The sequence below is a fragment of the Streptomyces sp. NPDC056600 genome (assembly GCF_042792855.1).
Taxonomy (GTDB): domain Bacteria; phylum Actinomycetota; class Actinomycetes; order Streptomycetales; family Streptomycetaceae; genus Streptomyces.
This window is the reverse complement of sequence record NZ_JBHTVQ010000057.1, coordinates 1-46,900: the sequence shown is the minus strand read 5'-3', so window position 1 is coordinate 46,900 and position 46,900 is coordinate 1. Positions and strand designations below refer to the sequence as shown.

35 protein-coding genes and 1 pseudogene are annotated in these 46,900 nt (G+C 71.7%); 25 read left to right on the top strand and 11 right to left on the bottom strand.

Annotation, left to right across the window (positions count from 1 at the left end; all coding sequences use genetic code 11):
- The first annotated feature begins 126 nt into the window (after positions 1–126).
- Together pflB and pflA are read left to right on the top strand one after the other, a co-directional pair.
- The gene (pflB, locus tag ACFRAV_RS24890; protein ID WP_382558476.1) at positions 127–2,385 is read left to right on the top strand and encodes a formate C-acetyltransferase; all 2,259 of its coding nucleotides are present in this window, start codon (positions 127–129) and stop codon (positions 2,383–2,385) included.
- On the top strand, positions 2,382–3,164 hold the full coding sequence (pflA, locus tag ACFRAV_RS24885) for a pyruvate formate-lyase-activating protein (protein WP_382558475.1): 783 nt from the start codon (positions 2,382–2,384) through the stop codon (positions 3,162–3,164). Before pflB ends, pflA begins: the two co-directional genes overlap by 4 nt.
- 55 nt (positions 3,165–3,219) lie before the next feature.
- Here pflA and ACFRAV_RS24880 read toward each other — a convergent pair whose 3' ends face one another.
- The 3 genes from ACFRAV_RS24880 to ACFRAV_RS24870 form a co-directional block, all read right to left on the bottom strand.
- Positions 3,220–4,440, bottom strand: a complete 1,221-nt coding sequence (locus ACFRAV_RS24880) for a hypothetical protein (RefSeq protein ID WP_382558474.1) — start codon at positions 4,438–4,440, stop codon at positions 3,220–3,222.
- A gap of 180 nt (positions 4,441–4,620) precedes the next feature.
- Entirely contained in the window at positions 4,621–4,920 is a 300-nt protein-coding gene (locus ACFRAV_RS24875; RefSeq protein ID WP_382558473.1) for an AzlD domain-containing protein, read from the bottom strand.
- Positions 4,917–5,687 (bottom strand): AzlC family ABC transporter permease, encoded by a 771-nt coding sequence (locus ACFRAV_RS24870; RefSeq protein ID WP_382558472.1) that lies wholly within the window; start codon positions 5,685–5,687, stop codon positions 4,917–4,919. Before ACFRAV_RS24870 ends, ACFRAV_RS24875 begins: the two co-directional genes overlap by 4 nt.
- A gap of 60 nt (positions 5,688–5,747) precedes the next feature.
- On the opposite strand from ACFRAV_RS24870, the gene ACFRAV_RS24865 reads away from it, so the two are divergent.
- From ACFRAV_RS24865 to ACFRAV_RS24810, 12 genes and pseudogenes are all read left to right on the top strand, one after another.
- Complete coding sequence (locus ACFRAV_RS24865) at positions 5,748–6,473, top strand: CGNR zinc finger domain-containing protein (RefSeq protein ID WP_382558471.1); 726 nt, start codon at positions 5,748–5,750, stop codon at positions 6,471–6,473.
- 218 nt (positions 6,474–6,691) lie between these two features.
- Positions 6,692–8,119 (top strand): nucleobase:cation symporter-2 family protein, encoded by a 1,428-nt coding sequence (locus ACFRAV_RS24860; RefSeq protein WP_382558470.1) that lies wholly within the window; start codon positions 6,692–6,694, stop codon positions 8,117–8,119.
- Positions 8,120–8,171: 52 nt separating this feature from the next.
- A complete protein-coding gene (locus ACFRAV_RS24855; RefSeq protein ID WP_382558469.1) occupies positions 8,172–8,555 on the top strand; it encodes a hypothetical protein in 384 nt (127 codons plus the stop codon).
- A gap of 211 nt (positions 8,556–8,766) precedes the next feature.
- The gene (gene urtA, locus ACFRAV_RS24850; RefSeq protein WP_382558468.1) at positions 8,767–10,020 is read left to right on the top strand and encodes an urea ABC transporter substrate-binding protein; all 1,254 of its coding nucleotides are present in this window, start codon (positions 8,767–8,769) and stop codon (positions 10,018–10,020) included.
- A 45-nt stretch (positions 10,021–10,065) separates the two neighbouring features.
- On the top strand, positions 10,066–10,950 hold the full coding sequence (gene urtB / locus ACFRAV_RS24845; protein ID WP_382558467.1) for an urea ABC transporter permease subunit UrtB: 885 nt from the start codon (positions 10,066–10,068) through the stop codon (positions 10,948–10,950).
- Positions 10,947–12,143: an urea ABC transporter permease subunit UrtC gene (gene urtC, locus ACFRAV_RS24840; protein WP_382558466.1), complete on the top strand. Its 1,197-nt coding sequence runs from the start codon at positions 10,947–10,949 to the stop codon at positions 12,141–12,143. Before urtB ends, urtC begins: the two co-directional genes overlap by 4 nt.
- Positions 12,140–12,904 (top strand): annotated as a pseudogene (gene urtD, locus ACFRAV_RS24835) (urea ABC transporter ATP-binding protein UrtD); the annotation flags it as partial. The gene urtC and the pseudogene urtD, both read left to right, overlap by 4 nt.
- Positions 12,905–13,062: 158 nt before the next feature.
- Entirely contained in the window at positions 13,063–13,755 is a 693-nt protein-coding gene (urtE, locus tag ACFRAV_RS24830) for an urea ABC transporter ATP-binding subunit UrtE (RefSeq protein WP_382558465.1), read from the top strand.
- 231 nt (positions 13,756–13,986) lie between these two features.
- The gene (locus ACFRAV_RS24825; protein WP_382558464.1) at positions 13,987–14,724 is read left to right on the top strand and encodes a YoaK family protein; all 738 of its coding nucleotides are present in this window, start codon (positions 13,987–13,989) and stop codon (positions 14,722–14,724) included.
- Positions 14,725–14,896: 172 nt separating this feature from the next.
- A complete protein-coding gene (locus tag ACFRAV_RS24820; protein ID WP_382558463.1) occupies positions 14,897–16,198 on the top strand; it encodes a low temperature requirement protein A in 1,302 nt (433 codons plus the stop codon).
- 125 nt (positions 16,199–16,323) lie between these two features.
- Positions 16,324–17,106, top strand: a complete 783-nt coding sequence (locus ACFRAV_RS24815) for a hypothetical protein (protein WP_382558462.1) — start codon at positions 16,324–16,326, stop codon at positions 17,104–17,106.
- 234 nt (positions 17,107–17,340) lie between these two features.
- Positions 17,341–20,346 (top strand): ABC transporter substrate-binding protein, encoded by a 3,006-nt coding sequence (locus ACFRAV_RS24810; RefSeq protein WP_382558461.1) that lies wholly within the window; start codon positions 17,341–17,343, stop codon positions 20,344–20,346.
- An 86-nt stretch (positions 20,347–20,432) separates the two neighbouring features.
- Here ACFRAV_RS24810 and ACFRAV_RS24805 read toward each other — a convergent pair whose 3' ends face one another.
- Both ACFRAV_RS24805 and ACFRAV_RS24800 read right to left on the bottom strand, forming a co-directional pair.
- Positions 20,433–21,962 (bottom strand): UDP-N-acetylglucosamine 1-carboxyvinyltransferase, encoded by a 1,530-nt coding sequence (locus ACFRAV_RS24805; RefSeq protein ID WP_382558460.1) that lies wholly within the window; start codon positions 21,960–21,962, stop codon positions 20,433–20,435.
- Positions 21,963–22,056: 94 nt separating this feature from the next.
- Positions 22,057–22,248 (bottom strand): DUF4236 domain-containing protein, encoded by a 192-nt coding sequence (locus tag ACFRAV_RS24800; RefSeq protein WP_351116656.1) that lies wholly within the window; start codon positions 22,246–22,248, stop codon positions 22,057–22,059.
- A gap of 291 nt (positions 22,249–22,539) precedes the next feature.
- Here ACFRAV_RS24800 and acnA point away from each other — a divergent pair, with 291 nt between their 5' ends.
- From acnA to ACFRAV_RS24750, 10 genes are all read left to right on the top strand, one after another.
- Positions 22,540–25,272 carry an aconitate hydratase AcnA gene (gene acnA / locus ACFRAV_RS24795; RefSeq protein WP_382558459.1) on the top strand — a complete coding sequence of 911 codons (2,733 nt, stop codon included), beginning with the start codon at positions 22,540–22,542 and terminating at the stop codon, positions 25,270–25,272.
- A gap of 360 nt (positions 25,273–25,632) precedes the next feature.
- Entirely contained in the window at positions 25,633–27,102 is a 1,470-nt protein-coding gene (ngcE, locus tag ACFRAV_RS24790) for an N-acetylglucosamine/diacetylchitobiose ABC transporter substrate-binding protein (protein ID WP_382558458.1), read from the top strand.
- A gap of 131 nt (positions 27,103–27,233) precedes the next feature.
- Entirely contained in the window at positions 27,234–28,157 is a 924-nt protein-coding gene (locus ACFRAV_RS24785; protein ID WP_382558457.1) for a carbohydrate ABC transporter permease, read from the top strand.
- Between the two features lie 5 nt (positions 28,158–28,162).
- Positions 28,163–29,101 (top strand): carbohydrate ABC transporter permease, encoded by a 939-nt coding sequence (locus tag ACFRAV_RS24780; protein ID WP_382558456.1) that lies wholly within the window; start codon positions 28,163–28,165, stop codon positions 29,099–29,101.
- 205 nt (positions 29,102–29,306) lie between these two features.
- Positions 29,307–30,509, top strand: a complete 1,203-nt coding sequence (locus tag ACFRAV_RS24775; protein ID WP_382558455.1) for an ROK family transcriptional regulator — start codon at positions 29,307–29,309, stop codon at positions 30,507–30,509.
- A gap of 175 nt (positions 30,510–30,684) precedes the next feature.
- Entirely contained in the window at positions 30,685–31,740 is a 1,056-nt protein-coding gene (locus ACFRAV_RS24770) for a sugar ABC transporter substrate-binding protein (protein ID WP_382558454.1), read from the top strand.
- 271 nt (positions 31,741–32,011) lie between these two features.
- Positions 32,012–32,803, top strand: coding sequence for an ATP-binding cassette domain-containing protein (locus ACFRAV_RS24765; protein WP_351116646.1), 792 nt, complete (start codon positions 32,012–32,014; stop codon positions 32,801–32,803).
- A complete protein-coding gene (locus tag ACFRAV_RS24760; RefSeq protein ID WP_382558453.1) occupies positions 32,800–34,098 on the top strand; it encodes a sugar ABC transporter permease in 1,299 nt (432 codons plus the stop codon). Before ACFRAV_RS24765 ends, ACFRAV_RS24760 begins: the two co-directional genes overlap by 4 nt.
- A gap of 221 nt (positions 34,099–34,319) precedes the next feature.
- Positions 34,320–36,245 carry a 1-deoxy-D-xylulose-5-phosphate synthase gene (dxs, locus tag ACFRAV_RS24755; protein ID WP_382558452.1) on the top strand — a complete coding sequence of 642 codons (1,926 nt, stop codon included), beginning with the start codon at positions 34,320–34,322 and terminating at the stop codon, positions 36,243–36,245.
- A 234-nt stretch (positions 36,246–36,479) separates the two neighbouring features.
- Positions 36,480–37,991 carry an amino acid permease gene (locus ACFRAV_RS24750; protein ID WP_382558451.1) on the top strand — a complete coding sequence of 504 codons (1,512 nt, stop codon included), beginning with the start codon at positions 36,480–36,482 and terminating at the stop codon, positions 37,989–37,991.
- 290 nt (positions 37,992–38,281) lie between these two features.
- Here the strand turns inward: ACFRAV_RS24750 and ACFRAV_RS24745 are convergent, their stop codons facing one another.
- From ACFRAV_RS24745 to ACFRAV_RS24720, 6 genes are all read right to left on the bottom strand, one after another.
- Positions 38,282–38,665, bottom strand: coding sequence for an NTP pyrophosphohydrolase (locus ACFRAV_RS24745; protein WP_382558450.1), 384 nt, complete (start codon positions 38,663–38,665; stop codon positions 38,282–38,284).
- A 115-nt stretch (positions 38,666–38,780) separates the two neighbouring features.
- Positions 38,781–40,910, bottom strand: coding sequence for a 3-hydroxyacyl-CoA dehydrogenase NAD-binding domain-containing protein (locus tag ACFRAV_RS24740; RefSeq protein WP_382558449.1), 2,130 nt, complete (start codon positions 40,908–40,910; stop codon positions 38,781–38,783).
- Positions 40,907–42,124 (bottom strand): thiolase family protein, encoded by a 1,218-nt coding sequence (locus tag ACFRAV_RS24735; protein ID WP_382558448.1) that lies wholly within the window; start codon positions 42,122–42,124, stop codon positions 40,907–40,909. Before ACFRAV_RS24735 ends, ACFRAV_RS24740 begins: the two co-directional genes overlap by 4 nt.
- 326 nt (positions 42,125–42,450) lie before the next feature.
- Entirely contained in the window at positions 42,451–43,752 is a 1,302-nt protein-coding gene (locus ACFRAV_RS24730) for an HRDC domain-containing protein (protein WP_382558447.1), read from the bottom strand.
- A 91-nt stretch (positions 43,753–43,843) separates the two neighbouring features.
- Complete coding sequence (locus tag ACFRAV_RS24725) at positions 43,844–44,503, bottom strand: response regulator transcription factor (protein WP_108952319.1); 660 nt, start codon at positions 44,501–44,503, stop codon at positions 43,844–43,846.
- Between the two features lie 310 nt (positions 44,504–44,813).
- Entirely contained in the window at positions 44,814–45,524 is a 711-nt protein-coding gene (locus tag ACFRAV_RS24720; RefSeq protein WP_382558446.1) for a DUF3000 domain-containing protein, read from the bottom strand.
- 282 nt (positions 45,525–45,806) lie between these two features.
- On the opposite strand from ACFRAV_RS24720, the gene hemE reads away from it, so the two are divergent.
- A complete protein-coding gene (gene hemE, locus ACFRAV_RS24715; RefSeq protein WP_382558477.1) occupies positions 45,807–46,856 on the top strand; it encodes a uroporphyrinogen decarboxylase in 1,050 nt (349 codons plus the stop codon).
- Positions 46,857–46,900: the final 44 nt, after the last annotated feature.

Sequence of the window (46,900 nt, the reverse complement as noted above, 5' to 3'; positions counted from 1 at the left end):
CGAACGTCCCGCCGCGGCAGGGCCGCAGGGGCCACGGCGGTGCCCTGTCGGCACTCTCCCCGCACCCCCTCGCGGGACGACCATCGAGGTGACGGCAGAAGGCCGGACCCGACGAGAGGACCCGTGATGACCGCGACGGTGACAGCCGCACCCCTGATCGCCGACGCCTGGCGGCAGTTCGCCGGCGACGGGTGGCGGGAGCGCGTGGACGTGCGCGAGTTCGTCCAGGCCAACTACACCCCGTACGAGGGCGACGCCTCGTTCCTGTCCGGCCCGACCGACCGCACCCGCGCGGTGTGGGGCAAGGTCAGCGCCCTGTTCCCCGAGGAGCGCCGCCGCGGGATCCTCGACGTGGACGCCGCCACGCCCTCCACCATCACCTCGCACGCGCCCGGCTGGATCGACCGCGACCGCGAGCTGATCGTCGGTCTGCAGACCGACGCCCCGCTGAAGCGGGCGATCATGCCCAACGGCGGCCTGCGCATGGTGGAGAACGGACTCAAGGCATACGGCTACGAACCCGACCCGCGGGTCTCCGAGATCTTCGGCACCTACCGCAAGTCCCACAACGACGGCGTCTTCGACGCCTACACCCCTGCCATGCGCACCGCCCGCAGGGTCGGCATCATCACCGGCCTCCCCGACTCCTACGGCCGCGGCCGGATCATCGGCGACTACCGCCGCGTCGCCCTCTACGGCACCGACCGCCTGATCGAGGCCAAGCGCGCCGAACGCGCCCGCCTGGACGCGCTGCCCTCGAGCGAGCACGTGATCCGCGACCGCGAGGAGCTCGCCGAGCAGATCAAGGCCCTGCGGGAGCTGACGCAGATGGCCGCGGCCTACGGCTGCGACGTCTCCCGCCCCGCCGCCACCGCCCACGAGGCCGTGCAGTGGCTGTACCTGGGCTACCTGGCCGCGGTAAAGGAGCAGAACGGCGCGGCGATGTCGCTGGGCCGCACCTCCACCTTCCTCGACGTCTACCTGGAGCGGGACCTCGCCGACGGCGTGATTGACGAGTCCCGCGCGCAGGAGCTGATCGACGACTTCGTGATCAAGCTCCGCATGGTGCGCTTCCTGCGCACCCCCGAGTACGACGCCCTGTTCTCCGGCGACCCGACCTGGGTGACGGAGTCCATCGGCGGCATCGGCGAGGACGGCCGGCCGCTGGTCACCCGCACCTCCTTCCGCTTCCTGCAGACCCTCTACAACCTCGGCCCCGCACCCGAGCCGAACCTGACCGTGCTGTGGTCGCCCTCCCTCCCGGCCGGGTTCAAGGAGTTCTGCGCCCAGGTGTCCATCGACACCAGCGCCGTCCAGTACGAGTCCGACGACCTGATGCGCCCGCGCTCCGGCGACGACACCGCCATCGCCTGCTGCGTCTCCGCCATGGCGGTCGGCCGGCAGATGCAGTTCTTCGGCGCCCGGGTCAACCTCGCCAAGGCCCTGCTCTACGCGATCAACGGCGGCCGGGACGAGATGACCGGCGAGCAGGTCACCCCCGAGATGCTCCCGCTCACCGGCGAGTACCTCGACCCGCAGGAGCTGGACGCCGCCTACGACCGCGTCCTCGACTGGCTGGCCGGGACGTACGTCGACGCGCTCAACGTCATCCACTACATGCACGACAAGTACGCCTACGAGCGCGTCGAGATGGCGCTGCACGACCACCCCGTGCACCGCTTCATGGCCTGCGGCATCGCCGGCCTCTCGGTCGCCGCCGACAGCCTCTCCGCCGTGAAGCACGCCCGGGTGAAGGTGGTGCGCGACGCGAGCGGCCTCGCCGTCGACTTCCGCACCGAGGGCGAGTATCCGGCCTACGGCAACAACGACGACCGGGCCGACGCCATCGCCGTCCACCTGGTGGAGTCGTTCATGGCCAAGGTGCGCCGGCACCCCACCTACCGGGACGCCGAGCACACCCAGTCCGTGCTGACCATCACCTCGAACGTGGTCTACGGCAAGCACACCGGCAACACCCCCGACGGCCGCCGCGCCGGACAGCCCTTCGCCCCCGGCGCCAACCCCATGAACGGTCGCGACCGGCACGGGGTCGTCGCCTCGGCGCTCTCGGTGGCCAAGCTGCCCTACGAGTCGGCGCGCGACGGCATCTCGCTCACCACCACCATCACCCCCGAGGGCCTCGGCCACGTCCCGGCGGAGCGCGCCGGGCACCTGGTCGGCATCCTCGACGGTTACATGGGCGGCGGCGGGTTCCACATGAACGTCAACGTCCTGGACCGGGCCACCCTGGAGGACGCGATGGAGCACCCGGAGAAGTACCCGGAGCTCACCATCCGGGTCTCCGGATACGCCGTCAACTTCGTCCGCCTGACCCGCGAGCAGCAGCTCGACGTGATCAGCCGCACCTTCCACGGATCGCTGTGAGCACCGAGGCCGCCGCGGGCACCGTGGCGGGCGGCGGCGCCGAGGCCGAAGCGGTCACGGGCCGGATCCACTCCTGGGACCTGTCCACCGGCGTGGACGGTCCCGGGACCCGGTTCGTCCTGTTCACCAGCGGCTGCCCGCTGCGCTGCCTGTACTGCGCCAACCCCGACACCTGGCACATGCGGGACGGGCGGTCGCGGACCGTCGACGAGGTGATGGGGGAGATCGAGAAGTACCGGCCGTTCCTCACCACGGCGGGAGGCGGCGTCACCCTCACCGGCGGCGAACCGCTGCTCCAGCCGCGCTTCACCGGCGCGGTCCTGCGCCGCTGCAAGGAGGCCGGTCTGCACACCGCGATCGACACCTCGGGCCTGCTCGGCGCCCGCGCCACCGACGAGATGCTCGCCGACACCGACCTGGTCCTGCTCGACGTCAAATCCTTCGACGTCCGCACCTACCGCCGGCTGACCGGCGGCGCCCTCGCCCCCACCCTGTCCTTCGCGACCCGGCTGGACCGGCTCGGGGTGCCGGTCTGGATCCGCTACGTGCTGGTGCCCGGCTGGACCGACGACCTCGCGGCCGTGGACGGCCTCGCCGAGTTCGTCGGCGGACTCGGGACGGTGCGGCGCGTGGACGTCCTGCCCTTCCACCGGCTCGGCGCGGGCAAGTACGAGGCCCTGGGCATTCCCTTCCCGCTGCGCGACACCCCGGCGCCCGACCCCGCTCTGGTCGAGGAGGTCAGGCGTCGCTTCCGCGCCCACGGGAAGGACGCCTACTGACGAGGCGAAACGCCGGCCCGGCGACGCACGGCCACCGGGCGGGCGCTTCGTCACCTCACCAGTTCTTGTACCGCGTCGGGCCGAGCCCGCAGAAGGTGCACCGGGGGCTCAGGAAGTCCTGGGTGCGGCGGAACTCCTCGTCGGCCAGGTGCCAGCGCAGCCAGGCCGTGATGATGTGCTGCCCGTTGCGGGTGGCGGCGATGTGGTCGGTGCCGTCGAGGACGTTGAACCACACCGGCACGTCGGTGTTGGTGTAGTCGCGCTCCACGTTGGAGGTGGCGAAGTCGTCGTCACCGCCGACGTACAGCGCGGGATTGCGAAGGTTGTCCGGCCCGTTGCCGTCGAAGGAGCCGCCCGCCACGTGGACGGTGGTCTCGAGGCGCGGCTCGTCGGCCACGTCGAAGGTGCCGATGGAGCCGCGGGAGTGGCCGCCGAAGGCCACCTCGGTCGTGTCGATGTCCTGGTACAGCGGACTGGCGGTGCTCGCGTTCTGGTCCTCGATCCAGTCGAGCGCGTCGACCATGTAGTCGCCGCTGCTGGAGGAGACCTCGCTGTAGACGACGAACCCGTGGGAGGCCCACTGGCGCAGCATGTCCTCGTAGGCGGCCGGGTCGGAGCCCGCGCCAGGGCCCCAGACGAGCACCGGGTGCCTCACGCCGTTCTGCCCGGCGTTCGTCGGGTACACCAGCCACCCGTCGTCGCCAGGGCCCGCGGTGGTGTCGACGGTCACCGGGTACGGCCCGGGGGCGGTCACGTCGCTCACCGGGGGCAGCGATCCGCCGGGCGGGTCGGTCGGCCCGCCGCTGCCGCCGCCCGTCGCCTGGACGAGCACGTCGTCGACGGTCAGCGACTCCAGCGCGCTGTTGGCGTCCAGCGAGAACCGTAGGCGCAGACCGCGTCCGTCCACCGACGAGGGCAGTTGGTACGAGGTCGCGCCGGTGGCCGTGCGCGCCGACTCCAGCGTCGTCCAGGATCCGCCGTCCACGGAGTAGGCGACCGTGAAGGCCTCGCCGAGGTCCAGCCCGCTCGCCGTCCGGGTGTACGACACCGAGATGCCGCTGTACCCGGCCAGGTCGACGGCCGCGGAGGTGAGGGTCGGGTCGGTCAGCAGCGAACCGCCCAGGCGCGCAGCGCCCGTGCTCGCACTGACGGAACCGGTGGAGGTGAAGGTGCCGAGCCCGGCGGAGAAGTTCTCGCCGTAGAGCGACGTCACGGCGGAGGCGGGGGAGGAGAGAACGCCGGCGACGCCCACGGCCGTGAGGCACGCGGCCATCACGGCCCTCAGGCGAGGACGTCGGCTTCGACCGGTGCGAACTGACATGTACGACCCCTTCGTTGTGCCGACCATGCCGGCCCGTCGGGGGTCCCGGTGGCCGGAGCTGGTCCAGGTTGTCCGTCCACGGCGAGTGAAGCGGGGTCCCTCACGCGCGCGCATCAGTGAAACCACCGGTCGGGCTCACAGGCGCAGCAGCGCGGTCACGGCGACCGCGGCCACCAGGGTCACGGGGAGCGGGGCACGGCGCAGCACGAGCAGCGGGACCACCCCGAGTCCGGCGACCAGGGTGAGGTCCGTGCCGCTCCAGCGGTGGCCCAGCACGTCGACGACGACGAAGCCGGCGAGCAGGGCGGGAGCCGTGAGGGCGATCACCGACCGTGCCCGCGGAGGCAGGGCGCGCCCGCCGAGCAGCGCGGGGCCGAACGCCTTGCAGGTGAAGCTGAGGACGGCGACGGCGCCGATGGCGAGCCAGAGGTTCATGGCGTTTCCTCTCCCTCGGAGCGCACGGACGGTACGGAGTTCTCGGCTCCTCCGGTGCGGGCGGGCAGGGGCGCGGGCGTCCGGAGGAGGGCGACGAGCGCCGCGAGCGCCGCGCCGACCAGAGCGGGACCGGCGGGCAGGAAGTGGACCAGACCGGCCGCGATCACGGCCCCCAGCAGGGCGGGCAGCCGGTTGGCCCGTTCCTTGCGGAGCTCCTCGAAGAGGAGCGCGACGAACAGCGCCGGTGTGAGGACGTCCAGTCCGAGCCGGTGCAGCAGGCCGGGGTCGGGGGACACCACGACGCCGAGGGCGGTGCCGGTGACCCAGGCCGGCCACTGGATCGCCGTGGCGCCGAAGAGCAGGTGCCGGTCGAACCGTCCACCGCCGAGATGGGCGGCGGCCCACGATCCGTCGACCACGGCCTGACCGGCGAACGCGCGGCGCAGCCGGCCGCCGCGCAGATCGCCGGCGACGGCGATGCCCATGGGGACGAAGCGGCTGTTGATCAGGGCCGCGGAGGTCACGGCGCCGACGATGCCGCCGCCGGACCCCAGGACCGCCAGCAGGGCGAACTGGGCGGAGCCGGAGAACACGACCATCGAGCAGACGACGGGCGCCACCGGCCCCCAGCCCTGCGAGGCGCTGACCGTCCCGAAGCTGACGGCGAGGAGGAAGGAAGCGGCCGCCATTCCCGATCCGGTCCGGAGCCCGGCGAGGAAGCTCGCACGCGGCGAGACGGCGGCCTTCGCTGAGCGGGAACTCTCCATGCATCGAATCTAACAGCCATAGGCCCTCAAGGGTGTTAGGCGGAGCGCTAGGATGAGACGGTGACGAGCAAGCAGCCGGTCCGTACCGCCCCTGTTCCCCCCTCGCCCGCCGCGGGGGAGGGCCCGCCCCGCGCCCACGACGCGGGGGTCTCGCGGGTGGGAGGGCACCCGGTGCTCGACTTCGCCAACACCGTGGCCTGGCGCCTGGATCCGGCCCGCGCCGTCGCCCGCGTCCGGGGCGCGGAGGCGTGGACGCGCTGGGGTGTCGCCGTCGGGCTGCTCACCGTCGAAGGGGCGGAGGCGTCGTCCGGGGCGGCGGACTCCGCGCCCGCCGAGACCTCGGCCGACGCGCCCGCCGAGACCGCGCCGACCGAGACCGCGCACGCCGAGACCTCGGCCACCGCGCTCCAGGACCTGCGGGCCGTCCTGTGGCCGGTCCTGGACGCCCTCGTCGAGGGCGAGGAGCCCCCGGCGGCGGCATGGGAGGCGTTGCGCCGGGATCTGGTGCGGGCACGCGAGGACGCCGACCTGCTCCCCGGTTTCCCCCTGCGGTGGCGGCCGCGGGCGGACGGCCTCGACGGACTGCGCCACACGCTGGCCCTGCGGGCGGAGGACCTGCTGGGCGGGGACGAGCTGGCCCGGGTCAGGCGGTGCGAGGGCCCCGGGTGCGGATGGTTCTTCCTCGACCGCTCCCGCGGCGGGACCCGGCGCTGGTGCAGCTCCGGGGACTGCGGCAACCGGGACCGGGCCAGGCGCCACTACGCCCGTACCCGGCAGCGTGGTTGACGTCGGGGGACGGCGCGACCCCGGGATGACGGAGGGACCTCGGCGGTCCTGATGGGGGTCACGGGGCGAAACCGTGGAAGCACCGGTCCGGGTGGTGGTGCGCCGGGGCGACATCAACAACGCTGTTCGACGGCGGAAACGGCGCCGACATGCCGCCGGAGCACCCTGTCCGCCACGTCCCCGTTCCACCCCGCCCGTACAGCCCACGGAGGTCCGCCGTGCCCCAGCCCCCCGACGCATCCGCACCCGCACCCGTGCCCCCGTCCGGTCCCGCACCGGCTGCCCGGCACCCGGTCGACCAGGTCCTGCCGCCCACCCGGCTCGGACTCCTCGGCCTCCAGCACGTCCTGGTGATGTACACCGGCTGCGTGACCGTTCCGCTGGTCTTCGGAGCGGCGGCCGGGCTCGACACCTCCACCGTGGGGCTGCTCATCAACGCCGACCTGCTGGTCGCCGGTCTGGTGACGATGCTTCAGGCGCTCGGCGTCGGCCGGGTGCTGGGCGTCCGGCTGCCGGTCGTGGCCGGCGCCACCTTCACCGCCGTCACCCCGATGATCCTGATAGCCGGCGAGTACGGGATGCAGGCGGTCTACGGCTCGATGATCGCCGCCGGGGTCTTCGGGCTCCTGGTCGCGGTCCCCTTCGCCCGCGCGGTGCGGTTCTTCCCTCCGCTGGTCAGCGGGTCCGTCATCACCGTCATCGGGCTGTCCCTGATCGGCGTCGCGGCCGGACTGATCGCCGGTCACGACCCGACGGCGAAGGACTACGCCGCGCCGAGCCACCTCGCCCTGGCCGGCGGCGTCGTCCTGCTCGTCATCCTGATCAGCCGCTTCACCCGCGGCTTCCTCTCCCAACTCGGCGTTCTGCTGGGCCTGGTCGCCGGCACCCTGGTGGCCATCCCCATGGGGCTGACGGACTTCTCCATCGCGGCCGACGCCGACTGGTTCGGGCTCGCCGCGCCGTTCCACTTCGGCGCCCCGGAGTTCCCCGTCGCCGCGGTGATCTCCCTGTGCGTGGTCATGCTGGTGACCTTCACCGAGTCCACCGCCGACATGCTCGCCGTGGGCGACATGACCGGCCGCCCGCTCACCCGCAAGGACCTGGCGCGCGGCCTGGCCGCCGACGGCCTCTCCGGAGTCCTCGGCGGCGTCATGAACGGCTTCCTGGACGCCGTCTTCGCCCAGAACGTCGGCCTGGTCGGCATGACCAAGGTGCGCAGCCGCTACGTCGCGGCCGTCGCGGGCGGCATCCTCGTCGTCCTCGCCCTCGTCCCCCGGTTCGGCGAGATCGTCGCCGCGCTGCCCGGACCGGTCGTCGGCGGGGCGGGGCTGGTCATGTTCGCCACCGTCACCTCCGTCGGCATCGCCACCCTGCGCAAGGTGGAGTACGAGGGCACCCACAACCTGCTCGTCGTCGCCGTCGCCGTCGGGGTGGGCATGCTCCCGGTCGTGGCGCCCTCCTTCTACCACGCCTTCCCGACCTGGGTGCAGATCATCGGCGGCAGCGCCATCACCAGCGCCACCGTCGCCGCCTTCCTGCTGAACCTGCTCTTCAACCACACGCCCGGCGGCGGGAGGAGGACGCCGGCGCCCGAACCGGACGCGCGGCACGACGAAACGGAACCCGTCACGCCGGCCACGGGCTGAGCCGTCCCGCGGGAGCGGCTCGACTGTCGGTGCCGACGGCCATCCTGGGCGGATGACCCACCCGAACGAGAACCCGCCCGTCGGCGACGTCTGGCGGCTGCACCACGGCGACCGGGAGGTCGTCCGGCTGACCGTGACCGGCTTCGACATGCCCTGGATGTATGCCGCCGTCGAGGAGCTGCCCGGCTTCGAGCCGTTCCGCCCCCTCTTCGCCGAGCAGGAGCGGGCCCTGGACGACCCGGACGACCCGGACGGCCTGGACGCCGACCGGCTCGACGCCTGCGACGCCCGGATCCGCGCCGCGCTCACCATGACGTATCCCGACGGAACCCCCGTGCCCGAGTTCTTCCTGCGCGTCCACGGCGACGGCGCCGCGGGCCGGCGATGGCACCACGACCCCTTCGGCACGGACGCGCCGGGGGAGGGGAGCCGGTAGCCGGCGCGGCCCAACTCGCCGATCCCTGCCGTCAATTGCGCCGAAACGCCGTGGTAACACTTTCCTCGCACGCTGTTCAGGCGCCTCAGCGACCAGCCCGGACATCACCCCCGGAACGGCTGGGACCCGTGCGTCACGCCGCCGCCCCTGAAGCGCCTCCCGCTCTCCTCGCCGCTCTTCCCATCGCCCCTCGTGGGCAAGGAGGTTGTGCATGTCCGGGCTCAGCATCAGCAGGCGTGGTCTCCTGACCGGCCTGTCCGTCCTCGGCGCGTCCGCCGCGATCGGCGCCTGCGGCGCCAAGACCGGCAGCGACCGGACGACCACCGCCGGCGCCAAGGCCGACACCTCCGGCGACACGGTCCGGGTCGGCCTCCTGAACTCCCTCTCCGGCACCATGGCCATCAGCGAGGTCACCGTCCACAACGCGCTGCTGCTGGCCGTCAAGGAGATCAACGCCGACGGAGGCGTACTGGGCAAGAAGCTCGACCCGGTCAGCCAGGACGGCGCCTCCGACTGGCCCACCTTCGCGGAGAAGGCGGAGGCCCTGATCACCGGCGACAAGGTCGCCGCCACCTTCGGCTGCTGGACCTCGGCCAGCCGCAAGGCCGTCAAGCCGGTCTTCGAGCGGCACAGATCGCTGCTGTTCTACCCCGTGCAGTACGAGGGCCTCGAACAGTCGCCCTACATCTTCTACACGGGCGCGACCACCAACCAGCAGATCGTGCCCGCCCTGGACTACCTCAGGAAGAAGGGACTGACCAGGCTCTACCTGGTCGGCAGCGACTACGTCTTCCCGCGCACCGCCAACAAGATCATCCGCGCGTACGCCAAGGGCAACGGCATGCGCGTGCTCGGCGAGGACTACGCGCCCCTGGGCTCCACCGAGTTCAGCACGCTCGTCAACAAGGTGAAGGAGTCGGGCGCCGACGCGGTGTTCAACACCCTCAACGGCGACAGCAACGTGGCCTTCTTCAAGGAGTACAAGTCCTCGGGGTTGACCGCCAAGGCCCTGCCGGTGCTGTCCGTCTCCATCGCCGAGGAGGAGGTCAAGAGCATCGGCGCCCCGTACCTGGAGGGCCAGCTGACCGCCTGGAACTACTACCAGACGACGCCGGGCGCGGCGAACACCGCCTTCGTGGACGCCTACCAGGCCGCCTACGGCAAGGACAAGCCGACGTCCGACCCGATGGAGGCCGCCTACCTCTCCGTCCACCTGTGGAAGGCGATGGTCGAGAAGGCGGGTTCCTTCGACGTCGCGAAGGTCAAGGCCGCCGCGGACGGCATCACCTTCGACGCCCCGGAAGGCAAGGTGACCGTCGACGGCGCCACCCAGCACGTCCACAAGACCGCCCGCATCGGCAGGATCGGCGCCGACGGGCTGATCACCGAGGTCTGGAGTTCGGGCAGGCCGGTCAAGCCGGACCCCTACCTCAAGGGCTACGACTGGGCCTCCGGCCTCTCCTGAGCGCGTGCCGCCACCGACACCCCCTCCCCGACCCGGAGCCGCCTCATGACGGTCGTCCTCAACCAGTCCTTCACCGGCGTCGGCATCGGCGCCGTCCTCCTGCTCGTCGCCCTCGGCCTCACCCTGACGTTCGGCCAGATGGGCGTCATCAACATGGCGCACGGCGAGTTCATCATGGCCGGCGCCTACACCACCTACGTCCTGCAGCAGGCCGTCGACGGCACCGGCGTCTCCCTGCTCCTCGCGCTGCCGCTGGCCTTCCTCGTGGCGGGCACGACAGGCGCACTCCTGGAGTGGCTGCTCGTCCGCCGCCTGTACGCCCGGCCCCTGGACACGCTCCTGGTCACCTGGGGCGTCTCCCTGATGCTCCAGCAGCTCGCCCGCGACGTCTTCGGCGCCCCCAACGTGCAGACCCGCGCCCCCGACCTGCTCACCGGCAACGTCTCCGTCGCGGGCATCACCCTCGCCAACAACCGGCTGGCCATCCTCGGCCTCGCCCTGCTGAGCGTGCTCGCCCTCACGCTCGTCCTGCGGCTCACCCCGCTCGGCCGGCGCATCCGCGCCGTCGTGCAGAACCGGGACCTCGCGGAGGTCTCCGGCATCGCCACCGGACGGGTGGACCGCACGACGTTCTTCATCGGCTCCGGCCTCGCCGGCGTCGCCGGCGTCGCGCTCACCCTCGTCGGCCCCATCGGTCCCACCATGGGCACCAACTACATCGTCGACGCCTTCCTCGTGGTCGTCGTCGGCGGCATCGGGCAGCTGAAGGGCAGCGTGATCACCGCCTTCGTGCTCGGCGTGCTCCAGTCGGTGCTGGAGTACTCCACGACCGTCAGCGTCGCCAAGGTCGCCGTGCTGGTGGCCATCGTCGCCTTCCTCCAGTGGCGACCCCAGGGCCTGTACACCCTGCGCACCCGGAGCCTGGCATGACGACGACCACCCCGCGCACGACCGACGCCCGCACGACCGCCCCGCCCGGCACCCCGTCCGCGACCCGGCCGCGGGCGTCCACGTCACGACGCCTGCGGGTGCCGGCCGCCTTCCTGCTCGGCGCGGTGCTGCTGCTCGGCGCCGCCCCGCTCGCCCTCACCGACTCCCGGCTCAACCTCCTCGCCAAGTACCTCTGCTACGCGATCGTCGCCGTCGGCGTCAGCCTCGCCTGGGGCCGCGGCGGACTCCTCGTCCTCGGCCAGGGCGTCTTCTTCGGCCTCGGCGGCTACGCCATGGCCATGCACCTCAAGCTCGCCGACGCCGCCACGGCGGGCGAGAAGCTGCCGGACTTCATGCTGCTCTACGGGACCTCCGACGCGTTGCCCTGGTGGTGGCAGCCGTTCGCCGACCCGGTCTTCGCACTCGCCATGACGGTGCTGCTCCCCATGACGGTGGCCGCGCTCCTCGGCTTCCTCGTCTTCCGCCGTCGGGTGAAGGGCGCGTACTTCGCGATCCTCAGCCAGGCCCTGGCCGCCGCACTGTCCATCTGGCTGGTCGGCCAGCAGGCCACCACCGGCGGCACCAACGGCCTCACCGGCATCCAGGGCTTCTTCGGCTACGACCTCGCCGACCCCGTCAACCAGCGGATGGTCTACCTCGTGATCGCGGCGGCGCTGCTCCTGCTCATGGCGGCCGCCCGCCAGCTGTTCGTCAGCCGGTACGGCGAACTCCTCGTCGCCGTACGGGACTCCGAGGAGCGCGTCCGCTTCCTCGGCTACGACCCGGCCAACGTCAAGCTCGTCGCCTACGTGGTCGCGGCCGGCATGGCGGGTCTCGCCGGCGCCCTGTTCGTCCCGGCCGTCGGCATCATCTCCCCGGCCCTGATCGGGATCGTGCCGTCCATCGGCTTCGTCATCGGCGCCGCGGTCGGCGGCCGGGCCTCACTGGTGGGGGCGGTGCTCGGCGCGGTCGCGGTGGCCTGGGCGCAGAGCACCCTCTCCGACGCCTTCCCCGCCGCCTGGACGTACCTCCAGGGGCTGCTCTTCGTCCTGATGGTCGGCTTCCTGCCGGGCGGACTGGCCTCCCTCGGCGCGCTGCGGCGCACACGGCGACGCGTCGCCCCGTCGTCCGCCGAGGGCCCGGCTTCCGCGACTTCGGTCGTTCCGACCGCATCCACGAGGGAGACGGCATGAGCGGCGCGGGACTGACCGTCCGGAACCTGCGGGTGACCTTCGACGGATACACCGCCGTCGACGGCGTCGACCTGGACATCGCACCGGGCGACCTGCGTTTCCTCATCGGCCCGAACGGTGCCGGCAAGACCACCCTGGTGGACGCCGTGACCGGTCTGGTCAAGGCCAGCGGGTCGGTCCGCTTCGGGGACGACGAGCTCCTCGGCAGGCCCGTCCACCGCATCGCCCGGCTCGGCATCGGACGCACCTTCCAGACGGCCACCGTGTTCGAGCAGCTGACCGTGGAGCAGAACCTGGACATCGCCGCCGGAGCGGGACGCGGCGCCTGGACGATGCTCCGACGCCGCAAGGCCGTTCCCGAGCGGGTCGAGCGGGCTCTGGAGACCACGGGCCTGGCGGACCTGCGCGACCGCCCGGCGGGCGTGCTGGCCCACGGCCAGAAGCAGTGGCTGGAGATCGGGATGCTGCTGGTGCAGGACGTGCGGCTGATGCTGCTCGACGAACCGGTGGCCGGCATGAGCCATGAGGAACGCGAGGCCACCGGCGAACTGCTGCGGCGGGTCGGCGAGGACCACACGGTGGTCGTCATCGAGCACGACATGGACTTCATGCGGGCCTTCGCCCGCAGCGTCACCGTCCTGCACGCCGGCAAGGTGCTCAGCGAGGGGTCGGTGGCCGAGGTCCGGGCCGACGCCAAGGTCCAGGAGGTCTACCTCGGCCGGGCCTCCGCGCCCGACGCCGACGCCGACGCCGCTCCCGGGCCCGGGCCGGGAGCGGGGCCGCGGGCCGAGCCGCGCCGCGAACCGGAGGCCGCCCTCGGCGTCTCCGGGCCCACCGCCCCCGCAGCATCCGCCACGTCCGTCACACCCACCCCGTCCGCCGCCTCCGTGACCTCCGCGCCCGAGGAAGGGTGACGCCCATGCTGGAGATCGACGACGTCCACGCCGGCTACGACCGCACCACCGTGCTGCACGGTGTGTCCGTCACCGTCCCGGAGGGCGGCGTCACCGCCGTCCTCGGACACAACGGCGCCGGCAAGAGCACCCTCCTGCGCGTGGCCATGGGCCTGCTCCGGCCGCGGAGCGGCACGGTCCTGCTGGACGGCGAGGACATCACCCGCCTCGCCCCCCACCGGCGGGTGACCCGCGGCATGGCGTACGTCCCGCAGGGCCAGCAGTCCTTCCCGCACCTCACCACCGCCGAGAACCTGCGACTCGTCGCCGACGGGCGCGGGTACGGCAGGCGGGCCGTCGCCGAGGTCCTGGACCTCTTCCCGGCCCTGCGCGAGCTGTCCGGCCGCCGCGCCGGTCTCCTCTCCGGCGGACAGCGCCAGCAGCTCGCCATCGCCCGCGCCCTGATCACCCGCCCCAGGCTCCTCCTCCTCGACGAGCCGACCGAGGGCATCCAGCCCTCGGTGGTGGCCGACATCGAGGAGACGATCCTCGCCCTGGCCCGGGGGCACGGCCTGTCCGTCCTCCTGGTGGAACAGCACGTCGGGTTCGCGATGCGCGCCGCCCAGCGCTACCACGTGCTCGAGGCAGGCCGCGTGACATCCACCGGCACGGGCGGAACGACCTCGGAGCGGACCGTCCGGGAGGCCCTCAGCGTGTGAGCGCCGACGGCCCGGGTGAGACGACCGGGCCGAAGGGACGCGGTGGTCGCCGGACGTCCACCGCGTCGGGCGTCACGGTGTCCGGTGGCCCCCGCCCCCCGCCCCGTCTCTCCAGGTCGCCCAGGTGCACGGCGGGATCGCCTTCCACGGCGTCATGGGCCGGCCCGGTGAGCGGTCCGCTCACCCGACTGGTCCCGCACCGGCCGGCCGCCGCCGGGGGAGTGATGAGGCATGCGCAGGCTGCTGAATGACGTGTTCCGCACGCTGTGGCCGCGGGGCGAGGAGCTCCACGGCCCGCTGCCGCCCCTCCTGCTGGTGCTGACGGTGGCGACCGGGCTGGTCGACGCGGTGAGCTATCTGGCCCTGGGGCACGTGTTCGTCGCCAACATGACGGGCAACGTGGTCTTCCTCGGGTTCGCCCTCGCCGGCGACAACGACCTTTCCGCACCTGCCTCGCTCGTCGCGATCGCCGCCTTCCTCCTCGGAGCGGTGGGCGGCGGAAGACTCGGCGCCCGGTTCGCCGGGCACCGCGCGCGTCTGCTGGCAGCGGCCACGGCCGTCGAGACGGCGCTGACGGCGGCCACCGTGGCGGTGGCCGCCGTGCTCGACGCAACGCTGACGCCCGGCGTCCGGTACACGCTGATCGTCGGTCTGGCTCTCGCCATGGGCCTGCAGAACGCCGTCGTCCGGCGCCTGGGCGTCCCCGATCTCACCACGACCGTGATGACGCGGACCCTCACCGGCCTGGCCGCCGACTCCCCGGCCGCCGGGGGCGCGGCCCCGAACCCCGGACGCCGGATGCTGTCGGTGGCCGCGTTGTTCCTCGGCGCCCTGCTCGGGGCTGCCCTGGTCCTCGGCGGCGGCCTCGTGCCGTCTCTCGCCCTGCCCCTGGTGGTGCTGGCGGCGGCCACCGCGGCCGCGTTCCGGTACCGGACCGTCGACGCACCCTGGGTGCGGCCGAAGCCCTGACGTCCCGTGCACCGGGTCCTGCCGCCGGAAGGGCGACGGCCGACGTCGGCTCGCCGAACGCCTTGGGCCTGGTGCCGGCGACCACCTCTGCGTCGGGCCAGGCAAGGCCGCCTTCTGGAAGGACGCGGTCCGGTCGACGCCGGTGCCCCCGACATGGGGCATCATCTGGCCCATGAGCAACCCCCCTCCTGCCGCAGGCCCGAACGACGACACCGGCCGCGGGCGCGCGGCGGTGCGCAGGGAGCGGATGACCGGCAGGGACCCGGCCGAGCCGGGACGCACCGCCACCCCGCTGGAGCTGCTGTTCGACCTCACCTTCGTGGTCGCGGTGGGCACGGCCTCCTCCCTGGCCGCCGAGATGCTGGCCGAGGGACACCTGAGCGACGCGGTGACCGCCTTCGGGCCGGCGATGTTCGCGATCGTCCTCGCGTGGATCAACTACAGCTGGTTCGCCTCCGCCTTCAGCACCGACGACTGGCTGGACCGGGCGCTGACGATGCTGCAGATGATCGGGGTCGTCGTCCTCTCGCTCGGACTGCCGGCGCTGTTCCACTCCGTCGAGGAGGGGGAGCACCTGGACCTGAGAGTGATCGTCGCCGGCTACGTCGTGATGCGTCTCGCGATGCTCCTCCAGTGGTGGCGTGCCGCCCGCGAGTCCCTGCACCACCGGCGGGTCGCCCTCGCCAACATCCGCTGGACGGCACTCGTGCAGGTCGGCTGGGTGGCTCTCGCCTTCGCGAGCCCGCCGCTCGCCGTCACCCTGGCCGCCTTCGGCGTCCTCGCGGCGCTGGAACTGCTGGTGCCCGTGTTCGCCCAGGGGAACGCCGGGGGCACCCCCTGGCATCCGCACCACGTCGCCGAGCGCTACGGCCTCTTCGCGATCATCACCCTCGGCGAGGGGGTGGTCGGCACGGTGGCGTCGTCCGGCGAACTGCTCGGCGGCGCCGACGGCACGCAGTGGACGGGTGACGCGATCGCCGTCGTGGTCGCCGGTGTCGGCCTGACCTTCGGCATGTGGTGGGTGTACTTCACCGTTCCGTTCGGCGAGATCCTCACCCACCGCCGCGGGCGCGGATACCTCTTCGGCTACGGTCACATCCCGCTCTACGCGGCCGTCGCCGGCACCGGCGCGGGCCTGCACGTGGCGGGACTCTCCCTCGAACACCACGCCGAGATCGGCGAGGTGGCGGTGGTGCTGCTCCTCGCCCTCCCGACAGGCGTGTATCTGCTCACGGTCCACGTGCTGCGCGCCCTGCTGCTGTCCGGCTGGGACCGGTTCCACCTGCTGACCACGTCCCTGACCCTGGCGATCCTGGCCGCCGCCGTCCTGATGGCGGCCGCGGGCACGGGCGTCGCGGTCTGCCTGCTGGTCGTCATGGCGGCCTCCTTCGTCCCCGTCGTCGGCCACGAGACCGCGGGCCGCGACCACCAGCGCCGCCTGCTGCACCGCCTCCGCGAGGCCGACGCCCGGTAGGGCGGGGCAGGCTGTCGGCGCCCTGCGCGAGGATGCGGGCGTAGGTCGGCCTGCCCCGGCAGGGGCTTCCCGGAGCCGTCCTGCTTTCCTGGCCCAGGACGAGGGGGTGCGCGGTGGGGCGACCGGTGACGGACGAGGAACCGACGGCGGAGGAGTGGCGTCGACGGCACCACGAGAGCCGGCAGTGGCGCGGGCGGCCGCCGGGCGAGGAACTGCGCCGCCGTCTGCGCCACAGCAACGTGCTCGGCCTGCTCGACTACGACAGCGACCTGGTGCACGACCTCGACGCCGCGGAGCCGTCGGTGCAGCGCGCGGTGGCCTCGCTGGCCGCCCGGCGCGCCTGCGAGGCGGCGGGCCTCGCCGAGGTGCCGTGGATCGCCCGGGCGCTCACCGACCTGGCCGAGGGACGCCCCCTGGGGTCGCCGTTCGACGACCAGGCCCTGATGTGGCAGATGCTGCGCTCCGACCCCGCCGTGCCGAAGCGCGCGGTGACGAAGGGTATGCCTCCCGCCCGGCCGCCGTACTTCCCGCCGCCTCCGGAACCGACCGGGTGGGAGTGGGTTCCGGAGGCGGAGCTGAGCGACGACGACCCGGAGGGCACGGAGACCGGCCGGTTCCTGGGCAGGTGGGTACGGACGGCGCCGGCCGGCGGCAGGCGGTCGCCGTCCGCCTCGCACGAGGTCCACGTGGTGCGCATGGCGGTCCCGGCCGGTGACCCCGCCGCCCCGGGGCTGATCTCCCAGCCGCACTTCGCGCTCCCCGCGGTCCCGGGCGCCGCCGAGGCCGACCCGCTGAAGGCGGCGGTGGAAGCGGTGTGGCACGCGGTGAACGGGTGCGGCGAGCGCTGGCCGGAACTGCTGGAGGAGATCCGGGCCGTCCTTGCCGGGAGCGCCCGCGCGGGGGAGTAGGCGGGCGCCTCCGCGGCACGACGAGCCGGCTCCCCAGCCCCAGCGGTGCCTCTCGCCCCGGCGTCCCGGCGGCGCTGTGCACCGCACCTTGCGGACGCGCATCACCTCCACCCCACGGGCGCCCGCCTCGCCGGCCCGTCACTGCGCACGTCTGTGTCACCGGAAGGCCCACCGGGCGACCGCTCCCCCTGGGTTACCTCAAGTACCGTGTCTGCACGCGGACTTGAGGGGGGCATGGACGTGCACTACGGGGAACGCGAAGTGCTGCCGGCGTGTTCGGCGAACCCGCGGATGGGGACCAGGGAGGGCTTCGACGTCCAGCGGCAGGTGGAGGCGGTGGTACAGGACTTCCGCTCGAGCGACCCGCCCATGCCCGTCGTCGTCCTGTACTCGGACGACGACACCGGTGCGCGGAGCATCGCGACGGACCTGTGCGAGGTGCAGAAGAGCCACGGCACCAGGTGCGCGGTCCCGTCGGCGATGGCAGGAGGGCGTCGGCGGGCACGGCCCGACGAGGGCGCGGGGACCGCCGACGTCAGAGCGGAGGGGCTGCGCAACGCGATCCACGCGGTCGGTGAGCTCAGCGACCCGAAGAAGTGGAACGGCGTCGGCTCGCGCGCCGACCGGGACCGTTCGGACTACCGGCGGTACGCCTTCCCCCGGACCCGCTTCGTCGTCGCGGTCGACGACGCCGTGAGGAGATGGGCGGAGTCGTCCTCGGCGGGCGAGCCGGACCGGCGGGCCTCCGAGAAGGCGTTGCTGAGGGCGTTGGTGGAGGGCCGTCGTCCCCAGTTCTCCCACTGGGTGCCGCGGCGAACGGTCAGCGACATGAGCCACGTGTTCCCGATGATCATCACGACGGTTGTCGCCGCCACCCTGGCGGCGACCCTCGCGGACGTCTCGGGACTCACGGCGGCGCTCTGCGGCACCGGCCTCGTCGCGCTGCTCCTGATCCTCAACTTCGTGCCGCGGAGCATGCCGGTCTTCCAGTGGCTGCGCAGGGAGTGTCGTTGGTTCATGACCACCACGTTCCTGCGGGCGGCCGCCGCGCAGAGCCGGCCCGTCGCGGTGTCGCCGTTGCGGCCGTTCCGGTCCCGGGACGCCGTCGCGGCGCGCCTGTACGAGGTCGCCCAGGCCATGACCGACAGCCAGGAGAAGGACGCGTTCCGGCTGCGGCTGCACGTGCTGGCCCTGCTCGAGGACCTGCGCGACAACCACCGCCGGTGGAGCTGGGACCTTCGCGGGTTCAAGCGGCTCCGGCCGCCCATGTTGTTCCTTCCGGTGGCGGACGCGGACAACGGTGGAATCGAGCTCATCAAGGCCGTCAGCGACATCCGCAGCCGTCGTAGTGAGCTCGACCCGCTGCTGGTGGTCGCCGCCGTGCCCCGCGGCGGCATCGACCTCCTGAGACGCAGCCTCCCGGCGGACGGGGGAGCGGGAACGGCTGGGGACGGACGTGCGCAGGAGGGCGGCCAGGCGCAGCTCTCCGACTGGCACATGGAGTGGGCCGTCAGCCTGCGCGTGGGCCAGTCCCCGAGCCACTGGGGCGGTCTGCCCTGGGTGGCGAGAATCCGGGTGCCCGACAAGGAGGACCAGAGACCGCCGGACAGGGAGCAGTGCGTGAGGGCGTCCGCGAGGCGCACCGTCGCCCGGGTCGTGTGGTCCGCGCAGACGCTCGTCCTGTCGCTGGCCCTGATGGCCGGGGGCACCGTCGTGTACGCCGACGCGCTGTCCGACCGTCACTGCTCCACCACCTGGCTGACCGCGAACCGGGACACCCGCCGCAAGGCCGCCGTCGGCGACCGCACCGAGGAATGCGTCGGGATCGCCACGGGAGGGGTCCGGTTCTCCACGTGGCTGCCGGGCGGCGACAGCGAACCGGTCGACGGGGAGGCCTCCCGCTCGGGTGGTGCGTCCTGGACCCTGTCCCAGCTGGAGACGAGGATCGCGGAGCAGAACGAGAAGGCCCTGAGGGAAGGCCGGGGCACGTACGTCACGGTGGTCTACGCGGGGCCGCTCAGTGCCGACGGACGACGCGCCTACTCCCCCGTGAAAGGGCTGGAGGAGCTCGGCGGTGTGTACCTCGCCCAGGCGGTGGTGAACCAGGCGTCCAGTGTGAAGCTGCGTGTGCTGGTGGCCAACGGGGGCGTCGACCTGGGTGATCAGGTCGAGATGGCCGAGCTGATCGCGGCGTACGCGGAGCGGGACCCGACACTGGTGGGCGTGGTCGGGACGGGCCGGGACCTCGACTCCAGCGCGAGGACGACGCGGATCCTCCAGCGGGCGGGGTTGCCCGTGGTGTCCGGGACCAACTCCGCCACCTACCTGCCCAGGCAGTTCTCGAACTGGTTCAGCCTCGCCGCGCCGGACGAGTGGCAGACCTCCCAACTCGGCCTGATAGCACGGCAGCTGCGCCGGGCGGCCGGGGGCCGGAAGCCGTCCGCGATGGTGGTCGCCCGCGACACCAAGGCCTCCGACGACCGCTACACGGAGGAACAGGCCCGCTACGGCGGAGAGATGCTCGACCGGGAGGACTTCGCCCTGCAGGATCCGTTGTCGTACGCCCTCAGCCCCGGTGGCGACCCCGAGTTCCGGGGGCCGGCCGGGAAGATCTGTGAGAGCGCCGATGTGCCGTCGGTGATCTACTTCGCGGGCCGGGTGGAGGACGTCAGCCCGTTCATGGAACAGCTGGGCACGCACGCGGGATGCGCCGACCGGAAGATGTCCGTCATCACCGGTGACGACCTGTCCAAGGCCGTCTTCGCGCCCGGCAGCGAGAGCGTGGCTCCCGAGGTCACGCTCTACCACGCGGCGCTGGCCGAGTTGGGCAAGGCCGCCCGGAGTACGGAGTTCTACAACCAGGCCGCGGAGTACCTGCCCGGCGTCGGCGACACGGTGCGCTACGACTCGCCCGCGCTGGCCAGCGGGCAGACCGCCCTGTCGTACGACTCGACCCGCGCCCTGTTCGACGCGGCCTCCCGTGACGACACCGCGCAGAGCAGGAGCTCCACCTGGGTCAATCTCCGGGCCGTCCGGCTTCATGGAATGGCCACCGGCACGATCGACTTCCGACAGGCGCCGCTCTACGCGGGCCGCGAGGGGCACAGCATCGCCCTCATGGAGGTCCGACGTCTCGAGGACGGTTCCTCGCACTCCCGTGTGGTGTGCAGCCGGGTGGCCGGGGACACGCGGCCGCTCACGGAGAAGGAATGCGCGATCGCCGACGGGGGCGTCGACTGAGCCCCGGTGCGGTCCGGAGCCGCAGGCGCCGTCGCACCCCGCCCGGAGACGTGCTTCCGGCCGGCGGGGGCGACGGCATCCCGACGTCAGATGTCGCGGAAGATCTCGATCTGCGCGCCCACCGAGTTGAGGCGGGCCGCGAGGTCCTCGTAGCCGCGGTTGATGACGTAGACGTTGCGCAGCACCGACGTGCCCTCGGCGGCCATCATCGCGAGGAGGACGACCACGGCCGGGCGGAGCGCCGGCGGGCACATCATCTCCGCGGCGCGCCAGCGGGTCGGACCGTCGACCAGGACCCGGTGCGGGTCGAGGAGCTGGAGGCGGCCGCCGAGGCGGTTGAGGTCGGTGAGGTAGATGGCCCGGTTGTCGTAGACCCAGTCGTGGATGAGGGTCTGGCCCTGCGCCGAGGCCGCGATGGCGGCGAAGAACGGCACGTTGTCGATGTTCAGGCCCGGGAACGGCATCGGGTGGATCTTGTCGATCGGCGCCTCCAGCTTGGAAGGCCGGACGGTGAGGTCCACCAGGCGGGTGCGGCCGTTGTCGGCGCTGTACTCGGGGGAGCGGTCGTGGTCCAGACCCATCTCCTCCAGGACGGCGAGCTCGATCTCCAGGAACTCGATCGGCACGCGCCGCACGGTCAGCTCGGACTCGGTGACCACGGCCGCGGCCAGCAGGCTCATCGCCTCGACCGGGTCCTCGGAGGGCGAGTAGTCGACGTCCACGTCGATCTCCGGCACGCCGTGCACGGTGAGCGTGGTGGTGCCGATGCCCTCGACCTCGACGCCCAGCGCCTCCAGGAAGAAGCACAGGTCCTGGACCATGTAGTTCGACGAGGCGTTGCGGATCACGGTGACGCCGTCGTGGCGGGCGGCGGCCAGCAGGGCGTTCTCGGTCACCGTGTCACCGCGCTCGGTCAGCACGATCGGGCGGTTCGGGGTGATCGTCCGGTCCACCTGGGCGTGGTACAGGCCCTCGGTGGCGGCGATGTCCAGGCCGAAGCGGCGCAGCGCGATCATGTGCGGCTCGATGGTGCGGGTGCCCAGGTCGCAGCCGCCGGCGTAGGGCAGCTTGAAGTCGCCCAGGCGGTGCAGCAGCGGGCCGAGGAACATGATGATCGAGCGGGTGCGGCGGGCCGCGTCCGCGTCGATGGACGCCATGTCCAGTTCGGCGGGCGGCACGATCTCCAGGTCCACGCCGTCGTTGATCCAGCGGGTCCGTACGCCGATGGAGTTGAGTACCTCCAGCAGGCGGTAGACCTCCTCGATACGGGCCACCCGGCGTAGGGTGGTACGGCCCTTGTTGAGGAGCGAGCCGCACAGCAGCGCCACGCAGGCGTTCTTGCTGGTCTTGACGTCGATGGAGCCGGAGAGGCGGCGCCCGCCGACCACCCGGAGGTGCATCGGCCCCGCGTACCCCAGAGAGACGATCTCGCTGTCGAGAGCCTCGCCGATCCGGGCGATCATCTCAAGGCTGATGTTCTGGTTGCCGCGTTCGACCCTGTTGATGGCGCTCTGGCTGGTACCCAGGGCCTCCGCCAGCTGTGCCTGTGACCAGCCGCGATGCTGTCGTGCGTCACGGATGAGGCGGCCGATGCGTACGAGATAGTCGTCTGCCATGTGACTGAGGCTATCTCAGATATGAGATGACGCATCCCGGGGGTGGGGTCCGTGGGGCCGGACGGGTGACGGAATCGTCCGTCCGGCCGACGGGTCAGCGCCGCCGGGTGGTGTGGCGGTAGCCGAACGGGCCGGGCAGGTCCATCGAGGTGGTCCGCCGGCCGTTGGAGTTGTAGGTGTGGCGCGGGCCGTCGCCGTTGCCGAACGTCAGGGACCACGACTTCTTGTTGATGTTCAGGCGAACGCCGGGCCATATGCGGAAGCTCTTGCGGAAGGTGAGCGGCACGGTTCGATCCCTTCGGGTCTTTTGGAGTTGTCTCCCTGCGGATACCCGGAGGGAGGCCTCGCATGGCTCCTTCTCCCGCCGCGACCCATGCCGGACGGGGCCGGGGCATGACCAGGCCGACCCTATGTACTAGAGTTATCTCGACATCGAGATATCTGTCGGAGGAACGCCGCTCGCCGCCTCCGGTAAGGCTTACCTAACTTAGCCTTGCCCTGGCTGATCGCCAAACCGGCGTGGCGGCACCGAGCGGCGCCGGTCGCACCCGGGTGCGACGCGGTCACGCGCACATGAATGAAGGAGACTGTCGTGTCGGCGAACAGCTTCGACGCCCGCAGCACGCTGCAGGTGGGCGACGAGTCGTACGAGATCTTCCGGCTGGACAAGGTGGAGGGCTCGGCCCGCCTGCCGTACAGCCTCAAGGTCCTGCTGGAGAACCTGCTGCGCACCGAGGACGGTGCGAACATCACCGCCGACCACATCCGTGCGCTCGGTGGCTGGGACTCGCAGGCGCAGCCCTCGCAGGAGATCCAGTTCACGCCGGCCCGCGTGATCATGCAGGACTTCACCGGCGTGCCCTGTGTCGTGGACCTCGCCACCATGCGTGAGGCCGTGAAGGAGCTCGGCGGCGACCCGTCGAAGATCAACCCGCTGGCCCCGGCCGAGCTGGTCATCGACCACTCGGTCATCGCCGACAAGTTCGGCACCCACGAGGCGTTCGCCCAGAACGTGGAGCTGGAGTACGGCCGCAACCGCGAGCGCTACCAGTTCCTGCGCTGGGGCCAGACCGCGTTCGACGAGTTCAAGGTCGTCCCGCCGGGCACCGGCATCGTCCACCAGGTGAACATCGAGCACCTGGCCCGCACGGTCATGGTCCGCGGTGGCCAGGCCTACCCCGACACCCTGGTCGGCACCGACTCGCACACCACCATGGTCAACGGCCTCGGCGTCCTCGGCTGGGGCGTCGGCGGCATCGAGGCCGAGGCCGCGATGCTCGGCCAGCCGGTCTCCATGCTGATCCCGCGCGTCGTCGGCTTCAAGCTGACCGGCGAGCTGCAGCCCGGCACCACCGCCACCGACCTGGTGCTCACCATCACCGAGATGCTGCGCAAGCACGGCGTCGTCGGCAAGTTCGTCGAGTTCTACGGCGAGGGCGTCGCCGCCACCTCGCTGGCCAACCGCGCCACCATCGGCAACATGTCGCCGGAGTTCGGCTCCACCGCCGCGATCTTCCCGATCGACGACGAGACGCTGAACTACCTCAAGCTCACCGGCCGCAGCGAGCAGCAGGTCGCGCTGGTCGAGGCGTACGCCAAGGAGCAGGGCCTCTGGCTGGACCCGTCCGCCGAGCCGGACTTCTCCGAGAAGCTCGAGCTGGACCTGTCCACCGTCGTCCCGTCGATCGCCGGCCCGAAGCGCCCGCAGGACCGCATCGTCCTGGCGAACGCCGCCGAGCAGTTCAAGACGGACGTCCGCAACTACGTGACGGACGAGATGGAGGCGAGCATCGAGTCCTTCCCCGGCTCCGACGCCCCGTCGACCCTCCCGGACGCCACCCCGTCCAAGCCGGTCCTGGTCACCGCCCCCGACGGCTCGACCTACGAGATCGACCACGGCGCCGTGACCGTCGCCGCGATCACCTCCTGCACCAACACCTCGAACCCGTACGTCATGGTCGCCGCCGCGCTGGTGGCCAAGAAGGCGGTCGAGAAGGGCCTGACCCGCAAGCCGTGGGTCAAGACCACCCTCGCCCCGGGCTCCAAGGTCGTCACCGACTACTTCGACAAGGCGGGCCTGACCCCCTACCTCGACAAGGTCGGCTTCAACCTGGTCGGCTACGGCTGCACCACCTGCATCGGCAACTCCGGCCCGCTGCCGGACGAGGTCTCCCAGGCGGTCAACGAGCACGACCTCGCGGTCACCTCGGTGCTCTCCGGTAACCGCAACTTCGAGGGCCGGATCAACCCGGACGTCAAGATGAACTACCTGGCGTCCCCGCCGCTGGTCGTCGCGTACGCCCTGGCCGGCTCCATGAAGGTGAACATCACCCAGGACGCCCTGGGCGCCGACCAGGACGGCAACCCGGTCTTCCTCAAGGACATCTGGCCCTCCGAGGCCGAGGTGAACGAGGTCGTGGCCTCCGCCATCGGCGAGGACATGTTCTCCAAGTCCTACCAGGACGTCTTCGCGGGCGACGCCCAGTGGCAGGCGCTTCCGGTCCCGACCGGCAACACCTTCGAGTGGGACCCGCAGTCCACCTACGTGCGCAAGCCCCCGTACTTCGAGGGCATGACCATGGAGACCACGCCGGTCGAGGACATCACCGGCGCGCGTGTCCTGGCCAAGCTGGGCGACTCGGTCACCACCGACCACATCTCCCCGGCCGGCGCCATCAAGGCCGACACCCCGGCCGGCAAGTACCTCACCGAGCACGGTGTGGAGCGTCGTGACTTCAACTCCTACGGCTCGCGCCGAGGCAACCACGAGGTCATGATCCGCGGCACGTTCGCCAACATCCGCCTGCGCAACCAGATCGCGCCGGGCACCGAGGGCGGCTACACCCGCGACTTCACGCAGGACGGCGGCCCGGTCGCCTTCATCTACGACGCCTCGCAGAACTACCAGGCCGCCGGCACCCCGCTGGTCGTCCTGGCCGGCAAGGAGTACGGCTCCGGCTCGTCCCGCGACTGGGCGGCCAAGGGCACCGCGCTGCTGGGCGTCAAGGCCGTCATCGCCGAGTCCTACGAGCGCATCCACCGCTCGAACCTCATCGGCATGGGCGTCCTGCCGCTCCAGTTCCCGGAGGGCCAGACCGCCTCGACCCTCGGCCTCACCGGCGAGGAGACCTTCTCCTTCACCGGCGTGACCGCGCTGAACGACGGCACCACGCCGCGCACGGTCAAGGTCACCACCGACACCGGTGTCGAGTTCGACGCGGTCGTCCGCATCGACACCCCCGGCGAGGCGGACTACTACCGCAACGGCGGCATCATGCAGTACGTGCTGCGCAGCCTGATCCGCAAGTAGATCTTCCGCCGCACCAGGCCGGGCCGCGTCCTCCTTCCCGGGAGGACGCGGCCCGGCCGTCGTTTTCGCGGGGTGTGACCCGGAGGTCTCAACTAGGAAAAGACCCGTCGCAACCCTGTGCGCGATCTTGTCCACGCGCGGAGAGTGGACTATACCTGTCGGGCATCGGCCGGGTCCGGAGGGAGGACGGGGAGGGGCAACACACCGAAGCCCTTGCCTTCCGCCCCTGCCGGGGCCCTGACGCTGTATGTGTTTCTGACATCACCCGCACCACCCCTGCACGACCCAGCTCGACCGACCGCGGTGCCGGGGAGGAACCGGTTCACCGCCTGAGTCCTGGAGAAGGCGAGGACTTTGCGCATGGGATCCACTTCCGCCGATGCCGAGAACAACACGACCGGTGCGGTCGACGGCGTAGGACGCCGTGACCTCATCAAGCGGTCCGCCGCGCTCGGCCTGGCCGCCGTGCCGGCCACGGGCTTCCTCTCCGCCTGCGCCAGCGGCGGCGGGGACGAGGCGACCGACACGTCCGGGCAGGGACCGAAGACCGCCAAGAACCCCCTGGGCGTCACGGCGAGCGCCCCGATGGAGTTCGTCCTCTTCAACGGCGGGTTCGGCAAGGAGTACGGCGAGGACGCCGTCAAGATCTACGAGAAGAACTTCCCCAAGTCCAAGGTGAAGTTCACCGCCACCCTGAAGATCCAGTCCACCCTGCAGCCGCGCTTCAACGGCGGCACCCCGCCGGACCTCATCGACAACTCCGGCGCCGAGCAGATGGACATGGGCGTCCTGGTCGGCCAGAAGCAGCTCGCCGACCTCACCCCGCTGCTGGACGCCCCGTCCTACGACGACCCGGCCAAGAAGGTCCGCGACACGCTGCGGCCCGGCATCGTCGAGATGGGCCAGTTCGACGGCGACCCGGTGTACATCATGTACTACGCGTACACCACCTACGGCGTCTGGTACTCGCAGAAGGCCCTCGACGAGCTCGAGGTGGAGTACCCGGAGACGTGGGACGACATGCTCGCCGTCTGCGCGAAGGCGAAGAAGAAGGGCACCGCGGGCTGGACCTACCCGGGCCAGTACCCCTACTACATCCCCTTCTCGCTCTACGCGATGATCGGCAAGGTCGGCGGCGCCGACGTGCTCAAGGCGATCGACAACCTGGAGCCCAACGCCTGGAAGCACCCGGCCGTCAAGGCCTGCTTCGAGGCGTACTACGAGCTCTACCGCAAGGGCTACATCCTCAAGGGCACGCCGGGCCTCTCGCACACCCAGTCGCAGGCGGCCTGGGCCGAGGGCAAGGCGCTGTTCATCCCGAACGGCTCGTGGGTGGAGAACGAGTCGGCGGACGTCATCCCGGCCGACTTCGGGGTGTCGATAGGAGCCCCCTCCGGCCTGGACAGCTCCGACAAGATGCCCTTCGGCACCCTGTGGGCGTCCGGCGCCGAGCCCTTCGTGGTCCCGGCCAAGGCCAAGAACCCGTCCGGCGGTATGGAGCAGCTGCGCATCATGCTCAGCGAGGAGTCGTCGAAGAACTTCACCTCCAAGGTGAAGTCGCTGTCCGCGCTGGACGGCGGCACCGACGGCATCGAGCTGACCCCGGGCCTGAAGTCGGGTGTCGCCGCGCTGGAGAAGGCGGGCGACAACATCCTCAACCCGCGCATCCAGGACTGGTACGTCGCCCTCCAGAAGGAGAAGATCGGCACCGGCGGCATCGGCGAGATGATGGCGGGCCGGCTCACCCCGGCCGAGGCGATCAAGAAGATCCAGGGTTACGCCGACGAGGCGGCCAAGGACGACTCCATCAAGCACTACAAGCACACGTGAGCAAGCGCACCTGAGCGAGCCCTGTGAGCCCGTCCGCCGGGCGCGGTCCGTCCGTCTCCTGACGCGCGGACCGCGCCCGGCGGAGGTCTCCACCGCCGTACCCACCGCCGCACAGATCGGGTCACCAGCGGATGCAGCACGGTAAGTACCGCTTCGTCGTCGGGTTCCTGACGGTCCCCCTGGCGTTGTACGCCATCTTCGTCGTCTGGCCGTTCATCCAGTCGATCTTCTACTCCTTCACCAACTGGTCCGGCCTGAGCCCGGAGTTCTCCATGGTGGGGATCGACAACTACACGCGCATGGTCGAGGACGACGTCTTCTGGAAGTCGCTCTGGCACAGCGTGCTGTTCGCGTTGGTCGTCCCGCTGGTGACCATCGGGCTGGCGCTGTTCCTGGCCTTCATGGTCAACGTGGGCGGCTGCAAGCGGCGCGGTGGTCCGGCGATCACCGGCGTGCGCGGATCGTCGTTCTACAAGATCGTCTACTTCTTCCCGCAGGTGCTGTCGATCGTCATCGTCGCCCTGCTCTTCCAGTTCATCTACAACCCGCGCAGCGGCGTGCTGAACGCCCTGCTGTCGGGGATCGGACTGGACGCGCAGCCCGAGTGGCTGGGCGACCCCGACCTGGCCCTGTGGTGCGTGATGGCCGTGGTGGTCTGGGCGACGGTCGGGTTCTTCGTGGTGCTGTTCTCGGCCGGTATGGCCTCCATCCCCGCCGAGCTCTACGAAGCCGCCCTGCTGGACGGCGCGAGCCGGGTCACCACCTTCTTCAAGGTGACCCTCCCGCTGCTGTGGGACACCGTGCAGTCCGGCTGGGTCTACATCGGCATCCTGGCCCTGGGCGCCGAGTCGTTCGCCGTGGTGCAGATCATGACGGTCGGCCCCGGCGGTCCCGACTACTCGACCACCGTCATGGTCCTGTACGTGTACCAGAAGGCGTTCCGTGACGGTCAGGCCGCCTACGCGACCACCATCGGCGTCGCCCTGCTCGTCGTCACGCTGGCGTTCTCCGCGCTCGTGATGCGACTGGGCCGCCGCGAGCGGCTGGAGTACTGAGAGAGATGAAGACCGACACCCCGCCGCCCGGCGACGACGCCGTCCTCCCCGGCCCCGGCGCCCTGACCACCCGCACCTCCGAGCGTCCGGAGCGCCCCGCGCGCCGCACCAAGGAGGGCGAGGGCAAGGTCCTCAACGTCTTCTCGCACGGCGTGCTGGTGCTGTGGGCGATCATGGTCACCCTGCCGCTGCTGTGGGCCGTGATGACCGCCTTCAAGGACAACCGGGCCATCATCAGCTCGCCCTGGTCGCTCCCGGACAGCCTGCGCTTCGACAACTTCACGCGGGCGTGGACCGAGGCGCAGATCGGCGACTACTTCTTCAACACGGTCGTCGTGGTGGGGGGTTCGCTGGTCGGCACGCTGGTGCTCGGCTCCATGGCGGCGTACGTGCTGGCCCGGTTCGACTTCCCGGGCAACCGGTTCGTCTACTTCCTGTTCGTCGGCGGGATGAGCTTTCCGGTGATGCTCGCCCTGGTGCCGCTGTTCTACGTGGTGAACAACATCGGCCTGCTCAACACCACCCACGGGCTGATCCTGGTCTACATCGCGTACTCGCTGCCGTTCACCGTCTTCTTCCTGACCTCCTTCTTCCGCACGCTGCCCACCTCGATCGCGGAGGCCGCCTTCGTCGACGGGGCCTCGCACACCCGGACGTTCTTCCAGGTGATGCTGCCGATGGCGAAGCCCGGCCTGATCAGCGTCGGGATCTTCAACTTCCTCGGCCAGTGGAACCAGTACATGCTGCCCACGGTGCTCAACACCGAGGAGGACCACAAGGTGCTCACGCAGGGACTGGTGCAGATGACGGCGGTCGCCGGCTACAAGAGCGACTGGGCGGCGCTCTTCGCCGGCCTGGTGCTGGCGATGCTGCCGGTGCTCGGCGCGTACATCGTCTTCCAGCGGCAGGTCGTCCAGGGCCTCACCGCGGGCGCGCTGAAGTGACGCGGGGCCGCCGGACCGCTCGGTCCGGCGGCCGTAAGCGGCACGAAGCACCCGTAAGCGGCCGCAAGCAGACCCCCGGAGTTCGCCTCCCGTTCAACGATCTGGTTCCACCTCTTGACGCAACGGTCGGCAAACCGATCAGCTTGGACTTCACTAGTTGGACAAGGCGGGGCCTCGCCGGAGCGGCCCCGTGCGGGAGGTCACCGTGGAGACTCCAGGCTCGCAGTCGTCACTGCACCGGGCAAACCTGGAGAGAGTGGTCAGAGCGGTACGTCTCGCCGGATCCCTGACCCAGGCGGAGATCGCCCGGACCACCGGTCTGTCGGCGGCGACCGTGTCGAACATCGTCCGGGAACTGAAGGACGCCGGGATGGTCGAGGTGACCCCCACCTCGGCCGGCGGCCGCCGCGCGCGGTCGGTCTCGCTGAGCGGGGACGCCGGGATCGTGGTCGGCATCGACTTCGGCCACTCCCACCTGCGCGTGGCACTGGGCAACCTGGCCCACCAGGTGCTGGCCGAGGAGACCGAGCCGCTGGACGTGGACGTCTCCGCGGACCAGGGTTTCGACCGGGCCGAGCAGCTGGTGCGCCGCCTGGCCGAGGGCGTCGGCGCCGACCGCGGCAAGATCGCCGGAGTCGGCCTGGGCGTGCCCGGCCCCATCGACCTCCAGTCCGGCACGCTCGGCTCCACGGCCATCCTCCCCGGCTGGCGCGGCACCCGCCCCGCGGAGGAGCTCGAGTCCAGGCTGGGCGTTCCGGTCCATGTCGACAACGATGCCAACCTCGGCGCGCTCGGCGAGCTGACCTGGGGCAGCGGCCGCGGCGTCAAGGACCTGGCCTACATCAAGGTGGCCAGCGGCGTCGGCGCCGGCCTGGTCATCGACGGCAAGATCTACCGCGGCCCCGGCGGCACGGCGGGGGAGATCGGGCACATCACGCTCGACGAGTCGGGCCCGGTGTGCCGCTGCGGCAACCGCGGCTGCCTGGAGACCTTCACCGCGGCCCGCTACGTGCTGCCGCTGCTGCAGCCCACCCACGGCCCGGAACTGACCATGGAGTCCATGGTGCGCCTGGCCAAGGAGGGCGATCCGGGGTGCCGGCGGGTGATCGGCGACATCGGGCGCCACGTCGGCAGCGGGGTGGCCAATCTCTGCAACCTGCTCAACCCCGGCCGGATCGTGATCGGCGGGGACCTCGCCGAGGCGGGGGAGCTGATGCTGGGCCCGATCCGCGAGTCGGTCGGCCGCTACGCGATCCCGAGCGCCGCCCGGCAGCTGTCCGTGGTGCCCGGCGGGCTCGGCGGCAGGGCCGAGGTGCTGGGCGCGCTCGCGCTCGCCCTGAACGAGGTCGGCGACGCGGCCCTGCTGGGGGGCACGCCGCTACGCTCCGTCTCGAACTCGTTCACTTAGAGAACACACTCCGTCGTTGCAATACCGTTAAGTATTCACTTCTTGACGCCAAACCAGAAAATCTTGTTGACTTCGGTCACTTACCTCGGCCGCGACGGTGCGGCCGCGTCAGGGAGGCACTCCTCTTATGAACAGCAAGATTCGTGGCGTTGTGATCGGCGCTGCCGCTGTTTCCATGGCTCTGGCCATGACCGCCTGTGGCAAGGCCGGCGACGACGACGCCAAGGACAAGGGCGCGTCGGGCGACAAGGGTGGCAAGTCCATCGGTCTGCTGCTGCCCGACACCGTCACCGCGCGGTACGAGAAGTTCGACAAGCCGTACTTCGAGGACAAGGTCAAGGCGCTCTGCTCCGACTGCACCGTCGAGTACGCGAACGCCGGCGCCGACCCCAACAAGCAGGCGCAGCAGGTCAGCGACATGATCACCAAGGGCGTCAAGGTGATCGTGGTCAGCGCCCAGGACTCCGCCGCCATCAAGTCCTCGGTGGAGGAGGCCAAGTCCAAGGGCGTCAAGGTCATCGCGTACGACCGCCTCGCCCAGGGCCCGGTGTCCGCCTACGTCTCCTTCGACAACGAGAAGGTCGGCCAGCTCCAGGGCGAGGCCCTGCTCGAGGGCATGGGCGACAAGGCGACCCCGAAGTCGAAGATCGTCATGATCAACGGTGACGACGCCGACCCGAACGCCGCCCAGTTCAAGAAGGGCGCCCACAGCGCCCTGGACGGCAAGGTCGACATCGCCTACGAGCAGACCGGCCTCTGGAAGGACACGGTCGCCGCGGAGAAGATGTCCGCCGCGATCACCCAGCTCGGCAAGAAGAAGATCGCCGGCGTCTACTCGGCCAACGACGGCATGGCCGGTGGCATCGCCAACGTCCTCAAGGGCGAGGGCCTCGGCGACCTCCCGCTGACCGGTCAGGACGCGGAGCTCGCGGCCATCCAGCGGATCGTCGCCGGCACCCAGTACGCCACCGTCTACAAGGCGTTCAAGCCGCAGGCCGAGGCCGCCGCCGAGCTCGCGGTCAAGCTGCTCGACAGCGACGACATCAAGTCCCTGGCCTCCGCCGAGGTCACCAGCGGCTCCGGCGACAAGGTTCCCGCCCAGCTGCTGGCCCCGGTGTCCGTGACCCAGAAGAACATCAACGACACCGTGGTCAAGGACGGCCTGTACACGGTCGAGGAGATCTGCTCCGGCGAGTTCGCCAAGGCCTGCGAGAAGGCCGGCCTCAAGTAACACCCGGCACCGCCCGGCCGCCCCGCGAGGGCGGCCGGACGGGCCCGGCGGCGGGAGACGCCGGGGACACCCCGCCCCTCCCGCCGCCCTCGCCCGGCCCTTGCCCCGTCCCGTCCCCCTCGGGACGGAACGGGGCAGTGGCCGGTCGGCACACCTCCGGAGCGCGCCCCCACGAGCGCGCGTCCACCCCGTACATCCTGTGCGTTCGCACACCCCACCGCGTTCTGCCCCCCGGAACGCGGCATCCCCGCCGGGTCAGGCGGCGAAGGAGATGATTCACGTGTCCGCTACGCCCGTGCTGGCGTTGCGCGGAGCCTCCAAGCGATTCGGTGCGGTCCAGGCCCTCACCGACGTCCACCTGGAGGTCCACGCCGGAGAAGTCGTCGCGCTGGTCGGCGACAACGGCGCCGGAAAGTCGACGCTCGTCAAGGCGATCGCCGGCGTCCACCCCATCGACGAGGGCGCCATCGAGTGGGAGGGCCGCCCGGTCCAGATCCACAAGCCCCACGACGCCCAGGAGCTCGGCGTCGCGACCGTCTACCAGGACCTCGCCCTGTGCGACAACCTGGACGTCGTCGGCAACCTCTACCTCGGCCGTGAGCTGCGCCGTCGCGGCGTGCTCGACGAGGTCACCATGGAGCAGAAGGCCCGCGAGCTGCTGAGCACGCTGTCCATCCGCATCCCGAGCGTCCGCATCCCGATCGCCGGCCTCTCCGGCGGCCAGCGTCAGGTCGTCGCCATCGCGCGCGCCCTGATCGGCGAGCCCAAGATCGTCATCCTGGACGAGCCCACCGCGGCCCTCGGCGTCGAGCAGACCGCCCAGGTCCTCGACCTGGTCGAGCGGCTGCGCGAGCGCGGCCTCGGCGTCATCCTCATCAGCCACAACATGGCCGACGTCAAGGCTGTCGCCGACACCGTCGCCGTGCTGCGCCTGGGCAAGAACAACGGCACCTTCCCCGTGAAGGACACCAGCCACGAAGAGATCATCGCCGCCATCACGGGCGCCACGGACAACGCCGTGACCCGTCGCGCGGGGCGTCGCACCACGGAGGCGGCAAAGTGAGCGACACGACCAAGACCCCCACCCCGGCCCCGGCCGAGGACCCCACCGCCGCCGCGGCGGCGGCCCCCGCGATCGACCCCCGCCTGCTGGTGCGCGAAGAGGGCTTCAAGGGCTACATCACCGAGTTCAAGCGCAAGGTCAAGGGCGGTGAGCTGGGCTCCATCCCGGTCGTCATCGGCCTGATCGTCATCGCGACGGTCTTCCAGCTCAACAACGACCGCTTCCTGAGCGCCGACAACCTGTCGAACATCGGCTACTACATGGCCGCCACCGGCATGCTGGCCATCGGCCTGGTCTTCGTGCTGCTGCTCGGCGAGATCGACCTGTCGGTCGGCTCGGTCAGCGGCCTGGCCTCCGCCGTGTTCGCCGTCGTGGTGACCAAGCACGGCATGGACGCCTGGCTGGCCCTGCTGCTCACGATCTTCACCGGTGTCGCCATCGGCGCGCTGCACGGCTGGTTCTTCGCCAAGATAGGCGTGCCCGCGTTCGTCGTCACCCTGGCCGGCTTCCTCGGCTGGAACGGCCTCATGCTGTGGCTCCTCGGCTCCAGCGGCACCATCAACATCCCCTCCGACGAGGGCCCGGTGCGCCTGCTGGGCAAGGCGTCCTTCCTGCTCGACCAGGACGTCGCCGGCGCCTACCTGCTGGCCGGCCTCGCCGTCCTGTCCCTGCTCGTCGGCTCCTTCATGGACCAGCGCCGCCGCCGCGCGGCCGGCGTCCCCTTCCGCCCGACCAGCGAGATCGTGCTGCGCGTGGTCGCCCTCGCGATCGTCTCCTTCGCCGCGGCCATGGTGTTCAACAGCTCCGCGGGCGTGCCCAACGCGCTGGTGATCTTCCTGATCTGCCTGGTGATCGTCGACTTCGTCCTGCGCCGTACCTCGTTCGGCCGTAAGGTCTTCGCGGTCGGCGGCGGCGTCGAGGCGGCCCGCCGCGCGGGCATCAACGTCGAGCTCGTCCGCATCACCGTCTTCGCCATCGCGGGCGGTTTCGCGGCCATCGGCGGCATGTTCTTCGCCGGCCAGACCTCCAGCGCCACCATGCTGGCGGGCGGCGGCAACACCCTGATGCTGGCGATCGCCGCGGCGGTCATCGGCGGCACCAGCCTCTTCGGCGGCCGGGGCACCGTGTGGTCGGCCCTGCTGGGCATGCTGGTCATCCAGTCGATCAGCACGGGCCTGTCCCTGCTGAACATGGAGGCCTCGATCCAGTACATGATCACCGGCGCGGTCCTGCTCGGCGCGGTCGTCATCGACTCCGTCTCCCGGCGGAGCCAGAAGGCGGCGGGCCGGGCCTGACGCCCGATCCCAGCCCGCGGTGCCCGGCGTCCTCGTGATGCCGGGCACCGGCGTTTTCCCCCGGACGACGCGGCCCCGCCGGGGCCGCCACCTGGGAACCGCCCCTTCCGCCCGCACGTTCAGTCGTCAGGACGGACGGGGCAGTCCTGCGGGAGCAGGAGGGGAACATTAGACTCGACAGGCCCCGCAACGCTCAACAGCTCTACTGCAAGGAGGCACGGGTGCCGCTGCTGACCCGCATCAGGGGACCGCGCGATCTGGACCGGCTCACCCCGGCGCAGCTTGACCAGCTGGCGGAGGAGATCCGGACCTTCCTCGTCGACGCCGTCTCCAAGACCGGCGGCCACCTCGGCCCCAACCTCGGCGTGGTGGAGCTCACCATCGCTCTGCACCGGGTGTTCGAATCCCCACGGGACAAGATCCTCTGGGACACCGGTCACCAGTCCTACGTCCACAAGCTGCTCACCGGGCGGCAGGACTTCTCCCGCCTGAAGATGAAGGGCGGCCTCTCCGGCTACCCCTCGCAGGCCGAGTCCGAGCACGACGTCATCGAGAACTCGCACGCCTCCACCGTCCTCGGCTGGGCCGACGGACTGGCCAAGGCCAACGAGGTCCTCCGCAAGGACGACCACGTGGTCGCCGTCATCGGCGACGGCGCCCTCACCGGCGGCATGGCCTGGGAGGCGCTGAACAACATCGCCGCCGCCAAGGACCGCCCGCTGGTCATCGTGGTCAACGACAACGAGCGCTCCTACGCGCCCACCATCGGCGGCCTCGCCAACCACCTGGCCACGCTGCGCACCACCGACGGCTACGAGCGCTTCCTCGCCCGTACCAAGGAGGTGCTGGAGAAGACCCCGGTGGTCGGCCGCCCGCTCTACGACACGCTGCACGGCGCCAAGAAGGGCCTCAAGGACTTCATCGCGCCGCAGGGCATGTTCGAGGACCTCGGCCTGAAGTACGTCGGCCCGATCGACGGCCACGACATCGAGGCGCTGGAGTCCGCGCTGGCCCGCGCCAAGCGGTTCAACGGCCCGGTCATCGTGCACTGCCTCACCGAGAAGGGCCGCGGCTACCGCCCGGCGCTCGAGGACGAGGCGGATCGTTTCCACGCCGTCGGCAAGATCCACCCGGACACCGGCCTGCCGGTCGCCACCGCCGGCGCCGACTGGACGTCCGTCTTCGGCGAGGAGATGGTCGCGCTCGGCAAGGAGCGCGAGGACATCGTCGCGATCACCGCCGCGATGCTCCAGCCGGTCGGCCTGGACAAGTTCGCCCAGGAGTTCCCCGAGCGGGTCTTCGACGTCGGCATCGCCGAGCAGCACGGCGCGGTCTCCGCGGCCGGCCTCGCCACCGGCGGCCTGCACCCGGTCTTCGCGGTCTACGCGACCTTCCTCAACCGCGCCTTCGACCAGGTGCTGATGGACGTCGCCCTGCACAAGTGCGGCGTGACCTTCGTGCTGGACCGGGCCGGCGTGACCGGCACCGACGGCGCCTCCCACAACGGCATGTGGGACATGTCGATCCTCCAGGTCGTCCCCGGCCTGCGGCTCGCCGCCCCGCGCGACGCCGACCAGGTCCGCGCCCAGCTGCGCGAGGCCGTCGAGGTCGACGACGCGCCGACGGTGGTCCGCTTCTCCAAGGGCGCCGTCGGCCCCGCCGTGCCGGCCGTGGGCCGCGTCGGCGGGATGGACGTGCTCCGCGAGGCCGGCGCCGAGCGGCCGGACGTGCTGCTGGTCTCGGTGGGCGCGCTGGCCCCGATGTGCCTGGAGATCGCCGCCCTGCTGGAGAAGCAGGGCATCTCCACCACCGTCGTCGACCCGCGATGGGTCAAGCCGGTGGACGAGCAGCTGCCGCCGCTCGCGGCGCGGCACCGCGTGGTCGTCACCGTCGAGGACAACTCGCGGGTCGGCGGCGTCGGTTCGGCCGTCGCCCAGGCGCTGCGCGACGCGGGCGTCGACGTCCCGCTGCGCGACTTCGGCATCCCGCCGCAGTTCCTGGACCACGCCTCGCGCGCCGAGGTCCTCACCGAGATCGGGCTCACCGCGCCGGACATCGCCCGCCAGGTCACCGGGCTGGTCTCCCAGCTCGACGGCCGCGAGGGCTTCGAGGCCGCCCCGGCGAAGGCGGGCTCCCGCCGCGGCTGACACCCTCCCGCGCCCCGCAGGGCCCCGGACGCCTCGCGTCCGGGGCCCTGCGGTTTCCTGCCCCGCCTCCGCGACGGCGTCCTCCCGACCGGTCCCACCGGGGCGACTGGGCCGGTTCCGCCGGGGCTCTTCGCTCATCCCGGTGACAAACCGGACGGGGTGTCCTGAGCGGCGGAATTCGGGGAAGAGGGAAGGCACCCTCCGACCGTGTCGGGGACCCATGGGAGGAATGACGTGAGCAGCAGCAGCCTCTTCAGGACGAAGAAGGTCGAGCACTCCATCGAGGGGACGGAACATCCGGAACACCGGCTGAAGAAGTCCCTCTCCGCGCTGGACCTGACCGTGTTCGGCGTCGGCGTCGTCATCGGCACCGGCATCTTCGTCCTCACCGGGGCCGTCGCCAAGGAGACCGCCGGGCCCGCGACGGCGATCGCCTTCGTGATCGCCGGCGTGGTCTGCGCCCTCGCCGCGCTCTGCTACGCGGAGTTCGCTTCCACCGTGCCGGTCGCCGGGTCGGCGTACACCTTCTCCTACACCTCCCTGGGCGAGCTGCCCGCCTGGATCATCGGCTGGGACCTCGTCCTGGAGTTCGCGCTCGGCACGGCGGTGGTGGCGGTCGGCTGGTCCGGTTACATCCGCTCCCTGCTCGAGAACGCGGGCTGGACGATGCCGGCCGTGCTCTCCGGCCGGGACGGCGTCGAGGGCTTCGGCTTCGACCTCTTCGCTGCGCTGCTGGTGCTGGTGCTCACCGCGGTACTGGTCGTCGGGATGAAGCTGTCCGCCCGGATCACCTCCGTGGTGGTCGCCATCAAGGTGGGCGTGGTGCTGCTGGTGATCGTCGCGGGCGCCTTCTTCATCAAGGCCGAGAACTACCGCCCCTTCATCCCCGCTCCCGTCCCCCAGGAGGCGGGCGGTGGCCTCCACGCCCCGCTGATCCAGCTGATCTTCGGCTTCGCCCCCGCCAGCTTCGGCGTCCTGGGCATCTTCACCGCCGCCTCGGTGGTCTTCTTCGCCTTCATCGGCTTCGACGTCGTCGCGACCGCGGCCGAGGAGACCCGCAACCCGCAACGTGACATGCCGCGCGGCATCCTGGGATCCCTCGCCATCTGCACCACGCTCTACGTACTGGTGTCGATCGTGGTCACCGGCATGCAGCACTACACCGAGCTCTCCGTGGACGCGCCGCTCGCCGACGCCTTCAAGGCGACCGGACACCCCTTCTTCGCCGGCGTCATCAGCTTCGGCGCGGCGATCGGCCTCACCACGGTCTGCATGATCCTGCTGCTCGGACAGACCCGCGTCTTCTTCGCGATGAGCCGTGACGGGCTGCTGCCCCGGTTCTTCTCCCGTGTCCACCCGCGCTTCAAGACCCCCTACCGGCCGACCATCCTGCTCGGTGTGACCATCGCGGTGATCGCCGGCTTCACCCGGCTCAGCGTGCTGGCCGAGCTGGTGAACATCGGTACCCTCTTCGCCTTCGTGGTGGTCGCGATCAGCGTCGTCGTGCTGCGCCGCAGCCGGCCCGACCTGCCGCGGGCCTTCCGCACCCCGCTGGTGCCGCTGCTGCCGATCGTCTCGGTGCTGGCGTCGGTGTGGCTGATGCTGAACCTGCCGGCCGAGACGTGGGTCCGGTTCGGGGTGTGGATGGCGCTCGGTGTCGTCGTCTACTTCGCGTACAGCCGCCGCAAGAGCCTGCTGGCCCCGGGGCGCGAGTCCGAGGCCCGCGCCGCCGCCCAGTTCGACTGAGCACCGCACCCACCCCCACGGGCCCCCACGGCCCCTGAGGGGCCACCGGGCCGAGGAGCGGCCCCGGTGGCCGTCGCGTCCACCGGTCCGGGCCCACGCTGCCGCGCCAGACGCACGGCGGGAGCGGGGACGAGGGCGGAGGCGGCGCCGGCCGGCAGGCACACGGTGAGGGCACCGCGGGCAGCGCTGCGACCGCGCGGCACACCGTCGCAGCGACGAGTGCGCCGGACACGGCGACGGCCACGCGTCGGCCCTCGGCACCGCCCGGGGCCTCAGCCCCGGGCGGTGCCTCAGTCCCGGGCGGTGCGGGGCCCCGTGACGTCGGCTCCGAGGGAGGCGACCCGATGGCGGAGCTCGCGGTCGGCGGTGACGACCAGGCACGGCCGCCCGGGCCGCGCCGCGGCGACCAGGCCGACGACGAGGTCGTCCCCGCTGCCGCCCGCGGACTCCACCCGCACACCCGGCACCGACTCCACCCCGCGCGCCGCGCCCTCCACGACCAGGACGATCTCCACCGGTCCCGTCGTCTCGGGCAGCCCCGGCAGCCCCTGCGAGGCGAGCCGGTCGCGTAGCCGCTCCGCCGCACCGCGCCGGTCCCGCCACCACCCGTCGGGCACCGAGCCGACCACGTTGGCGGCGTCGACGATCACCAGCAGCGGCAGGTCCTCATCCATGGGCCCAGCTTTCCAGACGCCCGGCCCGGCCGTCGGCTCGGAGGCGGCGGGACGGGAAGCGAAAGGGCCCCCGCCGAGTGGCGGGGGCCCTTTCACTTCGCGTTGCGCGCAGGTGTTACGCGGGAACCGACGCCACGCCCGGCGCCAGGAACCGCTTGCCGTTGACGCGCCCGGAGACGCCCTCACGGTCCAGGTACGGCGTGATGCCGCCCAGGTGGAAGGGCCAGCCCGCACCGGTGATCAGGCACAGGTCGATGTCCTGGGCCTCGGCGACGACGCCCTCGTCGAGCATCAGGCCGATCTCCTGGGCGACCGCGCCCAGGACCCGCTCACGGACCTGCTCCTCGGACAGGACGGTGTCGCCCTGCTGGAGGAGCGCGGCGACCTCCGGGTCCAGCTCCGGCTTGCCGGAGTCGTAGACGTAGAAGCCGCGCTTGCCGGCCTCGACGACCCGCTTGAGGTTGGCGGAGACGGTGAAGCGGTCCGGGAACGCGCGGTGGAGCGTCTCGGAGACGTGCAGGCCGATGGCCGGGCCGACCAGCTCCAGGAGCACCAGCGGGGACATCGGCAGGCCCAGCGGCTCGACCGCCTTCTCCGCCACGGCCACCGGGGTGCCCTCATCGATCACGTTCTGCACCTCGCCCATGAAGCGGGTGAGGATGCGGTTGACGACGAACGCCGGGGCGTCCTTCACCAGTACCGCGGTCTTCCTCAGCTTGCGGGCGACGGCGAACGCCGTGGCCAGCGAGGCGTCGTCGGTCTGCTCGCCGCGGACGATCTCCAGCAGCGGCAGGACGGCGACCGGGTTGAAGAAGTGGAAGCCGACGACCCGCTCGGGGTTCTTCAGCTTCGACGCCATCTCGCTGATCGACAGCGAGGAGGTGTTGGTCGCCAGGATCGCGTGGGCCGGGGCGACCGCCTCGACCTCGGCGAACACCTGCTGCTTGACGCCCATCTCCTCGAAGACGGCCTCGATCACGAAGTCCGCGTCCGAGAAGCCCTCGGCCTTGTCCAGGACACCGGTGACCAGCGCCTTGAGACGGTTGGCCTTGTCCTGGTTGACGCGGCCCTTGCCGAGCAGCTTGTCGATCTCGGAGTGGACGTAGCCCACACCCTTGTCGATCCGCGCCTGGTCGATGTCGGTCAGCACGACCGGAACCTCGAGGCGGCGCAGGAACAGCAGCGCCAGCTGCGACGCCATCAGGCCGGCGCCGACGACGCCCACCTTGGTGACCGGGCGGGCCAGCGACTTGTCCGGCGCCCCGGCCGGGCGCTTGGCGCGCTTCTGCACCAGGTTGAAGGCGTACAGACCCGAGCGCAGCTCGTCGCCCATGATGAGGTCCGCGAGGGCCTCGTCCTCGGCGTCGTAGCCCGCCTGGAGGTCGCCGTCCTTGGCGTTCGCGATGATCTCCAGCGCGCGGTAGGCGGCCGGGGCCGCGCCGTGCACCTTGGAGTCGGCGACGAACCGGCCGCGCGCGACGGCCTGGTCCCAGCCCTCGCCGCGGTCGATCTCCGGGCGGTCGACGACGATCTCGCCCTTGAGGACGGCGGCCGTCCACACCAGCGACTGCTCGAGGAAGTCCGCGCCCTCGAACAGGGCGTCGGCGATGCCCAGTTCGAAGACCTGCTTGCCCTTGAGCTGGCGGTTCTGGCTGAGCGAGTTCTCGATGATCACCGAGACGGCCTTGTCCGCGCCGATCAGGTTCGGCAGCAGCGTGCAGCCGCCCCAGCCGGGGACCAGACCGAGGAAGACCTCGGGGAGGGAGAACGCGGGCAGCGCGGCGGAGACCGTGCGGTACCGGCAGTGCAGACCGACCTCGACGCCGCCGCCCATGGCCGCGCCGTTGTAGTACGCGAAGGTCGGGACGGCCAGCGTGCCCAGACGCTTGAAGACGTCGTGGCCGCCCTTGCCGATCGCCACCGCGTGCTCGCGGTCCTTCAGCGCCTCGACGCCCTTGAGGTCCGCGCCGACGGCGAAGATGAACGGCTTGCCGGTGATGCCCACGCCGACGATCTCGCCGGCCGCGGCCTCACGCTCGACCTGGTCGATCGCCACGTCCAGCTTGGCCAGCGACTGCGGGCCGAAGGTGTTCGGCTTGGTGTGGTCGAAGCCGTTGTCCAGGGTGATCAGGGCGAAACGGCCCGCACCGAGGGGGAGGTCGAAGTGGCGCACGTGCGCCTCGGTGACGACCTCGTCGGGGAACAGCTCGGCCGCACCCTTCAGCAGTTCTGCGACGTTGCTCACTTGTCCCCCTCGAAGTTCGGGTTCTCCCAGATGACCGTGGCGCCCATGCCGAGGCCGACGCACATGGTGGTGAGGCCGTAGCGCACGTGCGGCTGCTCCTCGAACTGGCGGGCCAGCTGCGTCATCAGACGCACGCCGGAGGAGGCCAGCGGGTGACCGTAGGCGATGGCGCCGCCGTACTGGTTGACGCGGGCGTCGTCGTCGGCGATGCCGTAGTGCTCGAGGAAGGCGAGCACCTGGACCGCGAAGGCCTCGTTGATCTCGAACAGGCCGATGTCCTCGATGGACAGGCCGGCCTTGGCGAGGGCCTTCTCGGTGGCCGGGATCGGGCCGTAGCCCATGACCTCGGGCTCCACGCCGGCGAAGGCGTAGGAGACCAGGCGCATCTTGACCGGCAGGCCGTTCTCGGTGGCGAACTCCTCGGAGGCGAGGAGGGCGGCGGTCGCGCCGTCGTTCAGACCGGCCGCGTTGCCCGCGGTGACGCGGCCGTGGACGCGGAAGGGCGTCTTGAGGCCGGCCAGGTTCTCCAGCGTGGTGCCCGGGCGCATCGGCTCGTCGGCGGTGACCAGGCCGAAGCCGGTCTCGCCGGCGTCAGCGTTGGTGCGGCGGACGGAGATCGGGACCAGGTCCTGCTGGATCTTGCCGTTCGCGTACGCCTTGGCGGCCTTCTCCTGGGAGGCGACGGCGTACTTGTCGGCGCGCTCCTTGGTGATCGCCGGGTAGCGGTCGTGCAGGTTCTCGGCGGTCATGCCCATGAACAGGGCGGACTCGTCGACCAGCTTCTCGCTGACCAGCCGCGGGTTCGGGTCCACGCCCTCACCCATGGGGTGGCGGCCCATGTGCTCCACGCCGCCGGCGATGACGGCGTCGTAGGCGCCGAAGGCGATCGAACCGGCGGTGGTGGTCACCGCGGTCATCGCGCCCGCGCACATGCGGTCGATGGAGTAGCCCGGAACGCTCTGCGGGAGACCCGCGAGGACGCCGGCCGTACGGCCCAGGGTCAGGCCCTGGTCGCCGATCTGGGTCGTCGCGGCGATCGCGACCTCGTCGATCTTCGCCGGGTCGAGGTTCGGGTTGCGGCGCAGCAGCTCCCGGATCGACTTCACGACGAGGTCGTCGGCGCGGGTCTCGTGGTAGATGCCCTTCGGGCCCGCCTTGCCGAACGGGGTACGGACGCCGTCGACGAAGACGACGTCCCTGACGGTACGAGGCACGATGGCTCTCCTCCAGGGGTGTGCGGACTGCGGCACTGCTGCGTGATGCTGCGGTGAGGGGCGCGGCTGAGCGCCCGCTCACCGGTCATGCTACTCGCGGGTAACCCTTGTGCCCACCCCGGGAGCCCGACGCGTCGAACGTCACACCGCCGTGCCCCGCGGACCCCCATCGCCCCAGCGGCACGATTGCCCGCAGGATGTACGGGGCCATCTGCACCTTCCGCGGGCGGCTGGGCCGCCCAGGGGGCGGCACGGGCGGGCGCAGGCGGCGCGTACGCGCGTGAGCGCACGTCCGCGGGGCGCCGGTCCGTGCCGCCCGGCAGGGGTCACCCCTTCGCGGCGAGGGCGGTGACCAGGAGGGGGGTGACCTGCTCGACCTGCCACGGGCGGGCGCCGTGCGCGGCGAGCGCGGCGGACACCGAGGCCTCGTCGGCCGCGGCGGGCGGCGCCCAGCAGACCCGCCGCACCGTGTCCGGCGCGATCAGGTTCTCCTGCGGCATCCGCAGCTCCTCCGCCCGCGCCGAGACCGCGGCCCGCGCCGCGGACAGCCGCGCGGCGGCCGCCGGGTCCTTGTCGGCCCAGGCCCGCGGCGGCGGGGGCCCCGCCACCGCCTGCCCGGGCAGCGGCAGCGCGCTCTCCGGCAGCGCCTTCGCCCGGTCCACGGCCGCCTGCCACTGCTCCAGCTGCCGCCGCCCGGTGCGGCTGTTGAACCCGCTCAGCGCGGACATCGCCTGCACGTCGGCCGGCAGCGCCAGCGCCGCCTCCACGATCGCGGCGTCGCCCAGCACCTTGCCCGGCGAGACGTCCCGCCGCCGCGCGATGCGGTCCCGCGTCTCCCACAGCTCGCGGACCACCGCGAGCTGCCGCCGCCGGCGCACCTTGTGCATGCCGGAGGTGCGCCGCCAGGGGTCCTTGCGCGGGGCAGGCGGGGGAGCGGAGGCGATCGCGTCGAACTCCTGCAGGGCCCAGTCGAGCTTGCCCTGCCGCTCCAGCTCCTTCTCCAGCGCGTCGCGCAGGTCGACCAGCAGCTCCACGTCGAGCGCCGCGTACCGCAGCCACGGCTCCGGCAGCGGACGCGTCGACCAGTCCACCGCGGAGTGGCCCTTCTCCAGCACGAAGCCGAGCACGTTCTCCACCATCGCGCCCAGTCCGACCCGGGGGAACCCGGCCAGCCGCCCGGCCAGCTCGGTGTCGAAGATGCGGCCGGGGACCATGCCTATCTCCCGCAGGCACGGCAGGTCCTGGGTGGCGGCGTGCAGCACCCACTCGGCGTCGGCGATCGCCTCGCCCAGCGCGGTGAGGTCGGGGCAGGCGACCGGGTCGATCAGCGCGCTGCCGGCGCCGGCGCGGCGCAGCTGCACGAGGTAGGCGCTCTGTCCGTAGCGGTAGCCGGACGCCCGCTCGGCGTCGACGGCGACCGGGCCGGTCCCCGCGGCGAAGGCGGCGACGGTCGCCGCCAGGCCCTCCGCGTCGGCGATCACCGGCGGGATGCCCTCGCGGGGCTCCAGGAGGGGAACCGGCTCCGCCGCCCGGGAAGCAGATTCCCCGCCGGTTCCGCCGTCGTCCGGAGGGGCGCCTCCGGTGGTTCGCAGTGGGCTGTCTGCTGCGGTGTCATGGGCGTCGGTCACCTGTCAAGGGTATCTGTGTACCGCGCACATGCACCGCGCCCGCCGAGGGAACGTTCCCTCGGCGGGCGCGATGTTCGAGCGTTCGGCCTGTTCAGTGGATGATGCCGGTGCGCAGGGCCACCGCGACCATGCCGGCCCGGTCGCCGGTGCCCAGCTTGCGGGCGATGCGCGCGAGGTGGCTCTTGACGGTCAGGGCGGACAGGCCCATGGAGACGCCGATCGCCTTGTTCGACTGGCCCTCCGCCACCAGCCGCAGGACCTCGACCTCGCGGCCGGAGAGCTCGCGGTAGCCGCCCGGGTGGCTCGGGGAGCCCGGGGGGCGGCGGTGCATGCGGTGGGCCCCGCCGAGCGGAGCGGCGCCCGGACGGCCGGGCAGGCCGATGTTGGTACGGGTGCCGGTGACGACATAGCCCTTGACGCCGCCGGCCAGGGCGTTGCGCACCGCGCCGATGTCGTCGGCGGCGGAGAGGGCCAGACCGTTGGGCCAGCCGGCGGCCCTGGTCTCGGACAGGAGGGTAAGGCCGGAACCATCCGGCAGGTGGACGTCCGCGACGCAGATGTCACGGGGGTTGCCGATGCGGGGACGAGCCTCCGCCACGGACGAGGCCTCGATCACGTCGCGCACTCCGAGCGCCCAGAGATGACGGGTCACGGTGGAGCGCACGCGCGGATCGGCCACGACGACCATCGCGGTGGGCTTGTTCGGGCGGTAGGCGACCAGGCTTGAGGGCTGCTCGAGGAGAACGGACACCAGGCCTCCTGGGTGGGGGACGGAGCCGGCTCACGGGGGATGAAGCCGGGACGGAAGAACCGTGCTTGCTAGGTCACTGTCTGCTTCGGCACCGGACGGGTCCGCCTTTAGGGAACGATCACGATTTGGTGAGGGGAAATCGGGGCAATTCGGACGCGCGATCGATCATCCGAAGAACGGCGCGAGTCGAACCCTGTCGACGGACGGTCAGGCGAGGTCGCAAAGTGTCCGTATCGACAAAACCGCAATCACAATGCGGCGAGGGCGGCCCGGGCGCGGCGGTCGCCGTCGCCGGGCCGCCCGGAAGAGGTCAGCGCTGGGGCCGGGGCCCGCGCCGCTGCGGCAGCGGGACCACGGGGGCGGCCGGCGCGGCGGAGGGGCCCTCGCCCGCCGACGCGCCCAGCGGGGGCAGGCCCGTGACCTGGGCCAGCAGGTCGCACCAGGCCGCCAGGTGCCCGGCGGTGTCCGGGACGCCGCCCAGGCCCTCGCGCGGCGTCCAGGAGGCGCGGATCTCGATCTGGGAGGCGGCCGGACGCTCCTCCAGCGCCCCGAAGTAGTGCGAGCTCGCCCGGGTGACGGTGCCGCCGGCCTCCTGGTAGCCCAGGCCCCGGGCGTCCATCGCGCCGGTCAGCCACGACCAGGAGACCTCGGGGAGCAGCGGGTCGGCGGCCATCTCCGGCTCGTGCAGCTCCGCCCGGACGAGGGTGACGAGCCGGAAGGCGCCCCGCCAGGCCTCGTGCCCGTCGGGGTCGTGCAGCAGGATCAGGCGCCCGTCGGCCAGCTCGTCGCCGTCCTCGTCGAGCACCGCCGCCTCGAGGGCGTACGCGTAGGGCGCCAGCCGCCGCGGCGGCGTCACCGGCTCGAGTTCGATGCGCGGCCTCGGCCGCGCGGCCCGCAGGGCGTCGACGGCGGCCCGGAAGGGCAGTGGCGCAAAGGCGTCCGCATTCAGCTCCCGCTCCCCGTCCTTCCCGTCGCCCGCTCCGCCCGCACCGTCCGTCAGTCGTCCCTGAGCCGCAGCCATGCGCAGAAGATAAGGGGCGCGGAGCCCTGGCGGCGTGAAGGACACCCCAGCGCGGGCCCCGGGACGGATCGCGCTGCGCGAACAGCCACGAGGTTTGCCGGACGGTCCCGCGTGATCACGCCCCGCCGCCCGTCCCGCCCGGGCGTGTCGCCCCCGCGCCGCAGGCGGTGCCGCGACGGCCCTCGGCCGGTGGCCCGGGCGGCGTGAAGGCCGCCCGCGGCGGTATCGCGGAGTCGGGTCCGGCGGACAGGACGGGCATGGGAGACTTTCCGCGTGAGTGCCATGGACAAGCCCGAGAACCCCGCCGTCGCCGATTCCGCCTTCCTCAGGGCGTGCCGCCGAGAGCCGGTGCCGCACACGCCGGTCTGGTTCATGCGACAGGCCGGGCGCTCGCTGCCCGAGTACCTGAAGGTGCGCGAGGGCATCCCGATGCTCGAGTCGTGCATGCGGCCGGAGCTGGTCACCGAGATCACCCTGCAGCCGGTCCGCCGGCACGGGGTTGACGCGGCCATCTACTTCAGCGACATCGTCGTCCCGCTGAAGGCCATCGGTCTCGACCTGGACATCAAGCCGGGCGTCGGTCCGGTGGTGGAGCAGCCGATCCGCTCCCGCGCCGACCTCGAGCGGCTGCGCGACCTGACCCCCGAGGACGTCTCCTACGTCACCGAGGCGATCCGGATGCTGACCGCCGAGCTCGGCCCGACGCCGCTGATCGGCTTCGCCGGCGCGCCGTTCACTCTGGCGAGCTACCTGGTCGAGGGCGGCCCCTCCAAGAACCACGAGCACACCAAGGCGCTCATGTACGGCGACCCGCAGCTGTGGGCCGACCTGCTGGATCGCCTGGCCGACATCACCGCCGCCTTCCTCAAGGTGCAGATCGAGGCCGGCGCCTCCGCCGTGCAGCTCTTCGACTCCTGGGTGGGCGCGCTCGCCCCGGCCGACTACCGCCGCTCGGTGATGCCGGCCTCCCGCAAGGTCTTCGAGGCGGTCGCGCCCTACGACGTGCCGCGGATCCACTTCGGCGTCGGCACGGGCGAGCTGCTCGGCCTGATGGGCGAGGCCGGTGCGGACGTCGTCGGCGTCGACTGGCGGGTCCCGCTGGACGAGGCCGTCCGCCGGGTCGGCCCCGGCAAGGCGCTGCAGGGCAACCTGGACCCGGCCGTCCTCTTCTCCACCCGCGAGGCCGTGGAGTCGAAGGCGCGCGAGGTCCTGGACGCCGCGTCCGGCCTGGAGGGCCACGTCTTCAACCTGGGCCACGGCGTCCTGCCCACCACGGACCCGGGCGCCCTGACCGCCCTCACCGAGTACGTCCACGAGCAGACGGCCCGCTGAGCCGAGCACGAAAGCGGGCGGCGTCCCTCCCGGACCTCCGGGAG

Coding starts and splice junctions, on each gene's coding strand:
- pflB (WP_382558476.1), top strand. CDS start 127: ATGACCGCGACGGTGACAGCCGCACCCCTGATCGCCGACGCCTGGCGG.
- ACFRAV_RS24875 (WP_382558473.1), bottom strand. CDS start 4,920: ATGAACCTCTGGCTCGCCATCGGCGCCGTCGCCGTCCTCAGCTTCACC.
- ACFRAV_RS24870 (WP_382558472.1), bottom strand. CDS start 5,687: ATGGAGAGTTCCCGCTCAGCGAAGGCCGCCGTCTCGCCGCGTGCGAGC.
- ACFRAV_RS24855 (WP_382558469.1), top strand. CDS start 8,172: ATGACCCACCCGAACGAGAACCCGCCCGTCGGCGACGTCTGGCGGCTG.
- urtA (WP_382558468.1), top strand. CDS start 8,767: ATGTCCGGGCTCAGCATCAGCAGGCGTGGTCTCCTGACCGGCCTGTCC.
- urtB (WP_382558467.1), top strand. CDS start 10,066: ATGACGGTCGTCCTCAACCAGTCCTTCACCGGCGTCGGCATCGGCGCC.
- urtC (WP_382558466.1), top strand. CDS start 10,947: ATGACGACGACCACCCCGCGCACGACCGACGCCCGCACGACCGCCCCG.
- urtE (WP_382558465.1), top strand. CDS start 13,063: ATGCTGGAGATCGACGACGTCCACGCCGGCTACGACCGCACCACCGTG.
- ACFRAV_RS24825 (WP_382558464.1), top strand. CDS start 13,987: ATGCGCAGGCTGCTGAATGACGTGTTCCGCACGCTGTGGCCGCGGGGC.
- ACFRAV_RS24820 (WP_382558463.1), top strand. CDS start 14,897: ATGAGCAACCCCCCTCCTGCCGCAGGCCCGAACGACGACACCGGCCGC.
- ACFRAV_RS24810 (WP_382558461.1), top strand. CDS start 17,341: ATGGACGTGCACTACGGGGAACGCGAAGTGCTGCCGGCGTGTTCGGCG.
- ACFRAV_RS24805 (WP_382558460.1), bottom strand. CDS start 21,962: ATGGCAGACGACTATCTCGTACGCATCGGCCGCCTCATCCGTGACGCA.
- acnA (WP_382558459.1), top strand. CDS start 22,540: ATGAAGGAGACTGTCGTGTCGGCGAACAGCTTCGACGCCCGCAGCACG.
- ngcE (WP_382558458.1), top strand. CDS start 25,633: ATGGGATCCACTTCCGCCGATGCCGAGAACAACACGACCGGTGCGGTC.
- ACFRAV_RS24785 (WP_382558457.1), top strand. CDS start 27,234: ATGCAGCACGGTAAGTACCGCTTCGTCGTCGGGTTCCTGACGGTCCCC.
- ACFRAV_RS24780 (WP_382558456.1), top strand. CDS start 28,163: ATGAAGACCGACACCCCGCCGCCCGGCGACGACGCCGTCCTCCCCGGC.
- ACFRAV_RS24770 (WP_382558454.1), top strand. CDS start 30,685: ATGGCTCTGGCCATGACCGCCTGTGGCAAGGCCGGCGACGACGACGCC.
- ACFRAV_RS24765 (WP_351116646.1), top strand. CDS start 32,012: ATGATTCACGTGTCCGCTACGCCCGTGCTGGCGTTGCGCGGAGCCTCC.
- ACFRAV_RS24745 (WP_382558450.1), bottom strand. CDS start 38,665: ATGGATGAGGACCTGCCGCTGCTGGTGATCGTCGACGCCGCCAACGTG.
- ACFRAV_RS24720 (WP_382558446.1), bottom strand. CDS start 45,524: ATGGCTGCGGCTCAGGGACGACTGACGGACGGTGCGGGCGGAGCGGGC.
- hemE (WP_382558477.1), top strand. CDS start 45,807: ATGGACAAGCCCGAGAACCCCGCCGTCGCCGATTCCGCCTTCCTCAGG.